The following is a 45,224-nucleotide window of genomic DNA, read 5'->3' as shown; positions in this document are numbered from 1 at the left end:
TTTATTTGCAGACTATTTTACAGCTTTGTTCCATTCCACTCCCGATTCATCTGTCCATGTATCTTTTGCAACTTATTACTCCAAGAAACGTGGAGAAGGCAAACCGCACCGAGTAGCCATTACTCATGTCGCAAAGAAGCTAATTAGAGTCATCTATGCATTGGAGAGGCTAGATATAGACTTTAATACTCAAAAGCTTCATTAAATCCAACTCTTCAAAGTTGACTACATCCATCTGAAATACGGTATGTTCAGATGGCTTATTAAGGTTACCCTTTTTTTACAATTTTAAAAATTTTTTAAAACCCCTTGACTGTTTATAGTTTGTCACCTCTATGTTTAGCTTTTCGTTTTTCTTGACGCAAAGCATACTGGCGTTCTTTTTCAGCTTCCCGTTGTTCTTTACTTTTAACTTTTCGTTCCATTTTGTTTTGTTCATGTTGAAGTTTCAACGCCTGTTGTGCTTTGGTTCCCATTCCTTTATTTTGTAACTGATTGTTGATTTCTCGTTGCATACGTTTAGGATTGATTTTTCGTTCTTCTGTTATTTCTGATTTGATAGGGGGACTGAATTTAAGGCTATTCCAATTTTTTAGTAAAAAATCATAAACTTCATAGTCTTTAGGTTCACTACCAAAAGTGATTTTACAAACTTCATAATATCCCTCGTCAAATCGTTCATATACGCCAATCCAAAATGGAGCTTCAAACATGACCGTCAAGCTACTTTTTACAGACATAACATCATTCCTTACTCATTTGAGCTTCAAAATTGTTAAGCCATTCTAAAAGTGAATTATAGAGAAGTTTCTGCTGTTCAAAAATCGTTCTCCCTACAAGTGGGATAGTAGCATATTGAATTGCATAATCTTCATTAGCTTTAGCAGAGATTTTTATACTTTCTCTTAATTGAGCAATAAGTTTAATCGCTTCATTTGAACTAACTTTATTCAAATTTGCAATTACCACATTAAAATCAAATAAGAGAGGAACATCTTGAGAAGCATAGGCAAACATTAACTTTTCAAAATATTCTTTCCCTTTCTCTGTAATAGAGTAAATCGCTTTATCAGCAAATTTATCTCCTTTTACAATATCACTTTCTAAATAGCCTTTTTCTTTTAATTGCAGAACTTTTCTATAAATTGACGGCACACTTATTTTCGTCCACTTTGATAAGTTATGATATTCTACATCTTTCTGTATGTCATAAGCACTTTGCGGTTTTTCTAACACGATACCAAGCACCACTAAATCTATTGATGACATATTATTTCTCCTTTCCTTTTACTATTATCAATAGTACTATTGTTGATAGTAAAAATCAAGAGAAATATGGTCTGTGTTTCCTTTATAATAAATATCCAAGATTACCGGATTGAATAGCGGCAATATTTTTTGCTATTTTTTCTTTAGACCAATCCCACCATTTTAATTTGAGCAATATATCAATCGTTTCCTCATTAAATCTTTTTCGTATAGGTTTTGCAGGTACACCGCCCACGATTGTATAAGGTGGAACATCTTTCGTTACAACTGCTCGCGCTCCGATAATAGCACCGTCGCCAATCGTAACGCCCGCTAAAATGACTGCTTCATAACCAATCCAAACATCATTTCCGACAACAATATCTCCTTTATTATCCCATGCCTTTGTAATGTCTTTTACGTCTAATCCCCATTCTTCAAAAAAAATAGGAAATGGGTATGTTGATAAGGACGATAATGTATGATTTGCACTATTGAAAATAAACTTTGCTCCACACGCGATTGAACAAAATTTCCCAATTATCAATTTGTCTTGATTGATAGGGTATTGATATAAAACATTATTTTTTTCAAAGTCTTTTGGTTCTTTCACAAAATCATTATACATAGTATAATCGCCCACTATGATATTAGGGTTGGTGATAACACTTTTAAGATATACCGTTTCTTTATCTTTGGAACGTGGATAAATTTTCTGTAACATAATGGTTCCTCCTTTATCGCTCTAACGGAAAAGTGAATGTTTGAATACATTCAAAATGGTTATTTTCTACATAATATACGGTTTGCTCTTTGGTAGAATACACGAAAGAAACTCTCGTTGCCCATGCGCCCTCTTGACGTACATCATAAAGTAAATGAATTGCGTCTGAAATTGAAAAATCGAAGCTATATTTTTCTAATTTTTTCAAAGCACGTTCATATCTATCGTCCCCCGGAACAATAAAATCTTTTGTACTTTCCGGCTTCATCAAAGAATAGTTCGTTATTAAGGAATATTGTTCGTGTTCTTCTTTATAGCCTATTCCCGGTTCAATGATTAAAACACGTCCATGACTGTCTGATAACATTGCCTGCATAAGGAATATCACAGGAGCTGACCTCTCCGTTTCTATTCTTCACAATAGTATTTACAGCCAGTCTCTCATACTTATACAGTTTTCCATCAACCGGAAGCATATAAAATTCTTTTACTTCACCAGCAGCCCTGCCAATGCACCAACATAACAGCATATTAAACTTCCATTTATATTTTCTGCTAATATGTACCAGATTTGTCACATCAATTTTCTTGAAAAAAGTTACCATTGGATTTGGTGAATTCATCCATAATTCAAATGCCTCTGCTCTTGTTGTTTCTTGAGGATTTATTTCCTGTGGTTTCATGCTTATTACCTCCATCTAAGTAATTTTATATGCCTTGATAATACAATAATAAATATGCCAATACTGTACATAAAAAAGGAAATACCGTGCCTGGGAACCCCTTAAATCCATCTCTTTTTGCAAGTACTTTTACGGTGATTGACTGTATGATTGTTCCAACACATACCATAAATGCTACAAATACATAAGACATTCCAAACGAACTTAATGCATGCGTTCCTGAAATCCACATAGCATAGTACAAATAATCTCCAAACCCACAAGTCGGTATAAGCACATCATTCTTGTCCAATCCATATACAAACAACTTTGCTGCTACAGTTTTATTTGACATAGCTTTTGCATTAACAGTTCTTTTCCCAATTTTTGTAAAACTAATAATATCCATCGTAGTCACAACAACTCCGATAGATATCGTACTCTCAAGATCAAGCTGTTTTCCAAGCCATATTCCAGCAAACATAACAGCCAAGGCTCCAAAAATCCCATTGACAAACAGCTTTTCTCTCTTATATGGGATGAAAAACAGATTGAATATTATGTAAATTATTCCGCTAACTCCTACAGTAATCAATAATAAATTTGGCAAATATAGATTTGCGATTACTGTACATGCAGAATACAAGAATATGTATAACAATGACCAAAATATTGTTTTGTTAATGCCATCTCTGTTCATCACTAATTTTCTCCAATTCAATTATGTTGCCAGATTATCGTTCATTTTCTTTTCCTCTGTAAACAAATCTGGGACCTTCTTCTCCAATTACTCCATTCTTCACAAAACCAGCTTTCATTAAAACATTCTGCGATGCCACATTTTTTAGATCTGTCTCTGCTTCTACAGCACAGACTCCTTCCATCGATAAAGCCCATTCCGTAATTACTTTTACAGTTTCTACCATATATCCGTGATGTCTAAATTCTTCCCTTAATCCATATCCGATTTCCACTACGCCATCTTTTCCAAGACCCTTGAAGCAGAAATCGCCGACAATCGTTCCCGGAGCATTTTTTAATTCCATATTCCAGACTGCATACCATATTCTGTTGTCAGGATGAGAAAGACTCCCTTCAAGCATCTCCGTGTAAGCCTGTTTCATCTCAGGATCAGACTCTTTTTCAATAACCAACCGCATTTCTTCATCACTTAAAGGATAAAGATACATTCTTTCAGTCTCTACTCTCATGAAAACACTCCTAAAACATCTGTATAATTCTTGCAATCTCCATAACTACAATCTTTAGCATCACTCCACCGGACATCACATAAAACCATATCTCACGCATATGCTGTGACTTTGCAATTGGTGTTGCTATTGCTGCAATAATTATGATTGCAGCTCCGACACATCCAACGATGTTTGGAACGCTCACAAGTGAAAATATTCCCGGATCACAGCTTCCATCTATCGTATACTGAATTGTTTTATCCAATCCGTCCCTTGCCGCTGCAAAGCAGCATATAACAAGACCATATGCCAAAACAAACAGGCTCCTTCTGCCCCAGAAATTAATGTTGCTTCTGTTACTGATTGAGTATCCAACAAACCCAACCAGCGATACAATCATAAGTGTAGTAACTGTTGTTACCATATTTCCAAAATAGAGTTTCATCTGTTTTACCTCCTGCTAATTCAAATTTTTATACCACTCAGTAACTGCATTCAAATTCTGTAAAGATACTCGTTTTCCACCATTTACCATCATATCTAACATATCATCCTCTTCGGGCGTACGGTCGGTTTTATTTGCCAATCCCTTTCCGACAGTTTTAACCATGACATTCATCATGAAACAATACGCCCCATGAAGTTTCTTCACATCAAAGTTCCCCTGTAACGTAAATAAAGGAATCCTCTGTGGAATAGCATTTTTATCCCTGACCTCTTTTAGCTGTGTGCCTGTCTGTCCCATGCCGATACCACAGACTGCACGCACTTTATACAATTTTGCTGCCTCTTTATATCCTTTGATTCCTCCTGCCATAATCCAGCCGAGATAAATGATTTCACTGCCGGAAAGCACCTTGTTTTTTGCCTGCTGTAAACTATGTACCGGAAGATTCAATTCCTTTCCCAGTAATTGTGCATACTCCGCTGTGCTTCCGGTATTTGATGTATATATGATTGCTTTCATTCTTATCTGACCTCCCATAATATAAATGACGCAGTGCAAAACTGTAATATTACAATCTGCACTGCGTCTTAGCGTCTGGCTTCCTTTACTATAAATTTTTCTGCATCAATCAGGCTTTCTTCTTTACACTTCGGACAAAACAAAGGAAAATTTGTAAGTACCGTATCCTTCCTTAATTTCAATCTTGTCTTATTTCCACATTTGGGGCAAAGAATCCATTCCTGATATTCTGATTCATCGTTCAAATCACTTCACCCTTTCAACTTATCTGCATTTCCAGTAGAAAATGATCCATATGCTCTTCCAGTAACTTTATCACATAACTTTTGTCTTCTACTCCATCATATATGCTATAAAGCAAAAAAATAGGTCCATAAAAATCAAGTGCTGTCTGTCTGGCTTTTCCTGCATCTCCCAGCATTCCTGAAAACAAAGCTTCCATATAAGCTAATGGTCCGCTTGCAAGGTAATTCTGATATAGCTGTGCCATCTGTGGCTCTCTGTACTGTTCCAATGTCAGCATCTTACGAAAACAGCTTGAAAATTCTTCCTCTGTCCAATGAAGAAACTGCGCCTTTGTGAACTGCTTAATCTTATCAAATGCCGTTTCTTTATACTCAGCTGTAACCTTTTTCAGATCACCCTCTGGCATTTCATACTGCTTTACTCTCTCAATATCCAATTCATTCATTTTTTCAATAATACTGTCCAATATCTCCTGCTTGCTTTTATAATGCTTATACAATGCAGCCTTGGTTACTCCAAGTTTTGAAGCAATATCATTCATGGATGTTCCCATATATCCACTCTGTGCAAATAACTTCAAAGCTTCTTCCAATATTTTTTCCTTTGTGTTCTTTTCTTTGCTTTCCACATCTATCTCCTAATTTAAATCTGTTATCAAGTTACCCTTTGGTCACTTTAATTATAGTTACCTATCGGTCACTTGTCAACAGTTATGATTAGAAAATACAAAAGAACATTGCTAACTTAATCATCGTTTCTCGATAACCTGATTTATTAATCCATAGACTGTTTGTTATGCACGCTGTTTTCTATGTAGACCTCGCTTTTCAGTATCCTTGACTGTGATACGCCGTAGCGTATACGCTTTTCTTTCAGTTCCTGTATAAAATCATTGTTCATAAATCACTTATCCTTTCTGTTTTGTTGCACGAAAAAAGGACAGTCAATGTAAAATCAACTGTCCTCGGATATGCAGTATTCAGTTTTGTATTGTGACGCAGGCACATTTTAAATCACACTTTGAAAATGCCGTTACAGCGCATAAACAAAGGATTTTTATGCCTTGCAGAATATAGTTTCCAGTTTCTTGTGCCCCCTTGTTAGGTAACGGGGGCTTTATGGCTCGCTGACGCTCGCCCAACCATCAGAGTGAACCAGCCGTTTGCCAGCAAAGCTGGCATGGCTTGATGTCTTACGACAGCCACCACGTCTGGATCACTCCGATGGTGGTTGTTTGAGTCCTTAAAAGTACGTTCTAAAAAGGACAGAAACCTTTGTCTCTGTCCTCATTCTACCTTATCTGCATTTTCTACGCTTGAAGAACAATAACGTTATTACTCCTGCAAGGGAAATGACCGTTACCATACTCCACAGCAAAATATTTGTACTATCGCCTGTCTTAACTGCTGTATCTGGCTTTGTAGAAGTAGTAGGCTGTTCTTTGTTGGAAATCATAGAAATGACTGCTATTTCTTTATAATCACAACGTTCACAAACACGTTCTTTTTTGCCTGTTTCTGTGGTTGTTGCTTCCTTGATGACTTTCCATTCTCCCCACGTATGACCTGTCGCATCTACCTCATTTCCTTTGTAGCTATGACTACAATTCCTGCAAGTATATGTCGTATATCCTTTCTCTGTGCAATTTGGTGGTGTAACGACTGCAACATAATCATGTTCGTTTACAGTAAACTGTAGCTCCGTTGTTGCTATTTGAGCATTAGCTGCTGTTACAGTAAGCGTTGCCCGATATATACCTGTTGCTAAACTGTCTTTTGGTGCTACTGCTACTTTTAGAGTGTCGTTTGGCTGGATGGTTGTAGTACCATCACCACTCAACTCGAACTTATCCTTATCTGTACCCGTGATAGATATATCTACATTCTCTAAATCAACATTTCCGTTATTTGTAATCGTAAATTCCTTTGCGTTAATTGGTTGATATCCTACGCAAGTTCCTGTAAATGTTCCGTCACCACTTAAAAGCATGCTGTAAACTGCCTTTGTTGCAGGTGGCAGTGTGATATTCACATCACTTGCTGGCGTACCTAAAATGGTAAAACCGTTTTTAGTGATATTTGTTACTGTCAATCCGTTCAAGCCCTGGATACCATCCTCATAACCATCCGGAAGAAAATATCCGTCAACAGCTTCTACTATAATATCTGTAATTGCCTTGTTTGGACCAACTTCCTGCACACCATTATTCGATGTGATATTCAATCCCGCACCCGCAACAATATTCACAGCAGTTTCTTGTTCTTTCTCTGCCAAAGCCGCATATGTGATTCTATTTGCTGTATCTGTTGTTTCCAGCCATATCTTGCAATTCGCAAAATTATCTAAATTCATACCACTTGCAGAAACTTCTGTTTCATTCGTAATTTGTTTCGCATACGCACCATTGCTGTTTTGCGTAACCAGATATGTACCATTTGGAACATCTGTTAAGATAACCTTGCTATCATCATAAGAAATTACGGCTGAACCTAGGTTCTTGCTATACTTACCAGCGTCATAGCGTAATGTAAACGCTCCATCTCCATCCGTATCCTGCAGTGTTAAATTACCTGTAGATGTTGCTGTCGGAACAGCCGATGCAAAAAGAATCATCGATGAATTCAGTTCAAAAGCAGGCCTTATTTTTTCTACATTGCTTGTTTGCGCTCCATTAAAAGAAGGATTCTTCTTAGAAGGCCACGCGGTCAAAACATTACTTCCATCATTCGGATCATCATTCCTAACAAGTGGTGAACGAATCCAAAATAATTCAAGAACAGATTCTCCCCAATAACTTGGATCGATACGAAGACCATCATTCAAATCATTTGCGCTGTTCTTTCCCACAGTAATGTGTTTATCATCTTTTTGGTCTCCATAAGCAAAATACAGCTTATCCGTTGTGGAATAGACGCTGTTGTTTTTCGTATCATCCGTATAAATCGTTGTTTCGTTTATCAGTGCCTGTTCTGAACCTGTAAAAAAAGAAGTTTCCATCTCTTTTAAGGTAACATTCCTTATATAACTCGCTCCGTAGTGATTCGGGAAAACTTCTGTCGGTTCTCCATTAGGATAGGTACAGTTCCACTTATCATCATATGTTTTATTGGCCATATAATTTGATTCAAATTGTACTCCATCTCCCATAGAACTTGCAGAAAATAAGTAAGCGATGAATAACCACCCGTGTACGACTCCTAGGGGACCTTCCTATCTGAGGTCTCCTAGGAGTCGTACACGGGTGGTTATTCATCGCTTACAGAAGGTCCCCAATATATGGCGAAACCTTTTACATATTCCTGCGATTTATCATGATTTTACAGGTTAGGAGGGCATCAGCAGAAACTTATTTTATATATGCCCCTTTATAGCAGTTTCCATACCTGTCAAACACATAATCCCCATTTGTAAGCACATAATCTTCTCCTGATAAGACTGCATGACAATAATCCTGGATGGATGTCAAACGTCGCTTAAAAGCCACTCCGCCCCCGAACATATTGGTACTGTGTATGTCAGAACCGGCGGTCATGGGAAGATGGTGTCTGTTGGCATATGCAATGGCTTTTTCGTCGAATCTTTTCTCATTATGGCTGGTACTTTTGTGGCAGGAATGGGTAGCGTTGATCCCTTCTACGCCGTCTACAGAATCGGGATAAAGACGGATTTCCGGGATGTACCAATCTTCGCGAAATGGGTGTGCGTGGATGACCATTCCTCCTGCAGAATGTACCAGTTGGAATTGTTTTTCGATGGCAGCATTTTTTATCTCCGGGTGGTGGATCAACCAGTCAATATCAACTCCATAAATGAGAAATTCTGTTCCGTTATATCCTGCTTCATAACCAAAATAGACGTCGAAATCATGTGCATCGCCATAAGATTTTGCGTCCAGATAGCCTTTGGAAAACTCCCGAAGCCATTCTTTCCACGGCAGATGGGAGTCAATGCAATTGTTTCCGCCCCAGTTGTGATCCGTAACGATAATTCCTGTGTAGCCAGCCTCATGGGCGGCTCTTGCCATTTCATAACCGCAGTTCTGCGCACAGGCACTGCTTTGGCTGGTGTGTAAATGGGTTTCATATAAGTATGGATAATCATTTATTTGTATCATAATTGTGGAATTCCTTTCATTTAATTTGGCAAAATATGGTTCTGGAACAATAATGTAATTATGCAGTTTTTATGTAAGCAATGAATAACCACCCGTGTACGACTCCTAGGAAACCTCAGATAGGAAGGTCCCCTCGATTTTCCGGCAGTATTTTTTCTGTATCTGTTATTCCTGAACAGTTTCCCTTTATGAATTCACTCCACGGCATCAGCTGTTTTATGCCTGCGGGCTCATTTTTGTAGTCCGGCATATACAGCAAGAGTGTGTAGAGGTATTGATAAATGTTCAGGTTGTTTGCCTTGGCTGTTTCAATCAGGCTCATGACGATTGCGCTTGCATTTGCACCATCAACCGTATCATGAAACAGAAAGTTCTTCCTGGCTGTTGCGTAAGACTTTGCCCTCCGTTCCGCTGCGTTGTTTGAAATCTCACATCTTCCATCAAGAAGATAGTTCATCAGTGTTTCTTTGTGGTTGAAGGCATAGTTTACTGCTTTTTCAAGTTTGCTTCCGCCTGTCGGATTCAGGGTTCCCAGCCATGACCAGAATTCATTCCATATTTCCGGTTCCTTTTCCTGGCGTTTCTGCTTCCGTTCCTCTGCAGGAAGTTCCTTATAGCAGCGTTCCAGGAAAAACAGACGGTTGCAGAAAGCTACTCCTTTTTCTGCCGGAAGAAGGCAGTTGTCATCTGACATTCCGGAAGAAGGCTCTTTCAGTTCCTCTTCTGAATTGATATCCAGAAGCTTCAGCTTTTTCCGGCGTCCTGCCGGGACAGCTTCATAAAACTTCCTGCGGCAATGTGCCAGGCAGCATACCAGGATCACATCTTCGATCCTTCCGTATGCGGAGTAACCGTCACAGTGCAGCAGCCCTTTGAATCCGGACAGGAATTCGATCGGGTTTTCCCCGCCTCTGCCGGGCCGGTAATCGTAAAGCACGATCCCCGGAAGCCCATCGCTTCCACTCAGATAGATCCACATATAAGATTTTGAGGTGGCTTCCTTCCCTTCTTCATGAAGAACCTGGCATGGTACCTCATCCGCATGGATCACTTCCCGGCCTAAAAGTTCCTGGTGAAGTGCCTCATATATGGGGGCAAAGTATTCCAGCGCACAGTAGTTATACCAGTGTGCTGCTGTTTCCCGTGGAAGAGGGACTCCTTTCTGGAACCAGTCTTTTTCCTGGCGATAGAAGGGAAGATACAGACAGCTTTTTTGGTACATGACCATTGCCACCATATCCGGTGATGCCGGACTATGGGGAAGTAAGGCAGTTGGTGTTTTGGCTGCCCGGATCATTGTATCGTCCTCCTCGCGGCAGGCCGGACAGACCAGGGTCTCTTGAAGATACCTGACACGTTCTACCTTCGCAGGGGTGATCCTCAGTTCCTCACGGACAGTTTTGTACCCAAGATGTTCCATAGGCGCATCGCAGTCCGGGCAGAAACGTTCCGATTCCGGTACGTCACATTTGATATCCCGGATGGGGAGCAAGGCATACAGATCATCACGTACGGATTTCTTTTTTCTGGTACGTGTATGTTCTTTGACCACGACAGTTTCTTCTGGCTCTGTATCCTGTCCAGACAGATCCACGGATATTTCCTTCTTTACTTTTTCGCTGGAAGTACCAAAAAACTTTCTCTTAAACTCATCCAGGGTTTCATTCAGGTTTGCAATGGTACTTTTAAGATCTGTCACCATGTTGCGGAGTTCCTCAACAGTGGAACGCAGGTCAGAGATCGTCTGGTCCTTTTCTTTCAGGCGTTCTTCCTGCTCCGCATTTGTTTTCATAAGCAGCTGGATCATATCCTCAGGATTTACAGGCATTGGCTTTATCCGTCCTTTTCTTTCTTATCTTTATTATAAAGGAAAAGAAAGATGGGCGCAAACCAGCGGGATTTTCGCTTCGTCATTATGACGGGGGATAACTTTCCTGAAAAAGGGCAAAAAGCTGTAAATATCATGCCACTTTGCTTTTTTTCAGGAAAGTTATCCACAGATAAAAAATCAGAGCCGTCCCTGGGGTGGGAACATCCACAAGTCCAAAAACCGCAGGAAGCGGACGGTGGATAAATGCCTATTGTCTTTGACCTGGAACAGAAATGAAAATTTATAAAATCTCTGTTTTGCACAAAGGTTAAAAATCTTTCTTCCGCCCACCAACCCTGATTGCCTTTGGCTGGTCGATGGAAAGGCCTTCCATAAGCCACCGGAATTCCTGCCTGGAAAGAAGCCTTGCTTCGGAAGCAGTCCTCGGCCACTGGAAACGTCCGGTTCCATCCAGCCTTTTCTGCATCAGGACGAATCCTGTTTTGTCAAAGTAAAGGGCTTTGATTTTACGGCTATCCCTTCCGCAGAACAGATAGACAGCATTGGCGTATGGATCCAGCTGATAGGTGTCGCGGATGATCGCCATCAAACCATCGAAACTCTTTCTCATGTCGGTCCTGCCGGTGATCAGGAAAATTTTTGATACACCGGAGATGTCACCTAACATAATGCCCGCAGCACAGAGACCGTATTTGCGATCGTTTCCCTGGCTGCCCTGTTTGAGATATCAAGCTGGATTCCATTCATCCGGATTGTGATGACTGTATCAGGATGAATCCCCTCCCCACCTGCTGTTTGGGTTGGCGGGATACAGAATTCCTGCTCTGCAAAAGAAACCGGAACAACTTCCTGTTTTTGGGGAAGCGTAGCCTCCCGTTCTGTAATTTCACATGCCTTGGCCCGCAGGCGGCGTATATGATAATAAAACTTACTTGTGTGAATATGATGTTCTTCACACCAGGTTTTATCAGGAAGGCCACTGGTACGGCACTCATGAATAATATTTAGCCATTCCTCATCAGATCGGCGCGGATGTCTTTTCAAAGTAAATCACTCCTAATTCTAAAAATATTTGGAGTGTTTTTTTACACTGGACCCTAATGATGTGAAGTAAAATGGTCCGAATAGTAAAGTAACATAGAAGATGTATAGAAGTTCCACTCCATGAGAGAATTATCTCATGAAAAAAGGAAACTGTCTAAACGGTGGGTTATTCATCGCTTACGAAAATAACGTTAAGCTATTATTACTTTGACTTCCTGCAATCCACCACTGTTGATTGTTGTTTCCGAAATAGACTTTTGCAGGGTTTTTCACTCCGTCATTATCATTTGTATCATAGCTTTTTAATTCTTCAACAGTTGAAAACTGCTCTTTCGTTGGCGATTGATTTTCTTCTGCATGAACGCTGGTACTAAATGCCGGAAACATAGTCAATACCATTGCACTTACCAGCAAAAATGAACAAGGCTTTTTCAAATATCTTTGTTTCATATTTACTTTCTGCTCCTTTCCTTGACTTTTCTCAAAAGGTACACTCTTTAATAGCTATTATATCATTATCTAGTATTCAAGTATAGCTGAAAACGCCTGTTTTTCAATAAATTAATCATTTAGAACAGCTTTGAAGATGTAATTTTTGCTAAGATTGCCAGATTATATTTTTTGCAAAAAATGTACCTTTTAATAGTTCAGAACAGACTATTTCTGCTGTAATAAGCGATATTCCCTTAATTTCCTATAAAACATAGCTCCACTCATTTTGCACACTTCCAAGACTTCCGATAAAGGAAACCTTTTCTTTTCCCATTTATAGACAAGTCCCCAAAATTCTCTGGAAGTACAATTTCTGGTCTGTCAAATTTTACGCCCTTTGCTTTCGCCACTGCTATGCCCTGTGCCTGTCTTTTTCTGATGTTCTCACGCTCATTCTGCGCAACAAATGATAGTATCTGTAACACAAGGTCAGCAATGAATGTGCCCATTAAATTCATTTATTGCCTCCCACGGATTGTCTGCATGGTAATCCAGTCCTACCACATCATATCCTGCAAATAATGTTTTATAATGGTCCGCTTCCATAGCATTTCCACCTTTTCCATGAATATATAGAACTAATTGTCTCATGAATCTTACCTCTCTATCTTCCTTTCATGTATAAACCTGCTTTCAACACCAAAAGCAGAAATGCCAGTGCTGTTGCATATGTCTCCCCTGTCAAAGCCAGAAACAGTACTGCTGCGATACCAAGCAATATGGAAAATACAATTACCATCTTGTATACTTTTTCAATTTTTAACTGCGTAACTATGATCTCTACAACTCCAATTAACATTAATAAAAAGAACAATACCCAATAAACCATCCTGTTAAAGGCTGATGTTTCTGCATAGCCGAACAGATTTACGGATGCAATATATTCTTTCATTGATTTTGGATACAGAGGCAGCACAATCAGCAGAAAATGAAACAAGTCAATAGCCCCGATCAGAATGCTGCACAGATTCTGCATATTGGATTTATTTTCTTTCTCCGCAATTGAAAGTAATTTTTCCCCAGACAACAGTTCATCAATTGTCACAGCGAAAAACGACGAAATTTCTTTTAGCGAATCAATACTCGGATACCCTCTGCCCGATTCCCACTTCGAAATAGCTGTCCTTGAAACAAACAGAGCTTCTGCCAATTCTTCCTGTGTTAAGCCTCTGCTGCTTCTTAACTCTTTCAGTTTTTCATTAAATTCCATGGCAGAACCTCCATTCATTCTCACTCGTAATTACTTATCATCACAAAATAACAGAACCATTGCTTTGTACAAGCAATACAGCCCCGCACTCAAAATCATAGCACCAACGATATCCGTAAACCAATGCACTCCTGCAACCAGTCTTCCAAACACCATAAATGTAGAAAAAATGATTGACATTACACACACAAATCTTCTAAGCAACAGATTTGTGCTTCTGCGATTTACCTGATATACCAAAGTAGGCATAACGCTTAGTACAAGCAGCGTTGTAGATGATGGATAAGATGCCTCAAGCATCCCATCAATCAGAATTGGTCTGTAATTAATCGGAATCATCTCAAAAATCAGATATCCCAAAATCACTGCTACATAATAAATTCCAAGGAAAATCAGATCTCTGTCAACCTTAAAAAGACTTTTCCTTTTTATCAGTTGTACGAAACCAACTCCACCAAATGTCATACATACAAATATCGGTACAAGACCTAACCAGTCGGTAATCGTATAGATTGCCATGTGTACTCCGGTAACTCTGTGAAACCAGCAGTTAAAGGTTGCGAATCCAATCTCCGTGTCCTTCTGTCCTACCGACTGCACATCCACACATTGTATTAAACATGTCCAGATTACAAACATTACAAGTAACGCAGTTCCTAAAATTAATAGCTTCTTTCCGTTTTTCTTCATTTTATTTTACCTTCCTTTTCTTTTTTACCTGTTGGCTGATTGGAAGGTAACATATACTACGAAAAATAGTAAGAATCGTGCTGTCACATGAGCGACACCTATCGTGTCATCAGGTGAAACACGCGACTTTCACCCGCCGAAAATAATATTTTCTATCGTCCGCCTTCACCCTCTGGCAGCAATGTAACCAAATAATAAATTATTCCAAATACAGTTATGCTTCCCATCATAATGCCGATCATCTGATTTACCCTTACCACATTTCCATGAAATACCGGATTGCAATCAAGAGTGTCTCTTATCACTTCAACCATTTCATCCGGATAATGTTTTCTCTCCATCTCTCTGAAAACTCCGTGAAGCATATGATTCTTAATCAATGAAGTGGCATAGGTACTCGGAAGATAAGACAGCGCCTTCTGAAGACCTGAACCAAAATTTGAAATCGGCATATAAGCACCACATATAAAACCATATCCTGCGCTGACAATTGTACCCACAGCTGAAAGCTGTCCCTGTGTTGTCAATGGAAAGCTAATGATACTTGAGAGCGTACTTCCAAACAGGACGAGCAATATCATATCAAATAAAACCCATAATACATCTGCTGCATTCATATACCATCCCATTTTAAGTAAATATCCCAGGCATAATACAAACGCAAGTCCATTGACCATCAAAGAATTAGCAACTGTTGACAGAAAATATCCTAAATAAATTTTCCCCTTGCTGACAGGCGAAACATTAAAATCCTTCCTTGTTCCGTTTGCCTTGTCCTGCACCATAGTCAGATTCACACAGAATGTTACAGTAATACAGCTCACTGCCATAAGTGATGCTGTCAGCTGTGCTGCCACGGTTCCATTGATGAGCTTATCCGAAATCGTGATCATATCCGGAATCGCCGCTGTAAAAGAATCTCTGAAAACTTTTGCAAGAAACGTAGCATACAGAACAATCAAAATGACGGGTGTGATCATTGACGTAAACAACATCCCTTTATCTTTAAAAAACAGTTTCCTGTTCCTGTTCATTAGTGCCAATACTGTTCCCATCAATGCTCACCTCCAAGCTTCTTCCCTGTGACTGCAAGAAATACATCATCCATACCGCCTTTTACTACTTCATAATCCATGAATAACTCCTGATGTTCTACAATAAGCTCCGTAGCTTCTTTCGTATTTCTTACTTTTATCTGATATCCGTCACGTATTTTTTTATATTCTCTGTTCAATGACTTTATTTCATCTTCAGAAACACCATAAACAGACACGATATCCTGCACATAATCATTTTTAAGTTCAAACGGTGTACCTTCCGCTGCAATACTTCCTTTGTCAAGAATCACAACATACCCGGCATTAGCAGCTTCCTCCATATAATGTGTGGTCAGAAATACTGTCATATTTTCTGTTTTCTGAAGCTTCTCGATAACATTCCAGATTAACTGCCTTGTCTGTGGATCAAGCCCTGTAGTAGGCTCGTCAAGAATCAAAATTTCCGGTCTGTGCAATAATGCGCGGGCAATATCAATCCTTCTTCTCTGACCGCCCGACAGCTTACCTACAGGTCTGTTTAAGAACTCGTCAAAATCCAGAATCTCGACCAGCTCCTGTAATCTCTTATCAAAGGCATTTCCTGTAATGCCATACAAAGCAGCTCTGCTCATTAGGTTTTCTTTTACCGTTAGTGGTTTATCAAGAACGCTATCCTGAAATACAACACCAAGCATTCGTTTTGTCTGTGCGCCGGCTTTGTCAGCTTCTATTCCGTTTATCTGAACCGTTCCACTGTCTTTTTTCAGCAGTCCACAGAGAATGGAAATGGTTGTACTTTTCCCTGCACCGTTTACTCCAAGAAACGCAAACAATTCTCCTTTTTTCACACGAAAGCTCAAATCATTTACCGCTTTTACTTCGCCAAAGCTTTTATTCAGGTGTCTGATTTTAATGATATCTGATTCCATATCTTCTCCTTATGTTTTCATTTTTTCTTAAATGCTGCAGCATATGTTGGATTTATCTTTTAAAATAAAATCTATATATTAAAAAGTAATATAAATGCAAAAATTGTCCATGCCCATTAGCAGTTACCAATCGATTACTTATATTGCAGTAACCAATTGGTAACTTGTCAACCTTTTTCTAATCTTCTATCACTTCTATCGGATGAGCATCCGAAACATAAATCATCGCATCATAAAGTTCTGCCGAAGATGCCCATACACGGTAGCCTCTTGGAAGAATTCTGTATAATGTACTGTACGTTTGATAACAGAATGCTTTTTCATACTCTTCTTCATCACACTGTTGCCCCTTTCCAATCTTTAACAACTCATATTAAAACCGCATTCATATAGCTTATTAGGATATGACACGGAGCAAAGATAACCGCAAAAATCAATAGTAAGATATTGCCGCTTATAATACCGCTTTCAATAAATAGCAAAGATGGGATAATTGATAGATATAAGGACTTTCGTATAGAATCCTCTTTCCAGAATACTATCCAGCCTAAGCAATACAATACTACGAGCATCACCCCAAAAAACAGATATACTGTTTTCCCCTGTTTAAACCAATACCCGCTGTTCATAAAAGGGATTATAAGAAACATGCTGAAAAAACAGCCAAACCTCCCAATCTGCTCAAGAAATTCAACTATTTTATTCTGATACCGATTTTCGAATCCATCTTTACATGTTATTGCAAACACAATATTAGGGATTAAAATCACACTAACAAAAATCAGTCCCCAGTAATTCAAGTATTTATTCATAATGCTCTCCTCTCCAACAGAGCGAGATACGCTTTGCGAATCTCGCTCTGATTAGCGGTCGTCAAATGCACTGCATAAATGCATGCATTTTCCTCGTCGCCATAACAAATAAGACGCAGGCAAAAAACATTTCGTTTCTGCTCTGCGTCTTAGCGTCTGGCAATAGATTGATAATCCACTATATGATCCTTTACATTGATAATAAAACTTTTTTTACATTTTGGACAAAACAGCGGAAAATGCTTTAATTCCGTATCATCCAGTATCTGTGTCCGTGTTTTTGCACCACATACCGGACACAAGATCCATTTATCCGTTACTACTGCTTTCATCTGACCTGTCACCTCCTGATAAATCCCACAAAGTGCTGTCCTTCACACCTAAGCCTTTTAAATATGTCATACCGGTATTATGAAGCATACGATACATATTTTCTTTCGTATCCTTGACGATTCCTGATGCAATAAGGGTTCCTATCCCCTGTGTATACACCATCATTGTCATCGCAAAATCCATTACCTGTCTTGGTGTAATCCCAAGCAGTTCTGCCATCTCCTGATACATATTAGCTGCATCCTGATTATTCGTCTGTAACTCGAAGCCTGTACTTAGCAGCTGGCTTCGCTCTCCCATGTAAAGGAAACGAAACAGATTAGGATTTTCTAATGCTAAGTCAATGGTTCCTTTTCCTCTTTGTTCGAATGTTGCAAGTTCGTTTTCATTCTGACTATAATACTTATCCTCTACATACTGCTCCGCAAAAGGAATCAATTCCTCACGCAATCCATCCATTCCACCAAACTGCCATGAAATCGGTGCTGTAGAGCATCCCAGTTCCCCAGCTACAGCTTTTATGTTAAGAGCGGCATATCCATTTTTTGAAACAAGCTCCAGTGCAGCCTGCAACATATCTTCTTTTTTTATTTTTGGACTACTTGGCATATAAAATCTCCAATACTATAAATTAGTTTATTATAAACTTGTTTATAGTATATCACTTTATACATACATGTCAATGACAAGTATCTATTTTTCACTTTCTAAAACGTCATCCGATACAGTTCTATTCCAAGCACTGCATTATATCCTGTCGCAGCAAACACACTGAATCTTTCAACAATCCCGAAATAATCCTTCGGTACAATATTCATCCCTATTGCACCTACCATCATCATACCAAGAGCAATTGCTGCAAAAATGCCATAAGAACGACAGCTTTTATCCTTTGCTCCGGCAATAATAATCAAAACCAGAGATACTATGGACAATAAAACAACGATCACGGTCGAAAAAATATGCATCTTATCCTGAAATGTACCTGCATAGCCACTGTCACTTAAAGGAAACATGCCAAATCCTACTGCTGACACCCACTCCATAACCGTGAACAGATAGATGCCTACCCGCAGGAGTCTGTTTTTCTTACCCTGAATGCCTATACATACCATCATTGCACACACCAGAGTACATACATTGTACAGACTGCTTAGCTGGTTCCACAACTGAAGCGATGGTGCATTCGATGCACTAAGGTCACTTACCGCCTGTGCCATCCAGTCATAGCCCGGATATGCAAGCGGTGAAAATACAACCGCTGCTGTATATGACAAAAAAGCTGCTACTCCAAGTAAACCACAATAATTCAATAAACTCTTTTTCTTTATCATACAGCATTCTCCTCACAAAACCATTTCAGATAATCGTTCAAAAGATTCTTATCTGTTTCATAGCTACACTTACCATTGCTCTGATCCAGTTCGTAATCCATCAGTCCATGTACGGTCATAGCAAAGCTTACCGCACTCATATCCGGATTTGTAAAATGAAGTAATTTATGTATTTCCATCGCATAGAACAGCTGCTTCGTTGCTATAATCATCTTATCCGTCTCTTCTGCGACAATTTTGGCTGCCATAGGATTCAGACTTCTTTCGGAATAGATAACCTTGTAGAAATTTAACATATGTTCCTGCTTGTTCATGTTAAAATATCCGCCGACCATCATCTTCAATATTTCCAAAGCACTCTTGCCGGCAAAAATAACCGTATAATCAATCGCACCTATATTGACATTTTTCTTAGCCTCTTCCCGGAGAAATTGATACATTACTTCAACAAGCTCCTCTTTGGATGCAAAATGATTGTATAATGATGGTTTTTTTATCCCAACTTTATCTGCAATCATATTCATGGATACATTACCAAGTCCTTTATTCGCCGCCAGCTCCAATGTAGCCATAATAATCTCTTTTTTTCTTGTATCACTCATTATTCGTTTTAACCATCCCCTATGTATTACCTATTGGTTTTGTTTTAACTACCATTCGGTAGTTTCACTATATCACATCGCTCAGCATAATTCAAGTACAGGTTAGAATAACTGTCCCGGCAGTTTCTTTTTCTCTTTATATGGAAACTGCTTATCAAACTCTTCTGCCTCCTGCTCATCTACAAGATAGCTTTCCGGTGTTGCATACTCTCCAGTAATCCCGTTAAGATAACCCGGTACAAGTTCTTTACACAAGAAGAATGATGCATCTTCCCCCTCTGGCAATCCATGATATCGAATGCCATACTCGCTTGCCTGTCTGAATCCACTCTTACCGTAAAAATCGATATTTCCTTCAAAGCATAGTGCTCCACAGCCAAGCTCTGCAGCTTTCTCCAATGAATAATCAAGCAGGATTTTACCATATCCTTTCCGCTTATATTCATTCTTGATACAGATTGGTCCCATCGTCATAATTGGGATATTTCTTCCATCATCCGCTTTAATACTCGTTCTCATAAACATGTTCTGACCGATCAGCTTGTCCTCTTTGCCATTTTCATTAAGAAACATCACAAAATCCAGTTCCGGAACAAATGCCGGATCATTTCTGAGCTGATGCAATACATAATGCTCAAGGCATCCTGGACGATACACATTCCAAAAGCTGTCTCTTACCAAATTTTCTACTTTCTGATGTTCTTCCTTTTTCTCTAAACGAATCATAATATTACTTTTTTCCATTTCTTTTATGTCCTCTCTTAAAAACTACGAGAAACACGCTTTGCGAGTTTCTCGAGTTATCGCGGTGCTCGCCAAATCTGCATGCAAGCATGCGATTTTTCTCGCTACTCGCGTAAATAAAAACCGATAATCCTGATTTTTCAGTATCAGAATTAACGGCTCTGCGTCTTAAGCGTCTGGCTCTTATTTTACTGTTTCATTTCTTCTACCATTTTGTTCAGCATCTGTTCAAACTGGCATTTTACTTTCGCCTTATCTGCTGCTCCATCATACATGCTATAATAGAAAAACATATTTGCATAAAATTGAACCGCAGTTTCTTCTGGATTTTTCATTTCCATACTTTTGAACAAATCCTTCACGTATTCTGCCGGTCCGGATGCCAGATATTGCTGATATAAATTCTGCATCTCTTCACTGCGAAACTGCTCTATGGTCAGCATCTTCCGAAACGATGATGCAAAATCATCCTCTGTCCAGTATTCAAACATAGACTTGCTGTATTCCACAAAATCATCCAGTGATACTGTCTCATACTTTTCAGGCATTTTTTCTTTTTCCTCTTCCGGCATATCATATTCTGTTGCCTGTTCGCCATCCTGCTGCTCCATACGCTGCACAATACAGTCAAAAATATCTCTTTTGCTTTTGTAATGACGGTACAATGCCCCTTTTGTCATATCAAGTTCTCCTGCTATCTGGCTGACTGAGACAGCCTCATAACCATCTCTGGCAAACAGATGCAGTGCCACAATTAATATTTCCTCTTTCCTATTTCCCATACACATTTCCTCCAATATAAATAAACGATCGTTTACATCTTTATAATAGTAAACGGTCGTTTATTTGTCAAGACTTTTCTTTTTGCTTATATTATCTCTTTTTATAAATCAACAGCTCTGGATTTTCACCATCCTCATCACGTCCCAATATGGAATATATCTGTTTTTATTCTACATTCCGTCTTTAAGCACGTTATGATCACGAAGTACCTTTTCGATCACATTTCCTTTTACAAGCTTCAGAAGCGGTTTTTTCAGTGCATTCAGAGGACCCGGAAGCTGGATTTCAAGCGGAGATTTTCCATCCATAAGTTTTACGGAGCTGTCAAGAAGCTCACGGATATCATAGACACTTCCCCATACTTCCGGAACCCCGCGGTCAACTTTGAGAAGCCCATAGACAGCTTCCATTGCTGTACGCACCGAATACTCTGTTGTGAACACAGTATCTCTCGGAGTCTCTGCAAACTGTCCAAGGAATGCAAAGTTGACGCATCCATCCGGAATAACATCCGGGCGGTCACCTTTCGTACGCGGCATGAAAAATGCTGTAATATAAGGCATCATTGTCGGTACGCAGACTGCACTGTTTTCTGCCAGATCCATGATCTGATCTTCCGGCACACCAAGATGATAGAGCCATTCAGCGGTGATTTCTTTTCCGGTACAATCTTTCATCGGTTTCTTGATATAATCTCCCGGTACATCTGTAAATAATCCGTAAACCCAGACACAGACTTTGTCTTTATCCTGATCCTTAAACTGTCCCTGACGATTGATGGTCCAGCTAAGGAGCCAGCTGGAATCTTGACAGCTGACAATACCACCCGTTACAACATTTCCGGTACGTGGATCACGTTTACAGATATCTGTGATATATGGAATGATCTTTTCATCCAGTGTTGTAACTGTCGCAGACTCCCAATTTGTCTTGGAAATATCAGAACAGAATTTTTCAGGATGTCCAAAAGAAGGATCCTGACTTGCAATATTTTTCCAGAGACTCCACACTCCGCTTGTACGGACTTCTGCATCCCCGTTCGGTGCATGATTCTGATCTCCGTAAATAGTTCCTTCTGTACAGCTTCCGTTTGTAACAAACACAAGATCGTTTTCTGTCAGAACAATGCCTCTTTCCTGTCCGTTTACCTTACACTCAATTGCTGAAGCAATCTTTTTATTTCCTTCAAATTTAAATACAACATTTGTAACTTCTGTATTGAACTGGAAATCTACACCTGCTTCTTCCAGATATTTCTGCATTGGAAGGATAAGTGATTCGTACTGGTTATATTTTGTAAATTTCAGTGCACTGAAATCAGGCAGTCCTGCGATATGGTGGATAAATCTCTGGAAATATAATTTCATTTCCAAGGCACTGTGCCAGTTTTCAAATGCAAACATGGTTCTCCAGTAAAGCCAGAATGTGGAATCAAATACTTCCTCATCGAAAACATCTTCAATCTTCTTATCATAAAGATCTTCATCCTTTGTCATGAAGAGCTTCATAATCTCCATACAGCCTTTCTGACTAAGATTAAATTTTCCGTCTGTATGTGCATCTTCTCCACGATTTACCGTTGCACGGCAAAGAGAGTAGTTCGGATCATGCTTATTGAGCCAGTAGTATTCGTCAAGTACCGAAACTCCCGGTGTTTCGATGGATGGAATGCTTCTGAAAAGATCCCAGAGACATTCGAAATGGTTTTCCATCTCTCGTCCGCCACGCATTACGTATCCGCGGGAAGAATCATAGATTCCGTCACAGGCGCCTCCGGCGATATCCATTGCCTCCAGAATATGGATATGCGATCCCGGCATCTGAGCATCACGAACAAGGAAACATGCAGCTGCAAGTGAAGCAAGTCCGCTTCCTACGATATAGGCATGTTTTTCATCAACACCTTCCGGTTTTTCAGGATGTGCAAATGCTTCATAGTTTCCGTTGGAATAATAGATTCCTTTACTGTTACGGTCATATTTTCCACGTTCTGTATTGCGATAATTATTCGGAACAGAAGAACCGGCAGATGATTTTTTTCCAAATATAGAAGTATTGGATTCCGAAGAATTGCCGGATTCTTTTTTAGCCTTCTGTGCGAGATAGATTGCTGTTCCTGTTCCTGCTGCCACCGCAGAGATCACACCGAGTTTCGATTTTTTATTTGCCATAATGATAACCACCTTTCAAAACTTGTTGTGGCTATCATATGATTTTTTGTGAGGATTTTCAATTTACAAAAAAGGACAAGTGATAAAAAACTTATCATCTGCCCTCTTTTGTAAAGTTTCTCTCGAATAGTATTAAAGCTTTTCCTTTTCGGAAATAACTGCAAAGTTCTCAATAGAATTAGTAAGACTTCCATGGATCGTAATGCTGATCTTTTTTGCAAGATCCACATAATCATCTTTCATTCCCTGCTTGATCCAGTCAAGCATAATTCCTACAAAACTATATTTATAAAAATCAGCAATAAAACGCCTGTCTTCTTCGGAAATATTTGTTTCTTCCGCCTTTTCTTCTACAACGTTCATCAATAGATCTGATGTCAGATGAAACAAAAAACTTTCTATCTGATCCCTGCTGATACAACGGTAAGCATTCAGAATAAAAGGTTTATTCTCATAAACGGCATCAAAAATCTGTACCAGACCTTCCGACCAGGTATCATAGGTCTTTTTTCCGGCAAGGGCACGTGTCGCATCTTCTAAGCAGGCCCACTCAACCAGATCATAAATATCTTTAAAATGATAGTAAAATGCCATGCGACTGATTCCGCAATCTTCCGTCAGATCACGGATCGTTATTTTATCAAGTGGCTTATGAAGCATTAACTTTTTCAGAGATTCTTCCAGAACTTGTTTTGTCTGATTCACCATAGCATCTTTCCTTTCTGATTCTCTTTTTATTGAATGACGCGGTTCGCTCGTCAGATATTCGTAACCACCGCAGTGATCAGTTCTTTAAACTGTACTGCCACCCGGTCTGCCGTTTCCTGCACTTCTTTGTGATTAAGAGGTTTCTTCGATACACCTGCCGCCATGTTCGTGATGCAGGAAATTCCACAGATTTCCATTCCCATATGTTTTGCCGCAACAGCTTCGCATGCCGTACTCATTCCCACTGCATCTCCTCCCCAGCTTCGACACATTCTGATTTCCGCAGGCGTCTCATATGCCGGTCCTGTAAACTGCACATAAACTCCTTCTCGAAGAGGAATTTCAAGTTTTTCAGCTTCTGCTTTGATGATTTCCCGCATTCTTAAGCTGTATACTTCACTCATATCCGGAAATCTTGTACCAAGTTCCTCCGGATTTTCTCCGATAAGAGGACTTGGAATGGCTGTGGTGATATGATCGGTGATCAGCATAAAGTCTCCCGGTTTATAATTCAGATTGACACCACCTGCCGCATTGGTAAGTACCAGCTTTTTAGCCCCCAGCATTCCCATAAGCCTTGTAGGAAGCACCACATCTGTCATCGGATAGCCTTCATAATAATGCACTCTTCCCTGCATGATCACTATCGGTACTTTTTCAACGTATCCGAATACGAATCTTCCCTTATGACCTGCAACGGTAGATGTTGGAAAGCCTTCAATATCAGCATAGTCAATGGTCGTCTCTATTTTTATCTGATCGGCATAATCACCAAGTCCTGATCCGAGAATCAGTGCAACCTCCGGTACAAAATCTGTTTTTTCCCGTATACTTGCAAGACATGTCTTGATTTTTTCATATACATTGTTCATCCCTTATTCTTCTCCTTTTTCTGCTTATTCTTATCCCAATCTTTCAAGAATGGAATGACCGATGGTTCCTTCCGGCATTTTTACATCAAAATTTTCTGCCACCGTCGCTCCGATTCCAAGAGAATCCAGGACAATTACAAAAATTCTGTTGTATTTTTTCATGCTGTTCTACCTCTCTTCTACTTGCCCTCCAGCTTACGGTACAGCTTTTCTCTGACAGCATCATCTGTAAAAGCCACATCTGCCGCATTTTTCATCATAAGCAGGATTTCCTCATCCGTGATATTATACATCTTCTGAATAAATTCCAGCTCTTTCGTCATTGTTGTATTGCTGACTGTCCGGTTATCCGTATTTACTGTAACCAGTAATTTTCCATCTATAAATTCTCTGAGAGGATAAGCTTCCGCCCCCGGCACCGCCTTTGTCTGCAGATTACTGATCGGACACATCTCGATTCCGATTTTCTTTTGGGCAAGTTCGCGGATCAGATCCGCATGTCCACGCATAGCGATTCCATGTCCGATTCTTGCTGCGCCTGCATCTACTGCATTCTTTATATTTTCTGCACTTCCGCATTCGCCTGCATGAATGGTAAATGGCATTCCGATTCTTCGGGCATTTTGGAACAGATTCATAAACTCGGTCATCGGATAAGATGCTTCTGCACCTGCAAGATCCGCCGCACAGACACCTGCTCCCAGAAACTCTCTTGCAGCCTTGATCATCCGCAGGTTTTCTTCCTCGCTGTGATGACGCATTGCACAGGTAATCAGACCATACTCAATTCCAAATGTCTGCTTTCCTTTTTCCATTCCTTTTAAAAGTGCCTCGATTGCTTTTGTACAACTCATGGATGCTGTTTCTGAAAAAAGTGGTGCAAAACGGATTTCCGCATAGCATACATTTTCTCTGCTCATACTTTTCAGTACGTCAAATCCAGCTTCTTCCAGACCTCTTTCGTCCCGCAGGCACTGCCCTGGCAGATCAAATTTTTCCAGATACTCCGCAAGGCTTCGGCAGTCATCCGATACGCTCAGTTCTTCCTTCCTTACATGCCTTCCCAGCCTTCTTTCGATAAATTCCTGACTCAACGATCCATCCAGATGGCAATGAAGCTCTATCTTTGGTAATTTAATCATTTCTTCCCGCATCATATTTTTTCACACTCCTGTTCGTTTGAAATGCGATCCATATCTTGTTTTTTATTATATCACTTCCGGGAAATTATTTCTCCATAATATCCGTAAGGAAGATATACAAATTCTGAAAAAATACATATCAAAAAAGGAGAAAAGCAATCTATCATCTCCACTAATGATATCTGACTTTTCTCCTCTGTTTTTATCAGTCTCTCGTTTCCATTATCACAATACGGCCATTGCCAAAATCAATTTTCACTTCCTCTGCCTCAAACTGATTGCTTACTGTAAGACTATCACAAGGCATCAGATCATGATGACTGAGTGGCCATTTTGTACCTGTGAGATTGAAATCATAGATTTCTCCTTCCATTGAAAAGACAGAAAGATAGTTTCCGTATGCTTCTGACTTTTTCAACACACAAGATCTGTTTGTTACCCATATTTTATTTCTCGGATCCAGAATATACGCACGTACACCGGCATCGCACGCAACGGAAAGAGTCTGGATATTTGCCCACAAGTGATCGATTCTGCCACCTGTAGCTCCAAGGAGGATCATCTCCTTGCTTCCAAGAGTAATTCCCAGTCGGAGTGCAATTTCGGTATCGGTTGCATCTTTTACCGGATTGTATTCTCTGATCGGAATATTCGTTTCATTACGATAATAATCAATTACCTTAGAATCGATACTGTCAAAATCTCCAACAATATACTGTGGTTCAATCTGATGATTATACAGATATTCAAGTCCCTTATCTACCCCAATAATATATGCTTCCGGATTTTCTGCGAGAACCTTCTCTACAAATCCTTCATCAATTGTTCCTCCGCTGATAATTACTGTCTTACTCATAATTCTTTAAAATCTCCATCAACTCTTTTGTGTTCTCTCCCGGGTTACCTTTGAATACTGCGGATCCCGCAACGATCACATTCGCTCCGGCATCGAGTGCATCTTTTATATTCGATGCATAGATTCCGCCATCAACCTGAATGTCCGTCTCAAGTCCCCGTTCGTTTAACATGCCTCTGAGTTCTCTGACCTTATCAAGGGTTTCAGGAATCAATTTTTGCCCACCGAACCCCGGATGTACAGTCATGATAAGAAACATATCGACTTCACCAAGAAATTCTCTCAGAACCTCTACCGGTGTATCCGGTGAAATGGAAAGTCCTGTCTTCATGCCGCATTCTCTGATTTTTTCAAGTGTTGCACGTACATCTTCACATGCTTCATAATGAATCGTAAGGATATCTGCACCTGCTTTTGCAAATGCCTCCACGTAACGAATCGGTTCTGTGATCATCAAATGGGTATCCATTACCTGCTTCACCAATGGTTTAATCGATGCGAGCACCGGCATTCCAAATGAAATACTCGGCACAAAAACGCCATCCATTACATCGAAATGCAAGTATTCTGCCCCATTTTCCTCTGTCTGACGGATATCTTCTCCCAATTTGTAAAAATCCGCCGATAAAATAGATGGTGATAATTTGTACTGCACTTCCTAGTACCTCCTCTTTTCCTTTTGTTCCAGTTCACGGTACATCTCACAATAATCTTCGTACCGCACCGGATGCACTTTTCCTTCTTCCAAAGCTTCTTTTACCATACATCCAGGTTCGCTGATGTGGTTGCAGCCCTGGAAACGGCATCCGTTCTGATATTCCTCAAATTCCGGAAAATAGTATTTTAATTCTTCTTTTTCAAAATCATTTGTATATAAAGATGAGAATCCAGGTGTATCCATGATATATGAATCCTCATCAATCGGGATCAATTCCGAATGGCGGGTTGTGTGCTTTCCACGCTCAATCTTTTTACTGATACTGCCTGTTTCCATATTGATATTTTCCTGCAGACAGTTGATAAGTGAAGACTTTCCAACTCCGGAAGGCCCTGCAACCGTTGTCGTCTTACCTTTCAGAACAGCTTTAATCTTCTGAATGTTTTCCCCTTCTTTTGCACTGGCAAATATTACCTGATAACCGCAGGCTTCATAAGTCTTCTCCAATGCTTCAAGTTCCGGTTTATCAGCCATATCCTTTTTGTTGAAGCAAATGATAACCGGTATCTCCTGCCGTTCCATCATTACCAGGAAACGATCCAGAAGATTAAAATGTGGATCCGGCTTCTTTACCGCAAATACCACAAGTGCCTGATCAATATTTGCCACAGCGGGCCGGATGAGTTCATTCTTTCTCGGTAAAATCCGAATGATATTCCCCGTCTTCTCCTGGGCATCCAGGACCTCATATTCTACCCAATCTCCCACTAATGGTTTGATTTTTTCTTTCCGAAATATTCCTTTTGCTTTACATTCATAAACAACAGATTCTACTACGTCATAAACGTAGTAGAATCCTGCAATTCCTTTTATAATTCTTCCCTGCATATAACAGTCCTTTTAATTTCCCGTTGTGTTGCCTTCTGTGTTTCCACTGTTACCGCCGGTGGAGTTATTTGTGCCACTGCCGCCTGAGGTATTACCTCCGCCTCCGGCCTGGGATCCATTGCTTACATACAAAGTAACCACTGTTCCCACATCAACCGATGTTCCTTCTCCCGGATCAACTTTTACAATAATACCGGATGCTTCTGTACTGTCAATGTCAACTTCTGTATAAGTCAGATTTCTTGCATTTAACGCTGAAATCGCTGCTCCCAGTGTTTTCCCGGTCAGACTTGGTACCTTCACCTGATCTGCCGGCTTTGGACCTTTACTGACAACATAGCTGATGCTGGTTCCTTCATTTACTTTTTCACCGGCCTCCGGACTCTGACTGATGATCGTGCCTTCTGCATAATCATCGGAATACTCTTCGCTGCTTGTACCTCCGTCAGAAAGGTTATTTGCAGCTAAGGTTGCTGCCGCATCACTTGCATACATTCCCACAATTGGCGGAACCTTTACTTTATCCGGCTTTTTCTCACCTTTACTGATGTACAAAGTAATCTTAGAATCTGCTGAAACCTCTGTTCCTTCTGCCGGATTTGTCCTGATTGCCTTTCCGCTATCCACATCACTGCTGTATTCGCTTGTCACTGTAATGTTTTTGCTTGCGAAGCCTTGTTTTACCAATGCTTTTTTCGCTGCATCCTCATCCATTCCTTCTACACTCTGGATCGTGATCTTTGCAGGTCCTGAACTTATTACAACCTTGATCACCGTATTTTTCTTGACTTTCTTTCCGGCTTTCGTCTTCTGTTCAATAATCGTACCGGCTGCCTTATCTGATGCTTTCTCGGATTCTACTTCCAGCTTCAGCTGCTTCTTTTCGCACATCGTCTCTGCAACATTCTGCGGCTGTCCGACCAGATTCGGTACTTCGATATCACTTGAAAATGAAATCTGACTGTCTGAGCTCTTACCAAACACGCCTGCTGCTTTGCCGATCAGGAAAATCAGTGCAAATGCAACGATCACTGCAACCGCAACCATGAGGATCTTCATCATCTTGTTCATCTTCGGATCTACGCCATTTTTACTGTTACTGCGTCTGCCCCCGTTATAATCATCCTCTTCGTCATCCTCATCATAGTCATCATTTTCATCATATTCTTCATCGTCATAGCCATCATCATATTCTTCGTCATCATAATCATCGCCCTGACGCTTTTTCATACGTGCCATCCGCTCCGGCGAGATCATCACCGTATCTCCCATGCTCCGGATCGGAACCATATCTACAAATTCGCCACTCGGATCGACCAGAGCTCGCTTCAGATCCTGGATCAGTTCTCCGGCACTCTGGTAACGTCTTTCCGCGCTCTTCTGTGTACACTTGAGAATAATCTTCTCCAGCGCCGGATATAAATCCGGTGCATACTCAGAAGGCGGAGTAATATTCTCCTGTAAATGTTTCATTGCAACCGAAACAGTAGAATCACCATCGAAAGGAACCCTTCCGGTCACCATCTCATACATGGTGATACCTGCAGAATAGATATCACTCTTCTCATCACAGTAGCCGCCCCTTGCCTGCTCCGGAGATACATAGTGTACCGATCCCATTGCACTGGTGCTGACTGTCTGCGATGTTGTCGCCTTTGCAATACCAAAATCCGTAACCTTTACCTTTCCTTCTTTGGAAATGATAATATTCTGCGGTTTGATATCTCTGTGTATGATGTGATGATTGTGGGCTGCCTCAATACCGGTACACATCTGAATTGCAATACTGATCGCTTCCTTGGAAGAAAGCTTTCCTTTTTTCTGCACATATTCTTTCAGAGTGATTCCCTCTACCAGCTCCATGACCATATAATAGAGTCCTCGATCCTCCCCTACATCATATACATTGACAATATTCGGGTTCAGAAGCCCTGCTGCTGCCTGTGCTTCTGACCGGAATTTCTTTACAAAGTTTTCATCTTCCCTGTATTCTTTTTTCAGGACTTTCACTGCGACATATCTGTTCAGCATACAGTCCTTCGCCTTATATACATCCGCCATTCCACCGGCTCCGATCTTACTCAGAACCTGATAACGGCCACTTAAATAAATCCCGTCTTTTACCATATACTCACCTCATCAGAAAACGGTTCTGCAAGAACAACACTGATATTGTCATTGCCTCCGTTCTCATTCGCCCGGTCAATCAGATTCTGACCGGCTTCTACGATATCTCTTGCCCCTTTAACTATCGCAAAAATTTCTTCATCCTCTATCATATTACTTAACCCATCGGAACACATGAGAATGATATCTCCCTTTTTGAGACTGAATTCATAAAAATCTGCCTCTACATCCTCTTTTACTCCAATTGCTCTGGTAATGATATTCTTATCCGGATGATGTCTTGCCTCTTCCTCATTGATTCCTCCCAGACGAACCATCTCTTCTACCAGGGAATGGTCTCTGGAAAGCTGTCTGATATCCTTATTCAGAAGATACAGACGGCTGTCACCTACATTTATAAAATAAAGTGTATGATCGATCACAGTTGCCGCAACCAGAGTGGTTCCCATCCCCTCCAGATTAATGTCCTCATCTGCTTTCTCGATCAGCTTGTGGTTCGCTGTCTGAGCCGCATCTTTTAAAATTTCTTCCGGCCCGTCCTTTAATGTATGCTTCAGTTCTTCTTTCAGAACCTCCACCGTATATTTTGACGCAAAATCTCCTGCCTTGTGTCCACCCATTCCATCGGCTACTACCAGAAGATTCGGCAGCGTACCTAATGACTCATCTGTGGCAAACACGTAATCCTGGTTCATTTCACGTTTTCTTCCAACATCTGTCATAGAAAATATTTTCATATTTTATACTCCTTGCATCGTCTTGCGCCGTAACTGTCCACAGGCTCCGTCTATATCTGAGCCCATTTCTCTTCTTATAGTAACATTTATCCCGTTTTTTTCAAGTTTATTTTTGAAATTCTCGGCACTTTTTTTGTCCGGTTTTTCGTAGTTTCTCTCCTTGATCGGGTTCACCGGAATCAGGTTTAAATGGCAGTTTCTGTCCTTTAAGATTCCCATCAGCTCTTTTGCATCCTCCGGTGTATCGTTTACGCCGTGAACCAGGCTGTACTCAAAAGTGATCCTCCGTCCGGTCTTTTCAAAGTAATAATCACACGCTTCCAGGACCTCTTGAAGCTCGTATTTATTTGCCACCGGCATCAGCGATCTTCTCTTTTCCTGGTTGGAACCGTGCAGGGAAAGTGCCAGCGTGATCTGCAGTTTTTCTTCTGCAAGTCTACGGATGTTCGGTACAATCCCACAGGTAGACGCCGTGATATTTCTCTGGCTGATATTGAGTCCGTGCTCATCACTGACCATGTGAATGAATTTCAGAAAATTATCATAATTATCCAGCGGTTCTCCAGTTCCCATGATCACAATATTAGAAACTCTCTCGCCAGTGATCTTCTGGATCTGGTAAACCTGTCTTAACATCTCTGACGGTGTCAGGTTTCGTTCCAGCCCGTCCAGTGTAGATGCACAGAAACGGCATCCCATCCGGCAGCCAACCTGCGAGGAAATGCATACCGAATTGCCGTGTTTATATTTCATCAGAACACTTTCTACCATATTCCCGTCTTTCAGACAAAACAGGAATTTATTGGTCCCGTCAATCTTTGAAATCTGTCTTTTTTCCATCTCGACTCTTCGTATTTCGTATGCTGCTTCCAGTTTCTGGCGTAAAGTTTTTGAAAGATTGGTCATTTCTTCAAAATCATCCACCAGCTTTTCATGGATCCAGGAATAAATCTGTCGGCTGCGGAATCCTTTTTCTCCAATCGCCAGCATTTCTTCCTGTAACTCTTCAAATGAATACGAAGCGATATCTTTTTTTCCCATTATCTGCCCCTCCGGATAAATTTAGCAATATAGAAACCATCGGTTATATCAGATGGGAAAATCTGTTTTTCCCATTCCAGGTCAAATTCCGGATGTTTTTCGGCAAACCATCCGGCGTTTTCCTCATTCTCTGTCCTGCTGACCGTACAGGTGCTGTACATCAGTGTTCCCTCCGGCTTCACATATCGGCAGACCGTATCCAGGATCTCTCTCTGAAGTGCTGCAACTTCAGTCTCCATCTCCGGGTTCATCTTATACTTCAGATCAGTCTTCTTCGCAAGGACACCAAGACCGGAACACGGAAGATCCGCGATCAGCACATCTGCTTTTTCCTCAGAGTTTGTATCGAAGCAGGTTGCATCCTGCTGTACTGCACGGATATTTTCAAATCCCATCCGTGAAATATTTTCCCGGATCAGCTCTACTTTCATCTCTGTCAGATCCCTTGCCTCTACCATACCTGTCCCGTTCAGGATCTGTGCTGCATGGAGCGCTTTTCCTCCCGGTGCCGCGCACACATCCAGTATGTAATCTCCTTCTTTAATTCCTGCCTGCTCCGCTACCATGATCGAAGCTGCATCCTGTACCTGGAATTTTCCTTCCCGGAACGCCGGGATTGCTGCCAGATAATCATAGCCTGAGATCAGAAGCGCAGACGCAAGAAGCGGATGTTCTTTTATCTGAATGCCTTCTCCTGTCAGTTCTCTGATCAGCTCTTCTTTGGTGGTTGCATTTCCATTGATCCGGATTGTTGTTGCACGTTCTTTATAATAACCTTCCAGGATTTCTTTCGTTTTCCCTTCTCCATAATCTCTCATCCACATACGGATGATCCACTGTGGCATGGAATACTTTACTGACAGAAATTCTTCTGTATTTTCCGGATACGCAATCTTATCAATGTTTCGTGCAATATTTCTGAGTACACCATTTACAAATCCCCGCAGGTTCTTAAATCCTTTCCGGATCGCAAGGTTGACTGCCTCATTGCATGCTGCCGAATCCGGAACCTGATCCATGTATTTGATCTGATAGACCGCACAGCGCAGGATATTGCGGATCACCGGTTTCATTTTTTCTGTCTTCACTTTTGAAAACTGGTTGATAATATAGTCCAGTTCTATCCTCCGCTCTGTTGTCCCTTCTGCAAGCCTGGTCAGAAATGCCCGGTCCTGCTTGGACAGATACTGATATTTTTCCAGCACCTGTCTGAGCACGATATGACTTTTCTCTCCACGCTCGATTTCCAGCAGGATCATCAGTGCAAGTTCTCTTGTACTTACTCCCTGGTTATTCGTCGTCATTTCTTCTTCCTCCTGTCAGGATCAGTATTCTTAAAAGCTGCAGAAGTGCAGATGCTGCACTCGCCACATAGGTAAGCGCTGCCGCTGTAAGAACACTTCTTGCCTCACGTACTTCTGATTCATATAGCATGCCTGAATTTTTCAGGATTTTAAGTGCTCTTCCCGATGCATTAAATTCTACCGGAAGCGTGATGATCTGGAACAGCACTGCCAATGAAAACATCAGGATCCCAAGATTGATAAAAAGTGTAGACATTTCTCCTCTGATAAATAATCCCATTATGATCAGCGGCCATGAAATCCCGGATCCAAAATTCGCCACCGGAACAAGTGCTCCGCGTATTGTCAGCGGTATATAATGCCTTGCATGCTGGATCGCGTGTCCACATTCATGTGCTGCAACTCCAAGTGCCGCAACCGATGTCGAACCGTAGGTGGAATCCGAAAGTCGCAGTACATGGTTCGCCGGATCGTAATGATCGGTCAGTTTTCCACTTACTCTCATCACCTGTACATCATAAATCCCTTCCATCCTGAGAATCTGCTCTGCTGCCATCGCACCGGTGATCCCGGCGTGGTTGCGGACCTGATCGTACCTGGCGTAGGTGGAATTCACTTTGGCGGATGCAAGGGCGCAGATGATGACGCCAATGATGACAAGGAAATAAGTTGGATCAAAATAATATGGGTAGTACATGTTTGCCTCCTTGTTGAATATGGGTCCGCCCGGAAGCGAAAGATATTCGCACGCAGGCCCGCTCGCGCTTAGTCCGGAAACGTAGCGGTACTAAATTCGGCTTTCGCTAACGCTCAGCCTCATTAAGTGCCGACGTTTTCGATGACCTGCTTAGCGAATATATTTCGCTTCCGGGCTACATTTTTCAATGGGTGTCGGCTGTTTGTCCTATCGTGCGGTGCACGATGGGACAAATGCGCCAAAGGGCGCGAAAAACGCTTGGCGTTTTTTGGCGCCAGATATGTTAGGTCGAAAAATATTTGTTAAATTTGCAAAGCTCAAATTCTAAAAGTAAACTCTAGCCTAATTTTGTTCCTTCTTCTATGTGGTATCCGCGTAGGAAGGCATCGGATTCCATGCGTTTTTTGCCTGGGATCTGGAGGGACTTGATGGCTAGTCTGCCTTTGCCGGTCTGGACTTTGAAGCCGTGTTTTGTGACTTCTGTGATCGTTCCGGGCTCATGAGTATCTGCGGTTTCTACAACATCTTCTACTTCGGCTTCCCATATTTTCATCGTTTTGCCTTCCCACTGGGTGTAGGCACTTGGCCATGGGTTTAAGCCGCGGATCAGGCGTTCGATTTCTACTGCTGTTTTCGTCCAGTCGATTTCACCGGATTTTTTGTTGAGCATTTTTGCATATTCGGTGGTGCTTTCACCCTGTTTTTGTGGAGTGATGGTTCCTTTTTCCAGTTCTGCAAGGGTATGGACGCAGAGTGCGGCTCCTTTTGCGGAAAGTTTATCGAAAAGGCTTCCTCCTGTTTCTTTTTCATCCAGTGTGACTTCTACTTTTTCCAGCATATCGCCGGTATCAAGTCCTTCATCCATCTGCATCGTTGTGACGCCGGATACTTTCTCTCCATTGATGACTGCCCACTGGATCGGTGCAGCACCGCGGTATTTCGGCAGAAGGGATGCATGGACATTGATACATCCGTATGGTGTCATTTCCAGAATCTCTTTTGGAAGGATCTGTCCAAATGCCACGACTACGCAGACATCTGCCTGGTATTTTTTCAGCTCTTCGATACATTCCGGTTCCCGGATCTTCTTTGGCTGATAGACCGGGATATTATGTGCAAGTGCACATTCTTTTACCGGAGTGAACTGCATTTCTTTGCCTCTGCCCTTTGGCTTGTCCGGCTGTGTGACAGCGAGCACTACTTCATGTCCTGCTTCTACCAGTGCTTCCAGTGTTCCGACTGAGAAATCAGGAGTTCCCATAAATATTATCTTCATCTTATCTTCCTCCCGCTTCCGGCCTAGACTTCTTCGTATTCTGTGCTGTGAAGTTCACCTTCTACTTTTTCTACATAAAGATGACCGTCCAGATGCTCCAGTTCGTGACAGATTGCTCTTGCCATCAATCCTTCTCCTTCGATCTCGTATTCTTTCATATCTTCATCAAGCGCTACTGCTTTTACATAATTCGGACGGGTAACAATACCGGATTTACCTGGTACACTAAGGCATCCTTCTTCCCCGGTCTGTTCTCCGCTGCTCTCTACGATGCGTGGGTTGATCATGACAACCGGACCTTCTCCGATATCGATGACAACGATTCTTTTGAGAATTCCAACCTGCGGTGCAGCAAGACCTACCCCCATTGCCTCGTACATGGTCTCTAACATATCATCGATCAGTTCTGTTGTTCTTGGTGTCATCTTTGTGACTTCCTTACACACCTTTGTCAGTACTTCATCGCCCATTTCTCTGATTTTTCTAATTGCCATTTTTTCTTCCTCCTGCCTTTTCTTTTAAAATCCACTCATCGGATCAAAATCAAACTGAATCCGCATTTTCGCAAATCCCCGGTTCAATTCAATATATTGTTCCATTTTATCTTTCATTTCAATCAGGATCTCATAGGATTCCTGCTTCAGATACAAAACTCTCCGGTACACATCCTTGACCTTTCCGACTGCCGGAGCTGCCGGACCGATCACCTGTACCTTGCGGTTCTTCGTGATCCGCATTGCATATAATTTGAGATAGTGCATTCCTTTTTCCAGAAGTGCTTCATCCTCACAGGCTACCAGTACCGCCATCAGATGCTCTGCCGGCGGATACCCCATCAGTTCCCTGTAATTCATCTCTTCTGTATAAAATGCCTGATAATCCTGACGTGCTGCCGTCTGGATACTATAATGCTCAGGGCTGTAGGTCTGAATCACGACCTCTCCTTTTTTTCCCCCTCTTCCGGCCCTTCCCGCAGCCTGCGTCAGAAGCTCAAATGTCCTCTCTGCTGACCGGAAATCATCCGAGTATAAGGACATATCCGCCGCAAGCACGCCAACCAGAGTCACATTTGGAAAATCATGTCCTTTTACGATCATCTGCGTTCCGACAAGAATATCTGCCTCTTCATTTGCAAATGCAGAAAGAATCTTTTCATGTCCTTCTTTGGACCTTGTAGTATCCAGATCCATCCGAAGCACCCTTGCCTGCGGAAATTCTCTTTTTACCAGTTCTTCAATCTGCTGTGTTCCTGCGCGGAAACCTCCGATATGAGGGGAGCCGCAGGACGGGCATTTTTTTGCAACCGGTTCTTCGTAGCCACAGTAGTGGCACACCATTTTCCCATTATTGTGCGCTGCCAGTGAAACATCACAATGAGGACATTTTACTACATATCCGCAGGACCTGCAAGAAAGGAATCCGGCATACCCCCTTCGGTTCAGAAACAAAATGATCTGCTCTTTCTTTTTCAGACGGTCTTCCATCAGCTCATGAAGTCTGTCACTTAAAATAGAACGATTCCCTTTTTGCAGTTCTTCACGCATATCCACCGTGTAGACCTCCGGGAGCTCTGCTTTTGCGGTCCGCCTCTTTAATTCCAGCAACGTATACTCTCCCAGCTCGCACCGGTAAAAAGCTTCCATGGAAGGAGTTGCCGATCCCAGTACCACACTTGCCCCTTCCAGGCTTGCGCGTTCGATTGCCGTCTCCCGCGCATGATACCGGGGAACCTGTTCACTTTTATAAGCTGCCTCATGTTCCTCATCGATTACGATCAGCCCAAGACTCGGAAACGGGGTAAAAAGTGCAGATCTTGGACCGATCATCACATCAATCTCTCCTTTTTTTGCCCGCATCATCTGGTCATACCGCTCTCCCGCTGAAAGTCTGGAATTCATGATGGAAACGCGTTCCCCAAATGTCCTGTAAAAGCGCATCACCGTCTGGTAAGTCAATGCGATCTCCGGAATCAGCACGATTGCCTGCCGCTTTTCCTTTACCACCTGCCGGATCATTTCCATATAGACCTCTGTCTTGCCGCTTCCGGTCACACCGTATAAAAGATAGGTCTTTCGGATCCCTTTTTTATAATCGTTTTCAAACGTCCGGATCGCTCTTTCCTGCTCATCCGTGTAGGTAATAAAATGCCGCTGCTGCTCTTTTTCTTTCACCGGATTACGGTAAATCTTATGATTTTTGATTTCCAGAACCCCCTGCTCTTCAAGCGCTCTCACCACCGTCATCGTGATATTCAGCTTCTGGCTGATCAGGGAATATTCTACCTCTTCATCATCCAAAAGTGCTGCCATCAGTCTTGCCCGCGCTTTCTGGTTCTTGTGAAGATATTCTTCCAGTTTCTTTTCGCCGGCCTCTCTGGAAATACATCTTTTTAAAATCCGCTGTTCCTTCTGCTGCTCGGTACGCTTGATCGGAAGCACCGTCTTCAATGCCTGGATCATCGTACCGCCATAATATTCTTTCATCCACGCAGCAAGTGCGACCAGCCTTGCCTCAATCATCACACTCGATGTATCCATGCGCAGAATACTCTTTATTTTTTCCGCATCATAATCACATGTTTCCGAAAAACCGACAATGTACCCCTTCGTTTCCCGGTTCCCCCGTCCAAACGGCACAATGACGCCTGCACCGGTCCGTAAATTTCCTTCCAGTTCTTCCGGTACGCGGTACTGAAATACTTTATCCAGTTTTTCATGTGTTATATCTATAATAATGTCTGCGTACATTCTGTCTGTTCCTTTTTCTGTCTCTTTTGTGCCATCATCCTGACGGCTTTTCGCACCAGTTCCCGGTCATCCATCGGATACCTGACTCCCTGGATCTCCTGGTAATTTTCATGTCCCTTTCCCGCAATCAAAAGGATATCACCCTGTCTTGCCTTTTCCACCGCAAAGAGTACTGCCTCTTCCCGATCCCGGATCATCCGATAGGCTCCGGAAGTTTCTTTGATACCTTCTTCAACATCTGCCATAATCTTCGCCGGCTCTTCCCATCTCGGATTATCTGAAGTGATGATCGTCAGATCCGCAAGCTCTCCTGCCACTCTTCCCATCCTGTCTCTTCTGCTTCCGGCACGGTTGCCTCCGCATCCAAACACCAGTAAAATACGTTCTGGTTCATAAATTCTCAGCATTTTAAGTACTTTTGCAAGACTCATGGCATTATGCGCGTAATCAATGTAACACAGGAAATCTTCTCCTGCATCTACCCGTTCCATCCTGCCTCTTACCGCCAGATGCTTTAACACGTTTCCTGCTTCTTCTCTTTCAAATCCAAGACAGCTCACTGTCTGCAAAGCAGCCAGTGCATTGTACACATTAAATATTCCGGGAAGGGCAAGCTCATATTTTTCACCATCTGCGTAAAATACCGTTTTTAATTCTCCGTCCTCTATACGGAACCGGATTTTTTCTGCCGTCAGTACATGACTGTTTCTGAATCCTCTTTCCTGCCATTCTTCTTCCCGACAGGTAAATCCGTATTTCGCGCAACATTTTCTCTGGAACATATAGCTGCACTGTGCATCATCCAGATTCCCGATTCCAATCCTGCACTGTTCAAAAAGACAAGATTTGTAATATCGGTATTCCCCAAGACTTGCATGCTCGCCTGGTCCGATGTGATCCTCCCCGAAATTAGTGAACACCGCAATTTCAAACCAGATCCCATCGATCCGATGCTGCTTTATTCCCTGTGAAGACACCTCCATCACCGCATAGTGGCAACCTGCTTCTACCATTTTAGCAAAATACGACTGAATGGTAAAGGCATCCGGGGTCGTATTTGGCGAAGTTACCACTTCATTTCCAAGATAATTGGCGATCGTACCGATCAGTCCGCATTTTTGCCCCAGACTTTCCAGCATCTCCCGAATCATCACTGCCACCGTACTTTTCCCCTTTGTGCCGGTCACGCCAATCACTTTCAACCTGTCAGCAGGACTTCCAAACCAGATCCTGCTGATCCCGGCAAGGGCTTCCCTTGTATCTTTTACCAGAATGACCGCAACATTTTCCGGAAACTTCAGCATCCTTCCCCCAGATACCAGTTTTTCTATCAGAATGCAGGATGCCCCAAGGTTGCAGGCTTCTTCTATATAATCATGGCCATCTGCCCGGCTTCCCTGAATGCAGACAAACAGACTGTCTTCTTCTGCCTTTTGGGAATTACAGGTAATCCCCCGGATTTCCATCTCTTCTTCTAATTCCGGCATTTGGATCGCCGCATGCTGAATCCTTTCAAACAGAACCGAAAGCTTCATAAGGCTCCTCTTTTTGGGCTCTTTGTTTTCAGAATATGCTGTTTCCCATCAAACGTCACACCGGATATGAAAATATATAAAATGGGTGGATTTCCTGCTTTCGTTTTCACGCATCCTGTGCGTTTGCAGGAACACCCACCCATCTCTCAGTCTCTATTGATGCTTTTTATCATACTCGGCAAGATATTCTTTAACATACTGTGTATCTGATTTACAGTCCAGATACTCACAGCCATATTTCTGTCTTGTCTCATTTCCTTTTCCGGTAATCAGGAAAATAGTCTTTCCTTCTGCTTCATCCATCGCTGCTTTGATCGCCTCTCCCCGATCCTCGATCATGGTATACGGACAGTTCTGTGCTTCCACATACTGTGCGATTTCTTTGGAAATCTGTTCTACCGGCTCATATCCCGGATCTTCCGCTGTCAGATAAACCTTTTTCGCATACTGTCCCGCTACCGTTCCAAGGTCTCTTCTCCGGATAAATGCTTTCTTTCCGGGGCATCCGAAGATCGATACGATATTATAATCCGGATATTCATCTTTTATTGAAGAGAACAGCTTTTCAAAACTGAGCTTGTTGTGTGCATAATCCACAACAGCGATCAGATTCTTATCCGCACTTCCATAAAGCTCCATACGTCCGCTGGATCTTGCCCTCAAAAGACCACTGTGCATATACTCCTTCGGTATTTCAAGAAGAATGGATGCCGCAATGACAGCCAGTGCATTTTCCACATTGAAAAGTCCAGGCATCGTCAGACGGAATTCTTCATCAAACTGCTCTGTCTTTACCATAAATACCGTTTCATGTCCGTCTTTCTGGATCTCATAACCATAAACATCCGCTTCCGGATTCTTTGTACTGAACGTCAGCACCTTCTCACAGACCTTTGACTCTTTCAGAATACGGTCTGCAAAATCTGCATCCATGTTCACAACTCCGTAACGTGATTTCCCGAAAATTTTCAGTTTAGACGAAAAATAGTCTTCAAAATCCGGATGCTCGATCGGACTGATATGGTCCTCTGAAATATTCAGAAAAATTCCCACATCAAACTGCATGTTATCGACACGATTGTATTTTAACGCCTGTGAAGATACTTCCATCTCGGCAAATGTAATACCACTTTCTACGGCATGGCGCAGATGCTCCTGCAATTCTACCGACTCCGGCGTAGTAATATGAGATTCTTTCTTGATCACTCCGTCATAAATATCGATTGAAGAAAGGACTGCACTTTCCTTTCCACCGGTTGCTTCCATATAATCATCCACGATTGCTTTCATATAGTAAGCGGAAGTGGATTTTCCTTTTGTTCCGCCGATTCCGGTGATCGTCAGCTTCTTCCACGGTGCATTATTGAACTTCTCTGCAAGTGGAGGCATTGCCTTACGGATATCGTCTACCAGAAAATATGGAACCTCTTCTTTTGTTTCATATTTTACTTCGCTGACATAAGCAATCGCACCTTTTTCGATCGCTGCATCCAGATACTCAGCCTTAAATGCCGCACCTTTGCAAATAAACAGTGTCCCTTCCGTCACCTCTCTGGAATCATAGGTCAGATATCTTACTGTTTTTTCTTCTTCCCCATTTGAATAAAATTCTTTCATCATACGCAGGTTCTGTAACAGATTTGCGTACTCCTGTAATGTATATTTTTCCATCTGGTATTTATCTCCCTTATATTCTTTCCGGTATTATTCCCGGTACTCTGCGCCGGATCGGATAATGGATTCTCTTACCAGAACATCCATTGCATCCATGCAGTCTGCCGGTACCTGATAATATTCTTTGAATACCGAAATCTCTGTACATGCAAGAATTACCGCATCACAGCCCTTTGCCTTCAGGTCATTATAAGCACGGTCAAATTTGTTCTTGTCTCCCGGCTTTCCTTTTTTGATATCATCATAGATCAGCGACATCACATCTTTCTGGCAGGCTTCACCCGGAACTACCGGTGTGATTCCAAATTTTTCACAGGCACGGTGGTAAGTCTTTGCCTGTATCGTTCCATCTGTTCCCATGATCCCGATCTTCTTTACTCTTGGATGAGCCTCTACTACATATCTGACACTGTCCTCTACCATATTGATGATCGGAACACTTGTAGATTTCTGGATATCTTCAAGGAAATAGTGCGAGGTATTGCACGGGATCGCAATATTTTCCACTCCCAGCATCTCCAGATCTCTTGCGTCCTGCGTGATCGCTTTCAGAAACGGAAGCTTATTTCCTGTAAGGATTGCCTGTGTCCTGTCCGGCATTGTTGCATGACTTAAAATGATCATGTTGATATGCTCCTGATCACTCTCCGCCTTTGTCCTTGCGATCACTCTTGCATAATAAAAACTTGTCGCCTCCGGTCCCATTCCGCCGATAACACCTAATTTTTTCAGCATATCATTCTCCCTGTTTCAGCTTCTCTTAGCTGTAATATTTCTTAAAGTTACCAAACTGTCTGAGATGATTTTTCACCATAGCAAGATAACGTCTTGGTTTAAAATCACCTCTTTTAAATACCGGATTGACCATCTTGTTTTCCTTAAGAAGGCGTCTCATCTTCTCACGGTTTGCTTCTTCTTTGATATATTTGAAAGCAACTGCCTTCGGTACTGTCATCCAGAGATGTTCTTCTTTTGCGAATTCAAGCGGCAGTTCTTTTCCGTAAACGTATTCTTCTACTACATATTTTGCAACATTGAATCCAGATCCTGTCACATAATAATTACTTCGTCCCTGACGGGTGTTGATCTCGAAGAAACGGTATTTGCCATCACGCTTGTCATACTTGATATCAAAGTTGGAGAATCCTACATAGTGCAAATCTTCCAGCAGATTCTTCACCTTCATCATCAGCTCTTCATTTGGCTCTGTGATGATTACTGCATGATTCCCAAGTCCGTGTGGTGTGTGTTCTTCCAGGAGTACATGTCCCAGACACATCATTTTAACTTTTCCATTCCGGTCAGAATAAGAAGTCAGAACACGCATATATTCATCATTTCCCGGAATCATATCCTGGATGATCAGTTTATCTGTATAACCTGCTCCATAAATATCCTGAATTACTTTTTCCAGTTCTTTTCTGTCCTTGATCGTGTAGATCTTATTCTGGGTTGCAAACGGATGCTCCCAGTAGGAAATACTGTCAGACGGCTTTAAAATTACCGGGTACGGAAAATTCATCTCAAAGTCCAGTCCCATGGACTGATCGTAAATAATCGTTCCCGGATAATCTACCCCATGCTTTTCGCACAGCTTGTAGAAGGTCTCTTTCTGCTGCAGACTGTTCATCAGATCAAAATCGATATATGGTGCAATAATATTTTTCTCAAGCTCTGCTTTGTGCTTACTGATCAGTGCCACATAACTGTCACCACATCCGATGAGCATGATCTTTTTGTCTTTATGCTTTTTTGCAAATCCATTGACTGTCTGAAGAAAATAATCGTCTGTATCAATCTTCGGATTCGGATGATATTCGATGATCTTACTTCCGTAACTCGGTCCTGTTGCAAACTTTCCAAATATATATGTCTTCACCTGATACTGCTCATAAAATGCGCGGGCAACACTGTAAGTATTGATATCTCCACCGAGCAGTACCGGAATAAATTCTCTGTCTTTAAATTCCATTGTTTAAAGAAGCTCCTTTCTATCCCCTTATATTTCTACATATCATCTCATTATACTCCAGGGGTTCTTTAGGTGTCAAGGCATGGAAACAGCTCTGAAAGTTTCCCGGGAAATTTTCAGAACTGTTTTTTTTCATCTTTCTTCTCTTTTTCTCTCTGCTCCAGAACACTACCCCGGATCACCGCATCCGCCCCATACCTTCCGCGGATCTCTCCCATTGCCGCACTGAGCTTTTTCAGCTTTTCCATGCTCTTCTTCGGCTTCTCAGATTTCACCTTGAATTGCAGGTCAAACAGGCTTAGCTGTTCCGGTTCATCTTCATCCACAAGCTTCGCTGTGCGAACACCAAGCAGTCTGATCGGCTCACCGTTCCACAACTCATCGAACAGGCTGCAGGCCGCCTCGTAGATCACCTGATCTGCACCGGATGCTCTGCCAAGCTGCTTCTGGTGAGATACATTCTGAAAATCACTGTAACGGATTTCCACACTAACCATATTGGCTTTCTGCCCTGCTTTCCTTAGTCTCTTTCCCACACTTTCTGCCAGAGAAAATAGAACCTTTTTTGCATCCTCTGCCTTTTCCACATCTTTTGGAAGTGTGGTGGAATTACCGACACCCTTTGCTGCGGTCTCCTCGGATTGCACCTTTGCATCACCGATTCCATTTGCAAATTCCCACAGCGTTCTTCCATGACTTTTCAAATGGAATTCCAGAAGCTTCGGATCTGTCTGCGCAAGCTCACCAATTGTCCTGATTTCCAGCTTTTCCAGAATCGCCACACTGGACTTCCCTGCCATAAAAAGCTCACTCACCGGGAGTGGCCACATTTTTTCCCTGACCTCTTCCGGGAAAAGAGTGTGGACACGGTTTGGCTTTTCAAAGTCTGATGCCATTTTTGCCAGAAGCTTGTTTGTCGAAATTCCCACATTCACGGTAAACCCAAACTTTTCATAAACCTGGGCTTTGATTTCATACGCAGCCTCCACCGGCGAAGAAAAACGCTGTGCGATTCCGGTAAAATCCATATAGCACTCGTCCACACTGACCTGCTCGATTTCCGATGTATAGGTTCTCAGGAAATCCATCAGTCTCCGGCTGTACTCTCTGTACATCCTGTGATTTGGCGGATCCATGTGAAGATTCGGACACTTGCGGAACGCATTTACCACCGGCTCTCCCGTCCTGATGCCGAATTTCTTTGCCGAAGAAGATTTTGCCAGAACGATACCATGGCGTGATTCTCTGTCACCGCCGATGATCGCAGGGATCGTGCGGATGTCTACTTCGGCACCATTTTTCAGTTGTTCTACTGCCGTCCAGCTAAGATAGGCTGAATTGACATCTATGTGGAAAATAATGTGTGACAATCCTGCTTCCTCCTCTCCCCAAATAATCGAGCAGGCTGACTCCTGCTCGATTTGTATACTTTGTACACCATCTCGCTTAACAGCCAGGTGATGTACATTCGCCAAATGTAGATCCTTGTGCAAGCACAAATCTGCACTTGGCTCATCGTATACACAAAAAATACGGAATATGATATTCATTTTATCATATCCCGCATCCATTTTCATTATTTTATCTTTTATTTATCAAGCTTCCCGCTTACTTCATTCCATCCGCACGCAAACACATACTGTGCAAATTCTTCCAGCTGCTTTTCACTGTATGAACTCAGATCCATCCCTTTCAGCTTGTCTTCTACCGCTTTCTTATTGTATCTCAGATCGGATACATATGAACAGTCTACTCTCTTTATCATGTCATCAAATATATCTCTTTCCATATGCTCCCTCTTTTCTACATAATGTTAATTATGTT

At 41.7% G+C, this 45,224-nt stretch carries 53 protein-coding genes and 2 pseudogenes; 1 reads left to right on the top strand and 54 read right to left on the bottom strand.

All coding sequences use genetic code 11. The annotated features are described in order from the left end of the window. Positions 1-317: 317 nt before the first annotated feature. The 15 genes and pseudogenes from ACYQ5K_RS16615 to tnpC form a co-directional block, all read right to left on the bottom strand. The gene (locus ACYQ5K_RS16615; protein WP_173689030.1) at positions 318-740 is read right to left on the bottom strand and encodes a YjdF family protein; all 423 of its coding nucleotides are present in this window, start codon (positions 738-740) and stop codon (positions 318-320) included. Between the two features lie 4 nt (positions 741-744). Next, on the bottom strand, positions 745-1,269 hold the full coding sequence (locus tag ACYQ5K_RS16610) for a PadR family transcriptional regulator (protein WP_118701651.1): 525 nt from the start codon (positions 1,267-1,269) through the stop codon (positions 745-747). Between the two features lie 82 nt (positions 1,270-1,351). Further along, complete coding sequence (locus tag ACYQ5K_RS16605; RefSeq protein WP_173689031.1) at positions 1,352-1,972, bottom strand: CatB-related O-acetyltransferase; 621 nt, start codon at positions 1,970-1,972, stop codon at positions 1,352-1,354. A gap of 13 nt (positions 1,973-1,985) precedes the next feature. Continuing rightward, positions 1,986-2,348: a hypothetical protein gene (locus ACYQ5K_RS16600; RefSeq protein ID WP_420315020.1), complete on the bottom strand. Its 363-nt coding sequence runs from the start codon at positions 2,346-2,348 to the stop codon at positions 1,986-1,988. Next, on the bottom strand, positions 2,302-2,655 hold the full coding sequence (locus ACYQ5K_RS16595) for a CatA-like O-acetyltransferase (protein WP_201856675.1): 354 nt from the start codon (positions 2,653-2,655) through the stop codon (positions 2,302-2,304). The genes ACYQ5K_RS16600 and ACYQ5K_RS16595 overlap by 47 nt, the downstream gene beginning before the upstream one ends. A gap of 25 nt (positions 2,656-2,680) precedes the next feature. Continuing rightward, positions 2,681-3,334: a hypothetical protein gene (locus ACYQ5K_RS16590; protein WP_173689033.1), complete on the bottom strand. Its 654-nt coding sequence runs from the start codon at positions 3,332-3,334 to the stop codon at positions 2,681-2,683. A gap of 34 nt (positions 3,335-3,368) precedes the next feature. Continuing rightward, positions 3,369-3,845, bottom strand: a complete 477-nt coding sequence (locus tag ACYQ5K_RS16585) for a GNAT family N-acetyltransferase (RefSeq protein WP_173689034.1) — start codon at positions 3,843-3,845, stop codon at positions 3,369-3,371. Positions 3,846-3,855: 10 nt separating this feature from the next. Further along, entirely contained in the window at positions 3,856-4,272 is a 417-nt protein-coding gene (locus tag ACYQ5K_RS16580) for a hypothetical protein (protein WP_173689035.1), read from the bottom strand. Positions 4,273-4,287: 15 nt separating this feature from the next. Next, on the bottom strand, positions 4,288-4,794 hold the full coding sequence (locus ACYQ5K_RS16575) for a hypothetical protein (RefSeq protein WP_459778030.1): 507 nt from the start codon (positions 4,792-4,794) through the stop codon (positions 4,288-4,290). A gap of 49 nt (positions 4,795-4,843) precedes the next feature. Beyond that, positions 4,844-5,039, bottom strand: a pseudogene (locus tag ACYQ5K_RS16570) (cysteine-rich KTR domain-containing protein). A 14-nt stretch (positions 5,040-5,053) separates the two neighbouring features. Beyond that, complete coding sequence (locus ACYQ5K_RS16565; RefSeq protein ID WP_173689038.1) at positions 5,054-5,668, bottom strand: TetR/AcrR family transcriptional regulator; 615 nt, start codon at positions 5,666-5,668, stop codon at positions 5,054-5,056. 146 nt (positions 5,669-5,814) lie between these two features. Further along, a complete protein-coding gene (locus ACYQ5K_RS16560; RefSeq protein ID WP_274597657.1) occupies positions 5,815-5,940 on the bottom strand; it encodes a hypothetical protein in 126 nt (41 codons plus the stop codon). 396 nt (positions 5,941-6,336) lie between these two features. Further along, a complete protein-coding gene (locus ACYQ5K_RS16555; protein WP_173689039.1) occupies positions 6,337-8,187 on the bottom strand; it encodes a hypothetical protein in 1,851 nt (616 codons plus the stop codon). Positions 8,188-8,386: 199 nt separating this feature from the next. Continuing rightward, positions 8,387-9,154, bottom strand: coding sequence for a PHP domain-containing protein (locus ACYQ5K_RS16550; RefSeq protein ID WP_179963148.1), 768 nt, complete (start codon positions 9,152-9,154; stop codon positions 8,387-8,389). Between the two features lie 115 nt (positions 9,155-9,269). After that, positions 9,270-10,982, bottom strand: coding sequence for an IS66 family transposase (tnpC, locus tag ACYQ5K_RS16545; RefSeq protein WP_459778028.1), 1,713 nt, complete (start codon positions 10,980-10,982; stop codon positions 9,270-9,272). Between the two features lie 51 nt (positions 10,983-11,033). Here tnpC and ACYQ5K_RS16540 point away from each other — a divergent pair, with 51 nt between their 5' ends. Then, positions 11,034-11,228 carry a hypothetical protein gene (locus ACYQ5K_RS16540; protein WP_173689040.1) on the top strand — a complete coding sequence of 65 codons (195 nt, stop codon included), beginning with the start codon at positions 11,034-11,036 and terminating at the stop codon, positions 11,226-11,228. A 64-nt stretch (positions 11,229-11,292) separates the two neighbouring features. Here the strand turns inward: ACYQ5K_RS16540 and tnpB are convergent, their stop codons facing one another. The 39 genes and pseudogenes from tnpB to ACYQ5K_RS16345 form a co-directional block, all read right to left on the bottom strand. Next, complete coding sequence (gene tnpB / locus ACYQ5K_RS16535; RefSeq protein ID WP_274597658.1) at positions 11,293-11,652, bottom strand: IS66 family insertion sequence element accessory protein TnpB; 360 nt, start codon at positions 11,650-11,652, stop codon at positions 11,293-11,295. Next, positions 11,646-12,029 (bottom strand): IS66 family insertion sequence element accessory protein TnpA, encoded by a 384-nt coding sequence (gene tnpA / locus ACYQ5K_RS16530; RefSeq protein WP_173689042.1) that lies wholly within the window; start codon positions 12,027-12,029, stop codon positions 11,646-11,648. Before tnpA ends, tnpB begins: the two co-directional genes overlap by 7 nt. Before the next feature lie 177 nt (positions 12,030-12,206). Next, positions 12,207-12,479 (bottom strand): hypothetical protein, encoded by a 273-nt coding sequence (locus ACYQ5K_RS16525; RefSeq protein WP_173689043.1) that lies wholly within the window; start codon positions 12,477-12,479, stop codon positions 12,207-12,209. 263 nt (positions 12,480-12,742) lie between these two features. Continuing rightward, complete coding sequence (locus tag ACYQ5K_RS16520; protein ID WP_330586070.1) at positions 12,743-12,979, bottom strand: recombinase family protein; 237 nt, start codon at positions 12,977-12,979, stop codon at positions 12,743-12,745. Further along, positions 12,951-13,112, bottom strand: a complete 162-nt coding sequence (locus tag ACYQ5K_RS16515; protein WP_173689044.1) for a hypothetical protein — start codon at positions 13,110-13,112, stop codon at positions 12,951-12,953. Before ACYQ5K_RS16515 ends, ACYQ5K_RS16520 begins: the two co-directional genes overlap by 29 nt. Before the next feature lie 13 nt (positions 13,113-13,125). Next, positions 13,126-13,731 carry a helix-turn-helix domain-containing protein gene (locus tag ACYQ5K_RS16510; protein WP_173689045.1) on the bottom strand — a complete coding sequence of 202 codons (606 nt, stop codon included), beginning with the start codon at positions 13,729-13,731 and terminating at the stop codon, positions 13,126-13,128. A 30-nt stretch (positions 13,732-13,761) separates the two neighbouring features. After that, a complete protein-coding gene (locus ACYQ5K_RS16505; RefSeq protein WP_173689046.1) occupies positions 13,762-14,421 on the bottom strand; it encodes a phosphatase PAP2 family protein in 660 nt (219 codons plus the stop codon). A 152-nt stretch (positions 14,422-14,573) separates the two neighbouring features. Continuing rightward, positions 14,574-15,476, bottom strand: coding sequence for an ABC transporter permease (locus ACYQ5K_RS16500; protein ID WP_459778026.1), 903 nt, complete (start codon positions 15,474-15,476; stop codon positions 14,574-14,576). Then, entirely contained in the window at positions 15,476-16,387 is a 912-nt protein-coding gene (locus ACYQ5K_RS16495) for an ABC transporter ATP-binding protein (protein ID WP_459778024.1), read from the bottom strand. The genes ACYQ5K_RS16500 and ACYQ5K_RS16495 overlap by 1 nt, the downstream gene beginning before the upstream one ends. 178 nt (positions 16,388-16,565) lie before the next feature. Further along, complete coding sequence (locus tag ACYQ5K_RS16490; protein ID WP_459778023.1) at positions 16,566-16,754, bottom strand: hypothetical protein; 189 nt, start codon at positions 16,752-16,754, stop codon at positions 16,566-16,568. A 1-nt stretch (position 16,755) separates the two neighbouring features. After that, on the bottom strand, positions 16,756-17,199 hold the full coding sequence (locus tag ACYQ5K_RS16485; protein WP_459778022.1) for a hypothetical protein: 444 nt from the start codon (positions 17,197-17,199) through the stop codon (positions 16,756-16,758). Positions 17,200-17,348: 149 nt separating this feature from the next. Further along, positions 17,349-17,531: a cysteine-rich KTR domain-containing protein gene (locus ACYQ5K_RS16480; protein ID WP_173689051.1), complete on the bottom strand. Its 183-nt coding sequence runs from the start codon at positions 17,529-17,531 to the stop codon at positions 17,349-17,351. Further along, positions 17,509-18,141, bottom strand: a complete 633-nt coding sequence (locus ACYQ5K_RS16475) for a TetR/AcrR family transcriptional regulator (RefSeq protein ID WP_459778020.1) — start codon at positions 18,139-18,141, stop codon at positions 17,509-17,511. The genes ACYQ5K_RS16480 and ACYQ5K_RS16475 overlap by 23 nt, the downstream gene beginning before the upstream one ends. Positions 18,142-18,239: 98 nt before the next feature. Further along, positions 18,240-18,866, bottom strand: coding sequence for a DUF998 domain-containing protein (locus ACYQ5K_RS16470; RefSeq protein ID WP_459778018.1), 627 nt, complete (start codon positions 18,864-18,866; stop codon positions 18,240-18,242). Then, a complete protein-coding gene (locus ACYQ5K_RS16465) occupies positions 18,863-19,468 on the bottom strand; it encodes a TetR/AcrR family transcriptional regulator (RefSeq protein ID WP_459778017.1) in 606 nt (201 codons plus the stop codon). The genes ACYQ5K_RS16470 and ACYQ5K_RS16465 overlap by 4 nt, the downstream gene beginning before the upstream one ends. A gap of 102 nt (positions 19,469-19,570) precedes the next feature. After that, a complete protein-coding gene (locus tag ACYQ5K_RS16460) occupies positions 19,571-20,212 on the bottom strand; it encodes a GNAT family N-acetyltransferase (protein ID WP_459778015.1) in 642 nt (213 codons plus the stop codon). Positions 20,213-20,400: 188 nt separating this feature from the next. Then, on the bottom strand, positions 20,401-20,994 hold the full coding sequence (locus tag ACYQ5K_RS16455; protein ID WP_173689054.1) for a TetR/AcrR family transcriptional regulator: 594 nt from the start codon (positions 20,992-20,994) through the stop codon (positions 20,401-20,403). 171 nt (positions 20,995-21,165) lie between these two features. Further along, positions 21,166-23,166, bottom strand: a complete 2,001-nt coding sequence (locus tag ACYQ5K_RS16450) for an oleate hydratase (RefSeq protein ID WP_173689056.1) — start codon at positions 23,164-23,166, stop codon at positions 21,166-21,168. Positions 23,167-23,298: 132 nt separating this feature from the next. Beyond that, a complete protein-coding gene (locus tag ACYQ5K_RS16445; protein WP_173689057.1) occupies positions 23,299-23,874 on the bottom strand; it encodes a TetR/AcrR family transcriptional regulator in 576 nt (191 codons plus the stop codon). Between the two features lie 50 nt (positions 23,875-23,924). After that, a complete protein-coding gene (locus ACYQ5K_RS16440) occupies positions 23,925-24,746 on the bottom strand; it encodes a purine-nucleoside phosphorylase (protein WP_173689058.1) in 822 nt (273 codons plus the stop codon). 36 nt (positions 24,747-24,782) lie between these two features. Next, positions 24,783-24,908, bottom strand: a pseudogene (locus tag ACYQ5K_RS16435) (phosphopentomutase); the annotation flags it as partial. A 17-nt stretch (positions 24,909-24,925) separates the two neighbouring features. Then, the gene (gene add, locus ACYQ5K_RS16430; RefSeq protein ID WP_173689059.1) at positions 24,926-25,903 is read right to left on the bottom strand and encodes an adenosine deaminase; all 978 of its coding nucleotides are present in this window, start codon (positions 25,901-25,903) and stop codon (positions 24,926-24,928) included. 190 nt (positions 25,904-26,093) lie between these two features. Next, positions 26,094-26,744 carry a thiamine diphosphokinase gene (locus ACYQ5K_RS16425; protein ID WP_173689060.1) on the bottom strand — a complete coding sequence of 217 codons (651 nt, stop codon included), beginning with the start codon at positions 26,742-26,744 and terminating at the stop codon, positions 26,094-26,096. Further along, positions 26,737-27,399, bottom strand: coding sequence for a ribulose-phosphate 3-epimerase (gene rpe, locus ACYQ5K_RS16420; RefSeq protein ID WP_173689061.1), 663 nt, complete (start codon positions 27,397-27,399; stop codon positions 26,737-26,739). Before rpe ends, ACYQ5K_RS16425 begins: the two co-directional genes overlap by 8 nt. 3 nt (positions 27,400-27,402) lie before the next feature. Next, positions 27,403-28,290: a ribosome small subunit-dependent GTPase A gene (gene rsgA / locus ACYQ5K_RS16415; protein ID WP_173689062.1), complete on the bottom strand. Its 888-nt coding sequence runs from the start codon at positions 28,288-28,290 to the stop codon at positions 27,403-27,405. A 12-nt stretch (positions 28,291-28,302) separates the two neighbouring features. Next, positions 28,303-30,417, bottom strand: a complete 2,115-nt coding sequence (pknB, locus tag ACYQ5K_RS16410; protein WP_178024362.1) for a Stk1 family PASTA domain-containing Ser/Thr kinase — start codon at positions 30,415-30,417, stop codon at positions 28,303-28,305. Continuing rightward, entirely contained in the window at positions 30,411-31,154 is a 744-nt protein-coding gene (locus ACYQ5K_RS16405; RefSeq protein WP_117822698.1) for a Stp1/IreP family PP2C-type Ser/Thr phosphatase, read from the bottom strand. The genes pknB and ACYQ5K_RS16405 overlap by 7 nt, the downstream gene beginning before the upstream one ends. A 3-nt stretch (positions 31,155-31,157) precedes the next feature. Further along, entirely contained in the window at positions 31,158-32,195 is a 1,038-nt protein-coding gene (gene rlmN, locus ACYQ5K_RS16400) for a dual-specificity RNA methyltransferase RlmN (RefSeq protein ID WP_173689064.1), read from the bottom strand. Next, positions 32,195-33,499, bottom strand: a complete 1,305-nt coding sequence (gene rsmB, locus ACYQ5K_RS16395; RefSeq protein WP_173689065.1) for a 16S rRNA (cytosine(967)-C(5))-methyltransferase RsmB — start codon at positions 33,497-33,499, stop codon at positions 32,195-32,197. Before rsmB ends, rlmN begins: the two co-directional genes overlap by 1 nt. Next, positions 33,486-34,196 (bottom strand): zinc metallopeptidase, encoded by a 711-nt coding sequence (locus ACYQ5K_RS16390; protein WP_173689066.1) that lies wholly within the window; start codon positions 34,194-34,196, stop codon positions 33,486-33,488. The genes rsmB and ACYQ5K_RS16390 overlap by 14 nt, the downstream gene beginning before the upstream one ends. 337 nt (positions 34,197-34,533) lie before the next feature. Further along, complete coding sequence (fmt, locus tag ACYQ5K_RS16385; RefSeq protein ID WP_459778014.1) at positions 34,534-35,472, bottom strand: methionyl-tRNA formyltransferase; 939 nt, start codon at positions 35,470-35,472, stop codon at positions 34,534-34,536. Between the two features lie 23 nt (positions 35,473-35,495). After that, positions 35,496-35,966 carry a peptide deformylase gene (gene def / locus ACYQ5K_RS16380; protein ID WP_173689068.1) on the bottom strand — a complete coding sequence of 157 codons (471 nt, stop codon included), beginning with the start codon at positions 35,964-35,966 and terminating at the stop codon, positions 35,496-35,498. Between the two features lie 24 nt (positions 35,967-35,990). Beyond that, complete coding sequence (gene priA, locus ACYQ5K_RS16375) at positions 35,991-38,219, bottom strand: replication restart helicase PriA (RefSeq protein ID WP_195231048.1); 2,229 nt, start codon at positions 38,217-38,219, stop codon at positions 35,991-35,993. Further along, positions 38,198-39,754, bottom strand: a complete 1,557-nt coding sequence (locus ACYQ5K_RS16370; RefSeq protein WP_195231049.1) for a UDP-N-acetylmuramoyl-L-alanyl-D-glutamate--2,6-diaminopimelate ligase — start codon at positions 39,752-39,754, stop codon at positions 38,198-38,200. The genes priA and ACYQ5K_RS16370 overlap by 22 nt, the downstream gene beginning before the upstream one ends. A 153-nt stretch (positions 39,755-39,907) precedes the next feature. Next, positions 39,908-41,425: a Mur ligase family protein gene (locus tag ACYQ5K_RS16365; RefSeq protein ID WP_195231050.1), complete on the bottom strand. Its 1,518-nt coding sequence runs from the start codon at positions 41,423-41,425 to the stop codon at positions 39,908-39,910. Between the two features lie 33 nt (positions 41,426-41,458). Next, positions 41,459-42,163, bottom strand: a complete 705-nt coding sequence (gene cuyB / locus ACYQ5K_RS16360) for a cysteate racemase (RefSeq protein ID WP_195231051.1) — start codon at positions 42,161-42,163, stop codon at positions 41,459-41,461. A gap of 25 nt (positions 42,164-42,188) precedes the next feature. Next, positions 42,189-43,400, bottom strand: a complete 1,212-nt coding sequence (locus ACYQ5K_RS16355; protein WP_195231052.1) for a carboxylate--amine ligase — start codon at positions 43,398-43,400, stop codon at positions 42,189-42,191. Between the two features lie 116 nt (positions 43,401-43,516). After that, positions 43,517-44,770 carry a Y-family DNA polymerase gene (locus ACYQ5K_RS16350; protein WP_195231053.1) on the bottom strand — a complete coding sequence of 418 codons (1,254 nt, stop codon included), beginning with the start codon at positions 44,768-44,770 and terminating at the stop codon, positions 43,517-43,519. 218 nt (positions 44,771-44,988) lie between these two features. Next, complete coding sequence (locus tag ACYQ5K_RS16345) at positions 44,989-45,189, bottom strand: hypothetical protein (RefSeq protein ID WP_173689074.1); 201 nt, start codon at positions 45,187-45,189, stop codon at positions 44,989-44,991. Between the last annotated feature and the right edge of the window lie 35 nt (positions 45,190-45,224).

Source organism: Allocoprococcus similis, from assembly GCF_054660775.1.
This window is presented reverse-complemented; position numbering and strand designations above follow the sequence as displayed.

Coding starts and splice junctions, on each gene's coding strand:
- ACYQ5K_RS16615 (WP_173689030.1), bottom strand. CDS start 740: ATGTCTGTAAAAAGTAGCTTGACGGTCATGTTTGAAGCTCCATTTTGG.
- ACYQ5K_RS16610 (WP_118701651.1), bottom strand. CDS start 1,269: ATGTCATCAATAGATTTAGTGGTGCTTGGTATCGTGTTAGAAAAACCG.
- ACYQ5K_RS16605 (WP_173689031.1), bottom strand. CDS start 1,972: ATGTTACAGAAAATTTATCCACGTTCCAAAGATAAAGAAACGGTATAT.
- ACYQ5K_RS16600 (WP_420315020.1), bottom strand. CDS start 2,348: ATGCAGGCAATGTTATCAGACAGTCATGGACGTGTTTTAATCATTGAA.
- ACYQ5K_RS16595 (WP_201856675.1), bottom strand. CDS start 2,655: ATGAAACCACAGGAAATAAATCCTCAAGAAACAACAAGAGCAGAGGCA.
- ACYQ5K_RS16590 (WP_173689033.1), bottom strand. CDS start 3,334: ATGAACAGAGATGGCATTAACAAAACAATATTTTGGTCATTGTTATAC.
- ACYQ5K_RS16585 (WP_173689034.1), bottom strand. CDS start 3,845: ATGAGAGTAGAGACTGAAAGAATGTATCTTTATCCTTTAAGTGATGAA.
- ACYQ5K_RS16580 (WP_173689035.1), bottom strand. CDS start 4,272: ATGAAACTCTATTTTGGAAATATGGTAACAACAGTTACTACACTTATG.
- ACYQ5K_RS16575 (WP_459778030.1), bottom strand. CDS start 4,794: ATGAAAGCAATCATATATACATCAAATACCGGAAGCACAGCGGAGTAT.
- ACYQ5K_RS16560 (WP_274597657.1), bottom strand. CDS start 5,940: ATGAACAATGATTTTATACAGGAACTGAAAGAAAAGCGTATACGCTAC.
- ACYQ5K_RS16555 (WP_173689039.1), bottom strand. CDS start 8,187: ATGGGAGATGGAGTACAATTTGAATCAAATTATATGGCCAATAAAACA.
- ACYQ5K_RS16550 (WP_179963148.1), bottom strand. CDS start 9,154: ATGATACAAATAAATGATTATCCATACTTATATGAAACCCATTTACAC.
- tnpC (WP_459778028.1), bottom strand. CDS start 10,982: ATGCCTGTAAATCCTGAGGATATGATCCAGCTGCTTATGAAAACAAAT.
- ACYQ5K_RS16540 (WP_173689040.1), top strand. CDS start 11,034: ATGGGCGCAAACCAGCGGGATTTTCGCTTCGTCATTATGACGGGGGAT.
- tnpB (WP_274597658.1), bottom strand. CDS start 11,652: ATGTTAGGTGACATCTCCGGTGTATCAAAAATTTTCCTGATCACCGGC.
- ACYQ5K_RS16525 (WP_173689043.1), bottom strand. CDS start 12,479: ATGAAACAAAGATATTTGAAAAAGCCTTGTTCATTTTTGCTGGTAAGT.
- ACYQ5K_RS16520 (WP_330586070.1), bottom strand. CDS start 12,979: ATGAATTTAATGGGCACATTCATTGCTGACCTTGTGTTACAGATACTA.
- ACYQ5K_RS16515 (WP_173689044.1), bottom strand. CDS start 13,112: ATGAGACAATTAGTTCTATATATTCATGGAAAAGGTGGAAATGCTATG.
- ACYQ5K_RS16510 (WP_173689045.1), bottom strand. CDS start 13,731: ATGGAATTTAATGAAAAACTGAAAGAGTTAAGAAGCAGCAGAGGCTTA.
- ACYQ5K_RS16505 (WP_173689046.1), bottom strand. CDS start 14,421: ATGAAGAAAAACGGAAAGAAGCTATTAATTTTAGGAACTGCGTTACTT.
- ACYQ5K_RS16500 (WP_459778026.1), bottom strand. CDS start 15,476: ATGGGAACAGTATTGGCACTAATGAACAGGAACAGGAAACTGTTTTTT.
- ACYQ5K_RS16495 (WP_459778024.1), bottom strand. CDS start 16,387: ATGGAATCAGATATCATTAAAATCAGACACCTGAATAAAAGCTTTGGC.
- ACYQ5K_RS16485 (WP_459778022.1), bottom strand. CDS start 17,199: ATGAATAAATACTTGAATTACTGGGGACTGATTTTTGTTAGTGTGATT.
- ACYQ5K_RS16480 (WP_173689051.1), bottom strand. CDS start 17,531: ATGAAAGCAGTAGTAACGGATAAATGGATCTTGTGTCCGGTATGTGGT.
- ACYQ5K_RS16475 (WP_459778020.1), bottom strand. CDS start 18,141: ATGCCAAGTAGTCCAAAAATAAAAAAAGAAGATATGTTGCAGGCTGCA.
- ACYQ5K_RS16470 (WP_459778018.1), bottom strand. CDS start 18,866: ATGATAAAGAAAAAGAGTTTATTGAATTATTGTGGTTTACTTGGAGTA.
- ACYQ5K_RS16465 (WP_459778017.1), bottom strand. CDS start 19,468: ATGAGTGATACAAGAAAAAAAGAGATTATTATGGCTACATTGGAGCTG.
- ACYQ5K_RS16460 (WP_459778015.1), bottom strand. CDS start 20,212: ATGGAAAAAAGTAATATTATGATTCGTTTAGAGAAAAAGGAAGAACAT.
- ACYQ5K_RS16455 (WP_173689054.1), bottom strand. CDS start 20,994: ATGGGAAATAGGAAAGAGGAAATATTAATTGTGGCACTGCATCTGTTT.
- ACYQ5K_RS16450 (WP_173689056.1), bottom strand. CDS start 23,166: ATGGCAAATAAAAAATCGAAACTCGGTGTGATCTCTGCGGTGGCAGCA.
- ACYQ5K_RS16445 (WP_173689057.1), bottom strand. CDS start 23,874: ATGGTGAATCAGACAAAACAAGTTCTGGAAGAATCTCTGAAAAAGTTA.
- ACYQ5K_RS16440 (WP_173689058.1), bottom strand. CDS start 24,746: ATGAACAATGTATATGAAAAAATCAAGACATGTCTTGCAAGTATACGG.
- add (WP_173689059.1), bottom strand. CDS start 25,903: ATGATGCGGGAAGAAATGATTAAATTACCAAAGATAGAGCTTCATTGC.
- ACYQ5K_RS16425 (WP_173689060.1), bottom strand. CDS start 26,744: ATGAGTAAGACAGTAATTATCAGCGGAGGAACAATTGATGAAGGATTT.
- rsgA (WP_173689062.1), bottom strand. CDS start 28,290: ATGCAGGGAAGAATTATAAAAGGAATTGCAGGATTCTACTACGTTTAT.
- pknB (WP_178024362.1), bottom strand. CDS start 30,417: ATGGTAAAAGACGGGATTTATTTAAGTGGCCGTTATCAGGTTCTGAGT.
- ACYQ5K_RS16405 (WP_117822698.1), bottom strand. CDS start 31,154: ATGAAAATATTTTCTATGACAGATGTTGGAAGAAAACGTGAAATGAAC.
- rlmN (WP_173689064.1), bottom strand. CDS start 32,195: ATGGGAAAAAAAGATATCGCTTCGTATTCATTTGAAGAGTTACAGGAA.
- rsmB (WP_173689065.1), bottom strand. CDS start 33,499: ATGACGACGAATAACCAGGGAGTAAGTACAAGAGAACTTGCACTGATG.
- ACYQ5K_RS16390 (WP_173689066.1), bottom strand. CDS start 34,196: ATGTACTACCCATATTATTTTGATCCAACTTATTTCCTTGTCATCATT.
- fmt (WP_459778014.1), bottom strand. CDS start 35,472: ATGAAGATAATATTTATGGGAACTCCTGATTTCTCAGTCGGAACACTG.
- def (WP_173689068.1), bottom strand. CDS start 35,966: ATGGCAATTAGAAAAATCAGAGAAATGGGCGATGAAGTACTGACAAAG.
- priA (WP_195231048.1), bottom strand. CDS start 38,219: ATGTACGCAGACATTATTATAGATATAACACATGAAAAACTGGATAAA.
- ACYQ5K_RS16370 (WP_195231049.1), bottom strand. CDS start 39,754: ATGAAGCTTTCGGTTCTGTTTGAAAGGATTCAGCATGCGGCGATCCAA.
- ACYQ5K_RS16365 (WP_195231050.1), bottom strand. CDS start 41,425: ATGGAAAAATATACATTACAGGAGTACGCAAATCTGTTACAGAACCTG.
- cuyB (WP_195231051.1), bottom strand. CDS start 42,163: ATGCTGAAAAAATTAGGTGTTATCGGCGGAATGGGACCGGAGGCGACA.
- ACYQ5K_RS16355 (WP_195231052.1), bottom strand. CDS start 43,400: ATGGAATTTAAAGACAGAGAATTTATTCCGGTACTGCTCGGTGGAGAT.
- ACYQ5K_RS16345 (WP_173689074.1), bottom strand. CDS start 45,189: ATGGAAAGAGATATATTTGATGACATGATAAAGAGAGTAGACTGTTCA.